This window comes from Bradyrhizobium hipponense (assembly GCF_008123965.1).
Lineage (GTDB): Bacteria > Pseudomonadota > Alphaproteobacteria > Rhizobiales > Xanthobacteraceae > Bradyrhizobium > Bradyrhizobium hipponense.
The window spans coordinates 1-41,102 of record NZ_VSTH01000044.1 but is presented as its reverse complement, the minus strand read 5'-3'; the positions used below and the strand labels follow the sequence as shown (position 1 = coordinate 41,102).

Below are 41,102 nucleotides of genomic sequence, written 5' to 3'. Positions count from 1 at the left end.
GGTTGGGGTGGGGGTGTCTCGGCGTCGGGATTGGGAAGGATATCCCGCCGTGGCGAGAGCCCTCACCCGCCGCGCTCTGCGAGCGCGTCGGCCTCTCCCGCAAGCGGGAGAGGCGGAGCAGCCCGCGGACAATCCTCGTGAAATCCATATGCGATAGCCCTGCCGCAAGCGGGGAGAGGGAGAAGAATCTAAAACATCCCGCTCGCCGCGAGCGCCTTGCAGACGTGCTGCATCTCGGCCTCGTCGGCGACCATGTCGAGCATGATCGTGCTCAAGCCCTTCGCCGCGAAATCCTTCAGCCTCGCGCCGATCTCGGCGTAGCTGCCGACGAGGTAGGGGCAGTCCGCCTGGAAGGTCAGGAACGGCAAGAGCCAGTAGCCGTTGTCCTGAAGCTCGCCGCCCTCACCGTCATAGAGATGCCGCTTCCAAACGGAGTCGGTGTTCTCCATCGTGAGCGCCAGCAGCTCGCGATCGTCACGATTGTCGCGGAAGCGGCTCTTCGCCGCCTGCCGTGCAGCGTCGCGGCTCTCGCGGGCAAAGATGCCGAAATTCATTCCGGGCGCATTGAGGCCGCGATCGAGATCGGGCGGCAGCATCTGCATCTTGATGCAGCCGGTTTCCTCCGCCACGCGCTGCGCCGGCTCCGACTGGCCCGCGATCAGGAATTCCGGCATCAGCTCGGCCGGCAGGCGCGGCCGCAGCTGCAGGCTGCTTGCGCGATAGAACCGGCCCTCGAAATCGAGCGGCCGCGGGCTCGACAGCAGCTGACGCACAAGCGCGACGAATTCGCCGAGCCGGACGTAGCGGTCGGCATGCGACTGGTCGTCGCCCAGTCCCTGCAAGTCGCTGACCGCGGTCCCCGTGATCATGTTGAGATAGATCTTGCGGCCGTAGAGCTGCGCGAAAGACGAGACGAACTTCGCCGTCGTGAACGGATGCATGTAGACGGGGTTGACGGCGATCAGCGGCGAGCTCTGCGTCGTCCCTGCCATGATGTGCTGTGCCATCGCCCAGGGCTCGACGAACACGTCGTTGCCTTCGAACAGCAGGATGCCTTCAAAACCGTTGCGGTCGGCAAATTGCGCGACCCGCATCAATTCGCCGACGTATTTTTTGGGGTCGCGGTTGCGCGAAATCGCGGGAAAGACGCGAAGCCGCGAGGGCATCATTCAGCCGCTTGCTGGAGAGGCCAGGCATGACGGCTGATGGGAAGGCCGCCGGCCGCACGCGAGCCGTCTGCGATCGCGAGGCGATGCGAGGGCGACGGCGAGCATAACTGGAAGCGCCAGCCCCGGGGATCGTCAGCGATATCGGGTTTGAAGCTGATCCCGATCGCCTCCTGCGATACCTGCATCGCGAACGCGTCGAGTGGAAGGTTGAGCCCAAAGCCCCGGGCCTTCAAATAGGCCTCCTTGAGCGTCCAGTAGTCGAAGAATCGCTCGATCGCGGCCGGCTCCGGCAGTCCGCGCAGCGTTTCGATCTCCTCCGGCGCAAAGAACCGAAGCGCGGTGGACAGCGGGGCCACCCGCCGCGACACGGTTTCGACGTCGACGCCGACCGCCTCGTGCCTGGATACGACGCAGGCGACGCAGCCGTCGGCGTGGGTCAGGCTGAAATGCAGTGCGGTCGAGGTCGCAGGCGCTGCGACAAAGGGCCGCCCGTAGCGGCCGGTGGCGAACGACCAGTCGGCGGGTGCGATGTCCGGCGCAGCCTGCGAGAGCGCGAGGCGCAGCAAGGCGTGTGCGAAGATATATTGCCGCCGATGCCGCTCGAACATGAAAAGTTCGGCCCGCACCCGTTCCTCGATCGAGAGCAAGCGCCGGCACGCATCGACCACGCCGGGCGTGTCGATGCTCTCGATCAGCCCGACAAACAGTTCAATCCCGTCGTCTGCCATCAATAAGGCCCATGACGTCAGGCAGAGGCCCACCCCCCGGCTCTGACGAAAGAAATCAACTGAGCAAGAATCAACTGCGCGGACCAATTCTAGCGGTCCACCCGAGGCAGATTCGTGTCAATTGCTGGACGGTTTACGGACGCAAGCTTGTGCGAGCTCCCCAGCTCGACAGGCGCACGGCCGTTCTCCGAAGATTCGTGCGGCGTCCCGGCCGACTAGTCTTACTTTTTCTTCTTGGCCTTCTTCTTCCCGCCGAGCATGGCCATGCTGGCATCGACGTCCTTCAGCGCAGACTGAAGCTTCTTCTTCTCGGCGGCGAGCAGCTTCTGCAGGGCCTTGCGGTCCTTGTCGCTCAACGAGGTGCCCTTGGTAAATTTGATGAAACCCATAACAAACTCCCCCGGTTGAAAATAATCGTCCAAATCAAAACGCAAGAATAATCTTGCGCGGCGAACGCCAAATAATCAAGATGCAACTTGTTCATTCACAGCTCTGGCGAGTGAACCAGTATTCGCCCGGTGCGAATTCAGGCTGCTCCAGCCGCCCTGCGATCGAGCAATCGCCCGAGCAACGTATTGGGCTGGGCGACCGCTGCCGCCAGCAGCGTGACGAGGTCCTCCATCCATTCGCCGACCAGGCGACCGTCGAGCAGCTCGTGCTTGTAGTTGCACGAACCGGTAATTCCGGCCGGGCGCTCCTTGAGCATCAGCGACAGCCAGGTCTGGTCGATCGGCAGCACCGGCTGGCCCTCGCGCGCGAGATTTCCGATGGACCGCAAGGCGATGTCGGGCAGGTCGAGCGGCCGGCGCAGCGGATTTTGCAGCGTGAAATAGACCTGGAGCAGCGGAGCCGGATCGATCCCCTCTTGCTCCAGATGGTCCGCCAGGACGTTGAACGGCAGCTCTTGCCGCGCGTGTGCCTCAAGCACGCTCTGGCGCACTCTGGCCAAGGCCTGCGCGAACGATAGGTCCTGCGTGATTTGGGTGCGGACGATCACCGTGTTCTCGAACGGGCCGACGATGCGGTCGGTGTCCGGCTGGCTGCGATTGGCCATGGCGGTGGCGACTGAAATGTCAGTGCGACCGGTTCGCGCCAGCAGCAGAGTCTTCAGACCGGTGAGAAGGCACATGAATAGCGTGCCATTGTGCTGGCCGGCGAATGCCGTCAGCCGCGCGATCAGCTCGCGCTCAAGGCTGACCGGATGATGCCCGGTGGACGCGCTTGCGCTTGATTCGCCGTCGAAGACGGGGGGCGCGCCGCGCAGGGTCTCCGTCCATTCGGCCGCCTGCCGGCGAGCCGCCTCAGTGCCGCACCACCAGCGCTGCCAGCGCGCGACGTCTGAAAACGCCAGCGGCAGCTTTGGCAGCGGCACCGATGGATATCCGGCCAGCGCAGCATAGCGGTTGGACAATTCCTCGAACATCACGCCGATCGACCAGCCGTCGGCTATCGCGTGGTGCAGCGTCAGCAGCAGCACGTGGTAGTCATCGTGGAGCCGCAACAGCCGGGCGCGCAACAGCGGCGCGCGCGTGGTGTCGATCGGGGTGTAGGTCTCCCGCTCGGTCAGGAGCTTGATCTTCCTGAGTTCGAGGGCCCTGCGCCGCTTGTTGTTGTGGGGGTGACCGTCGCCGATGGTCTCGACGGTCAGCACCCGGCGGAGCGTGCCCGGTGCGGCGATACGGGTGGTAGGCTCCTCGCCGTCCCACCCGAAACTGGTTCGCAGCGATTCGTGGCGGCGCACGACATCCTCGATCGCCTGCGCCAGGGCAGCCTCGTCGAGCGGCCCCTCAAGACGGAAAGCGAAAGGCAGGTTGAACAGCGGGAGGCCTGCCAGGTTCTGCTCGATTCGCAGCATCTGGTCCTGCGCGATCGAGAGCGTGGGCGGACCGCCTTCGGCCAGCCGGGCGGCACTTGCCTGTGGCGTGTGCGGCTTCGCTGCGACGGCCTCATCGACCCGCCGGGCAAGCTGTTCGATCGTCGGTGCCTCGAAGATGGTCTTGATCGGTAGCGATACGCCAAGTGCGCGAGCGACGCGCGCCATCACCTGACCCGCCAGCAGAGAATGGCCGCCGAGCTCGAAGAAATTGTCGGTGACGCCGAGATTTTCGACCTTCAGCAGGTCGATCCAGATGTCGGACAGGACCTTTTCAGTGAAGCGGCGTGCCGGCACGGCGGCATCTGCCGCATAGGTTTCCTGTTGCGCGGGCGCCAGCAGTGCCGACCTGTCGATCTTGCCATGGGCATTGAGCGGCATCTGCTCCAGGAACAGGAATGCGGACGGGATCGCATGGCCTGGCAGCCGGCTCTTGAGGAAATCGCGCAGCTCGCTGGCGTTGATCTGGCCACCCGCCTTGGGGACGATATGGGCGATCAGCCTGACATCGCCGCTCGTCTCGCGGCGCGGCTCGACGATGCCGGCGCGCACGGCAGGATGGCCGGCAAGCGCGTTCTCGATCTCCTTGAGCTCGATGCGGTAGCCGCGAACCTTGACCTGGTGGTCGGCGCGCCCGAGGCACTCGATGGTCCCGTCGGCGCGGCGGCAGGCGAGATCACCGGTCCGATACAGCCGGCGACCTGCCTGGCGCGCGAACGGATCGGGCAGGAAGCGCTGCCGGCTTTGCGCGGGATCGTTGATATAGCCGCGGCCGACGCCAGCGCCGGCGATACAGAGCTCGCCGACCACACCGACCGGCAGCGGCTCCAGGTTCGAATCGAGCACGTAGAGCTGGGTGTTAGGGAGCGCCGCGCCGACGGGGACATTGGCGGTCGCCGCCGCCGGCGCCTTGGTCAGCCGATGCAGGGAGACGTCGTCGGAACATTCCGATGCGCCATAGGCGTTGATCAGCGGCACTTTTGGAAAGCGGACGAACCAGGCGCGGCAGAGGTCGACGGGCAGCGGCTCGCCGGTCGAGATCAGGAGGCGCAGCCCCGCAAAGGCGCGCTGGATGGCCGCCTCGTCGATGCGTTCGAGGATCACACGCAATAGCGAGGGAACGATCTCGAGCACCGTGATGCCCTCGCGTTCGATCTCCCCCGCGAGCAGCGCGGGGTCTTGGACGATTGTGTTGCCACAGACATGGACGCGCGCGCCGACCATCGGGCCGGCGAGGAACTGCCAGACCGAGATCACGAAACTCTGCGGCGCGGTCTGCGCGATCACGTCCCTGGCCGAGAGGCGGAGCTCGGAAATGAGCGAGGCCAGATGGTTCGACAGGCCGCGCTGCTCGATCATGACGCCCTTCGGCGCGCCGGACGAGCCGGAGGTATAGATCAGATAGGCAAGGCTCGGGGCCGCGCGCCGTGCAGCATGCGCCGGTTTGGTCGATCCGAGCGCGATGGCGTCTTCGAGCTCCGCCACCTGGATACGTGTGACAAGAGGCTCGAGCAGCGCTTCGACCATGGCGGACTGCGCGCGTCCGGTCAGCAGCATGCGGGCGCAGCTCGAGCCGAGGATGGTCGCGAGCCGCGCCGGCAGCTGGGCCGGATCGAGATTCAGAAAGGCCGCGCCCACCCGCTGGATCGCGATCATTGCGGCGAGCAGGTCGGGTCCGCGATCCGCAAGCAAGACGACCACCGTCTCGGCGCCGACGCCCTCGCGCGCAAGCCAGCGCGCGATCGCCTGACTGCGACGGGCCAGTTCGCGATAGCTCAGGCAGGCGCGTCCGTCCGACACCGCCACGGCGTTCGGCGTCCGCTTGGCCTGGCGGTCGAAGCGTTCGCTTAAATTGCCGCGCATGGTGAAATTGGCGCGAACGCCATGGCCCACAGTCAGCAGCTGCCGGCGTTCGGCCGCGGTCAGGAGTGGCAGGCGCGAGATGCGCTGCTCCGGATTGGCGATGACGGCCTTCAGCAGCGTCTTGAACTGAGCGGCCATGTCCTCGATCGTCGCTGCGTCGAACAAATCGGCGGCGTATTCGAAGAAGCCGGTGAAACGGCCGTCGGCCTCGACCAGCTCGAGCGTGATGTCGAAACGTGCGACCTTTGGGTCGATTTCCAGCCGACGCGCCGACAGGCCGGGGAAGCGCGCGGCCTCGATCGACGCGTTCTGGAGGATGAACATGATCCGGAACAGCGGATTGCCGTCGCTCCGGCGCGCGACCTGCAACGCGCGCAGCACTTCCTCGATCGGGAGATCCTGGTTGCGGTAGGCATCGAGCGTGACCTGGCGGACCCGCCGCAACAACTCGCCGAAGGTCGGGTCGCCACCAAAATCGTTGCGCAGGATCAGCGTGTTGGCGAACAGCCCGATCAGGCGCTCGCTCTCGATCTGGTTGCGGTTCGCGATCAGCGAGCCGGTCGCCACGTCCTCATGTCCAGTGTGCCGGAACAGGAGGCACTGGAACACCGCGAGCAGCGTCATGAACGGCGTGACGCCCTGATCCTGGCTCAGCGATCTCAGATCGGTTGAGAGGGACTTCGTAAATTCGAGATAATGACGGGCGCCGCGGCCGCTCCAGACCTCCGGCCTCGTGCGGTCGGTCCGCAGTGGCAGTGTCGTCATTCCGTTGAGTTGTGTCCGCCAGTAATCGAGCTGCTCCTTGGCCGCCGGCGTCTGCGCCCAGCCCTGCTGCCACAAGGCAAAGTCGCGGTACTGGAAGGACGGTGCTGGCAGTGCCGCCGCTCCGTGCTTGCGCGCGCTGGCATAATGGGCGGCAAGCTCCTCCCAGAACAGCCGTTGCGACCAGCCGTCGGTGACGAGGTGATGAACGTTGACCACCAGCGCATGGCTGTTCCTGTCAAACGAGAGCAGCGAGACCTTCAGGGGCGGCTCTCGCGCCAAATCGAACGGGTATTGCGCAAGCTCGAGCGCCTTGCGCCGGATCACCGCTGCCCGCTTGTCCGCTGGGCAAGGCTTGAGCTTGATCCGCTCGAATCGCGCTGCGGATCGACGCACCCGCTGCACCGGCTCGCCGTGGCGTTCGACGAAGGCCGAGCGCAGCACGTCGTGACGTTCGCAGATTGCTGCGAGGCTCGCTTCAAGCGCGGCGGCGTCGACCTGGCCCCTGAGCATGGCGACTTCGACGACATTATAATTGTAGCGCGTCGGATCGAGCCGCGAGAGCACATACATCCGCTGCTGCTGGAACGACAGCGGCGCGTCTGCTTCCGCGGCTGCAGCCTGGTGCCAGGCCGGCAACATCGTTTCACGATGGGCCGCGGCGGTCTCGATCCGGGCTGCGAGCGCGGCCACCGTGGCGCAGTCGAAAATGTCCTCGAACGAGAAGTCGACGTTGAAGCGCTCGCGCAGGCGCGAGCGCATTTGCGTCACCGCGAGCGAGTCTGCGCCGAGCGCAAAGACGTCCTGCTCGACGCCAACCTGCGGCAACTCCAGCAGATTGGCCCAGATGTCCGCGAGCTGGGTCTCCAGCGCGCTACGCGGCAAGTGTGCCTCGTCGTCGTCCCTGGGCGTCGCGATCAGCTCGGCCAGCGCGTTGCGCTTGACCTTGCCGCTCGCGCCCTTGGGCAGCGCGGCCACGCTGCGGATCAGGCTCGGCACCTTGTAGGCCGCGAGCCGCTTTCGCGCGAACTGCCGCAACTGGTCCGAGCCCGCCTCAGAATTCGGCCGCAGCACCACGACGGCGGCGACGTTCTCGCCGAGCTTGTGGTGCGGGATGGCGAACACGCCGGCCTCCAGCACCGCCGGATGGCTGAGCAGGACCTCTTCCACCTCCAGGGGCGAGATCTTCTGCCCGCCGCGGTTGATGACGTCCTTTATGCGACCGACGATGAAGAGATAGCCGTCGGTATCGAGGTAGCCGAGATCGCCGGTCCGGAACCAGCCGTTGCGGAAGGCGATCTCTGTTGCCGCATCGTCATTATAGTAGCCTCGGCTCATGTTCGGCCCGCGCAGCACGATTTCGCCATGCTGGCCAGCCGCGAGCGCGCGGCCTGCTTCGTCCATGATCGCAATCTCGGGGCCTGCGGGCAGGCCGACCGATCCGACCTTGCGCAGTTCGAACGGATTGGCTGCGATCTGCGAGGCCGCTTCCGTCATGCCGTAGGTCTCGAGCACGGGAACGCCGAACGTCGCTTCCAGCCCTTCGAGGATCGCGGGCGCCAGCGAGGACGAGGCCGAGCGGATCACGCGCAGCGACGATGACCGGACGCGGTCCGGGTCGGCTTCCGCCGCCGTCAGCAGCACGCGATGAATGGTCGGCACCGCCGTGTACCAGGTCGGCTGCAACTCCCGCATCCAGCCGAAGAAGGACGCCGCGTCGAAACCATTGGTGCAGATCACGCTCGAGCCCGCGGCGAGCGCGGTCAGAAGCCCGGAGATCAGGCCATGGGCGTGAAACAGCGGCAACACGTTGAGCAGGCGATCGCGGGACGTGAGCGACAGCACGCGGCCGGCATTGGTGGCCGACAGGCAAACGTTACGATGCGTCAGCGGCACCATTTTCGGCCGCGCGGCCGTGCCTGATGTCAAGAGAATGAACGCGTCGTCCTCGCCGCCCGAGACGCCGCTGGCATTCGCGGGTCCGATCGTTGGGCCAAGGAATTCGCAGCCGCCGAGATCGTTGTTCGGACCCGGCACGAAATCGATCACCGCGAGATCAAGCATCTTGGCGACGTCGCGACTCGCCGAATTCATATCGGACAGGGTGACCAGCGCGCTCAGCTTCAATTCGCTGAAATAGCGTTGCTGCTCGTCCGCCGTCAGGTCGGGATTGACGGGAACGCAGGCGCAGGTCGACGCGACCGCGATCAGCGCCAGCGCACTGTCGGCCCGGCGCGGCAGCGCAACGGCGATGCGATCCGCAGGACCGATCCCGAGCCCGCGCAGGGTGCGGATCAGATGCCTGGTCCTGCCACCGAGCGCGCCGTAGTTGAGCGGCGGCCGGCTAGGGGCGAGGAGGGCGGGCGCCGCTGGCGTCTTTCGTGCGTAGAAATCGAGGAGGCCGCCGATATGGGCAAAGATCCCCGTTTCGGCGCTCGCATTTGCCGATCCGTCCTGCGACGGGGCTATGAGTTCCGACAAGTCCATTCCCTTTTGATCTGATTGGGCTATTCTTCCAAGAACTTAGGGAATGCGTCCAGTCCGAGGTGAAGTTTGGCCCCCAAAATCTGTGGTTGAGGGGCCTCAGAGCCCTTCGACGGAGTGATGGTCGGGCGGAAATCACCATGCTGGAGACAGAACCGGGGACGGAAGGCGCGTTGAAGCGCTGGCTCGAAGGCGTTGGTCTTGGCCAATACAACGACCTGTTCGTGCAGCACCGTCTCGATCTCGACGTCGTGGCAGACCTGACCGAGGCCGATCTCGCCGAACTCGGAGTGCCGCTTGGCGATCGCAAGCGGCTCCAGCGGGCGATGTCAGCGCTGTTCCAGGCCGAGACGGCGCAAGCGCCGCTCGAGCCGGCCCGCCCGCAAGCCCGGGCGGAGGTCGGCGCCGAGCGGCGTCAGCTCACCACCATGTTCTGTGACATGGTGGATTCCACCTCGCTCTCGGTGCAGTTCGATCCGGAAGACGTGCGCGACATGATCGCGAGCTTCCGCGAAACCTGCGTCGGCGTGGTGAAGCATTATGAAGGCTTTGCCGCCCGTTTCGTCGGCGACGGCATTTTGGTCTATTTCGGTTATCCGACCGCGCATGAGGACGATGCCGAGCGCGCGGTGCGCGCCGGGCTCGAGATCGTCCGGGTGCTGTCGACCGCGCGCGCGGTCGAGCCGCGCGGCGCGCTCAGCCATGCACCCGCCGTCCGCATCGGGATCGCGACCGGGCTCGTCGTGGTCGGCGACCTCGTGGGGCAGGGCACCGAGGAGCGCGACTCCGCAGTGGGCGAGACCGTCAACCTCGCCGCGCGCTTGCAAGGCCTGGCGCCGCCCAACGGCGTCGTGATTTCGTCTTCGACGCAATCGCTGTTGAGGGGCAAGTTCGACTACCGCAATCTCGGCGTCCACGCGCTGAAGGGCATCTCGGAGAAGGCGCAGGCCTGGCATGTGGTGCGCGCCTCGCGGGTGGAGACCCGCTTTGCCGCCGCGGCGGGCACGCGGCTGACGCCGCTCGTCAACCGCGAAGAAGAGATCGCGCTACTGATGGGACGCTGGCAGCAGGTCAGGGGCGGCAACGGTCAGGTCGTGGTCAAATTCGGCGAGCCCGGCATCGGCAAGTCGCGCATCATCCAGGAAATCTTCGAGCGGATCGCGGGTGACCGGCACGGCCAGGTCTCGTTCCAGTGCTCGCCCTACCACACCTCCACGGCATTCTATCCGTTCGCCGAGCAGCTCAAATTCTCCCTCGGCCTCGACCGTGAGGAAGTGTCCGCGGTGGCGCTGACCAGCCTGGAGACCGCGATCGCCGCCGCCCATGGCGACATCGAGCAGGTCACGCCGCTGTTTGCCGCACTGTTGTCGATCCCGACCGGAGATCGCTATCCGCCGCTCGACATGTCGCCGCAGCAGCAGAAGGATGCGACGGTCTCGGCACTGGTCAATCATTTCCTCGGCCTCGCGCGCGAGATGCCGCTGGTGATCGCTTTCGAGGACCTGCACTGGATCGATCCGACCTCCCGCGAGGTCATCGATCTCCTCGTCGACAAGGTGCAGAACCGGCCGATCCTCGTCATCATCACCGCGCGCTCTGAGTTTCAGCCGAGCTGGAACGCGCATTCTCATATCACCACGCTGGTGCTGAACCGCCTGAGCCGGCAGTTGCGTACGACGATGGTCGAGCGCGTCGCCGGCAGAGAGCTTCCCAAGGAGGTCGTCGAGGAGATCATCGTCAAGACCGACGGGGTGCCGCTGTTCCTGGAGGAGCTGACCAAGACGGTTCTGGAATCCAACCTCCTGACCGAGCGGCATGGGCGCTACGTGCTGTCGGGTCCGTGGCGGCAGCTCGCGATCCCGGCGACCTTGACGGACTCGCTGATGGCACGGCTAGACCGGATGGGCCCGTTCAAGCGGATCGCTCAGATCGGCGCCACCATCGGCCGCGAGTTCTCCTACGAGACGCTGCACGCGGTTGCCAACACACCGCCGGAGCAGATCGAGGCGGCGCTCAACCATCTGGAGACGGCCGGACTGATCATGCGCCGCGGTCATCCGCCGGACGCGCTCTATTCCTTCAAGCACGTGATGATCCAGAATGCCGCGCATGCCAGCCTGCTGCACAGCGAGCGGCGCAAGCTGCATTCCCGGATCGCCCAGGTGCTCGCCGAGATGTATCCGGAGAAGACCGAGCGCGAGCCGGAAATGCTCGCCCACCATCTGACCGAGTCGGGCCAGAGCGAGGGCGCTGCCAGCTTCTGGCTCAAGGCCGGCAAGCAGGCGGCCAAGAGCGGCGCCAATCTGGAAGCGATCGGCCATCTGCGGCGCGGCTTGGGCGTCGTGCAGGCCAATGCGCGCATGCAGGGCGCCGACGAGATGGAGCTCGAGCTGCGCATCGCGCTCGGCAATGCGCTGATCGCCGCCAAGGGTTATGCCGTGCAGGAGGTCGAGGAGAATTATATCCGCGCGCTTGAGCTCGGGCAGCAGCTCGACGACGAGGAGAAGGCCTTCGCCGCCACGCGCGGACTCTGGGTGTGTCATTTCATCCGCGCCGACCTGACGCGCGCGCACGATCTCAGCGTCGAGCTGTTGAAGTTCGCCAAGCGCGAGCGGCTGAACGAGCGTGCGCAGCCGGCGCAGCAGACCGGCTATCTGATCGAAGCGCACCGCGCCATCGCGATGACCATGCTTTATCGCGGCCGCTTTGCCGCCTCGCAGCATCATTTGCACCGCTGCATCAACCTCTACAGCCCAGATCTGCACTCCGACCTGATGGAGCGGCACGGCACCGATCCAGGCGTCGTCTCGCTGTCCTATCTCGGCTACCTCCTGTGGTTTCTCGGCCGGCCGGATGCGGCGCGCCAGCACAGCGAGCAGGCGATCGCGAACGCCGAGAAGATCCGCCATCCCTTCACGCTCGCCTTCGCGCTGGTGTTCGGCGCCTATCTTTGCCAGCATTTGCGCGATGTCGAGGGCACGCGCGACCACGCCAACCGCGCCATGATCATCGCCAGCGAGCATAATTTCCTGCACTGGAAGCAGCAGGCTGCGATCCTGCGCGGCTGGGCGCTGGCTCAGCTCGGCGAGGCCGACGAAGGCCTCAGCCAGATGCGCTTTGGTCTCGACGAATACGAGGCGATGGATTCCTGGCTGGCCGGCTGCTGGTTCCGCTGTCTGCTCGCGGAGGCCTATGCCAAGGTCGGGATGCGCGATGCCGCCTTGCGAGCGCTCGACGGCGCGCTCGCAACCGCGAGGCGGACCGGCGATCACTCCTACCTCGCCGAGGTCTACCGCCTGCAAGGCGAGATCACGCTATCGGACGGCGATCCGGCCTCGATGCAGGAGGCGGAAGACTTGTTCGGCCTCTCGCTGGAGACCGCCCGCAAGCAGGGCGCGCTGTCCTGGGAGCTGCGAACCGCCGTCAGCCTTGCGCGGCTGTCGCGCGACACCGGCAAGCGCGAGCATGCGAGCCTCCTGCTCGGGCCGATCGTCGCCAAGTTCAGCGAGGGCTTCTACACGCCGGACCTGAAGCAGGCGATGCAGCTGATCAACGAGATCGGCGCCGACGTGCCCATTCGTCAACGGCCCGATCCGGTGAGATGAGCGATCTTGTTGCCGCGCGTGCGCGTTATGTGGAGCTGGTCGCGAAACGCGAGGGGATATCCTCGCCGCGCCTGCTCGAAGCGCTCGCCGCCGTCCCGCGCGAGGATTTTCTGGCACGCGGGCCTTGGCGCATCAAGAGCGGGGCGGCGCGCAGCTATCGGCTGACGCCCGACGCCGATCCCGTTCATCTCTACGACAATGTGCTGGTCGCCATCGACGCACGCCGCAAGCTCGATACGGGATTGCCGAGCCTGTGGGCGCATTTCATCGACGTGCTCGACATCCGCGAAAAGGACCGCGTGGTCCAGATCGGCTGCGGGCTTGGGTATTTCTCGGCAGTGCTGTCGAAGATGGTCGGCCCGAAGGGGCTGGTGCTCGCGGTCGAATGCGATCAGCGTCTGGCATATCGTGCTGCGAGTTACCTTCGCCCCTATCGAAATGTCGAGGTGGTTCATGGCGACGGATGCGCAGCGATTGAGCCGCCGGCAGACGTGATCATCGTGCATGCCGGCTTCTCGCATCCGCATCCATGCTGGCTGCAGTCGCTCCGTCCGCGCGGCCGTCTCCTGGTGCCGCTGACGCAGCGGGACCGCGAAGGCGCCGTCATCAAGATCACGCGCAACGCCAAGGGCTTCGAGGCCGAGGCAGTGCAGCAGATCCGGATCTTTCCCGGCCAGGGCCGCGGCACGACTGCGCTTGACGACCGTGTCGCCGACTGGTGGCAGCGGGCGTCAGCCCTGGCACCACTGCGCTTCCGCGGCATCGAGCAGGGGTTGCCGGCGGATGGCTAATGCTTCGTTTCATTTTACCTTGATTGCGAATGCAAGTTTCCAACGCGTCCCGGTCGGGCTATGACTGCGGCTTGATGGCCATTTGAGCGCGCTTATGCATTCCGTTGCACTGCTGACCGCTAGCTACGCCAAGGATATCGAGCGCTTTTCGCTGCTCAGCGAGAGCATCGACACCTGGCTGACGGGATACACGCGGCATTATGTTCTCGTTAACGATGAGGACGTGCCCCTGTTCGAGCGGTTCCGCTCCGACAAGCGCGTCGTCGTTCCCGCCTCGCGCTATTTGCCGAAATGGCTCTGGGCCTTGCCGCCGGCGCTCCAGTTCAGCAATCGGCGCGTCTGGCTGTCCCTTCTGTCGTCGCCGGTCCATGGCTGGCATATCCAGCAGATCCTGAAAATCGCGGGTGTCCTCAATGCGCCCGAGCAGCGCGTCTGCATCCTGGATTCGGACAATCTGTTCTTCCGCGAATTCGACGTCGGCCAATATGCCGGGGCCGAGAAGACGCCGCTGTTCTTCACGCCGCGCGCCATCAGCGCCGACGCACCGCTGCACGGCCTCTGGCTGCGCACGGTCGACCAATTGCTCGGCATCAAGGACCGCGCTTTTCCAGCGGACGACTATGTCGGCAACGCGCTGGTCTGGGACAAGGACACTGCGCGTGCGATGACCGACACTATCAAGTCGGCGACGGGCGTGAACTGGGTTCTGGCGCTGTGCCGGAAGAAGAAGTTTTCGGAGTATCTGCTCTACGGCCACTTCGTCGCCAATTCGCCGAACCATCTGGCGGCCCATCGGGTGACGGAAGACAGCATCGCCGTCTCGCACTGGGAGGACACCCGCCTCGACCGCGCGGCGATCGAGGCGTTGATGCGTGCCGCCTCGCCCGAGCAGGTTGCGCTCTGCATCCAGTCCTATTCGTCGACCTCGATCGACGACATTCGGGACGTGTTTCGCCTGAACTCACGCGACCGGCGCGCTCCGAGCCTGTCGCCCGAGCATTTGGGCGATGCGGTCGAATTCGAGGTGCCGAAGACGCGCTAGCTCCAGACCGCTGCCTCAGACGTCCTTCGTGAACTTGCTGATGACGTCCAGGAAGGGCTTTGGCTTGAACTCGCCATCGAGCGGCAAGGGGCGGTTCGGCTGCTTGTCCTTGCGGGCAAACGTGCCGTTGATCCAGCTATAGCGATCCGAGAGGCCCCAGGTCAGGATCGAACGCACCGGGCCGCTGGTCGAGATCGCGCTCAAGAGGTCGTCGACGCGCTTGGCGACGATGGCGTCGCGCTCCGCCGGATTGCCCGTCAGCTTCTGGTCGTCGACGTCGAGCTCGGTGACGAGAACCTCGAGTCCCCACGACCTCAGCTCGGTGGCGAATTCGGCCAGCCCATGCGTGTCGATCTCGAGCTCGGCATGCAGATGTGATTGCAGCCCCACGGCGTGAAGCGGAACGCCCTGGTCGAGCAGGTCCATGATGAGATTGCGGTAAGCGGCGCGCTTGGCGATGAAGGAATCTTTGGCCGACTCGATGTCGTATTCGTTGATCGCGAGCTTCACGAAGGGATCTGCGGCAGCCGCGGTGCGGAACGCCAGTGGAATCCAGCGATCGCCGAGGTGCTGCGTCCAGAACGTGTCGCGCCGGTCTTTTACGTTGCGCGGATTGTCCGGGATCGGCTCGTTGACGACGTCCCACGACGTCAGCTTGTCCCTGTAGTAGGAGACGACGGTACCGATGTGGTCGACGAACGCACGCTCGACGCCTTTCGTGTCCTTGATCTGCTTGGTCCAGTCCGGAATGTCGTGATACCAGGCGAGCGCGTGGCCGCGCATCGTCAAATCGTTCTGCCGGGCAAAATCCAGGATCGCATCCGCGCGCTCGAAGGCGAAGGTGTGTGCGTCCGGCCGCAGCATCGGCCATTTCAGCTCGAGTACCGGCACGATTTGGGTGCAATAGGTGCTGATCGCTTCGCCGAGCCGCGGATCGGCTTGCAGATCCCAGAGCGTGGCCGCGGCGCCAAAGCCCGGGCGGCGCTGGGCAAATTTTGACGCCGGCGCTGCGGACGCCGATGCGCCCGCCGCAAGCATCGCGGCGCTGCCGAGGAGAAATTCGCGTCTGTCGAGCTTGGTCACCTGCTGGTCACCTGGCTGCACGCGTTTCAGCGCGCGTGCCGCTGCATCGCAGCTTCGGCGATCTCGTAATAATGAAGCGCGCACTTCTCGAGCGTCAGATTGTCCATCACATAGTCGCGAGGCGCAAAGTCGCCGGCGACGGCGTGCGACCAGAAGTCACTCCAGCCGGACACGAAGCCATCTGCATCGCTGAAGGTCATGCCGCAGCGTGCGTCGAAATAGGGCACCGACGACACGCCGCCTTCGTATCTCACCTTGTGCGGAAAATACTCCGGATCCCGCCACGGCCCGCCGCGATCCCAGGCAAACACGGGGACGTCGCTCGACAACGCCTGCTGGCAGGCGATGCCCTGGCTCTCATGCTCGCAGAGAAAGATCATGCTGCGGCAGCGCGCCAGCGCCGCCTTGTAGTCGTCCTCCTTGTAGTGGCCGTAGCGGATCACCTCGACCGTGCGGCTGTCCGCTTCGAGATGCCTGCGGATCGGGTCGATCAGCTCGGTCTCGTAGCGATCGTGCTCCCAGCGCACCTTGTCGTAGAGCAGCACGTCGACGCTTTTCTGCTCGGCGGGCGCGGGCGTCCACAGGTCGGTCTCGATGCCGACCGGCCAGGCCTCGACATTCGGCCAATACGGCCGGAACATATCGGCGTACCAGCTGCAGGGCACCAGGACAGCCTTCGTTTGCAGGTCCTTGAGACGCCCCGCTGCCTGCACCGGATGGTCGTACATGGCGACGCCGAGCAGGAGCGGGTTCTTCCACGCGAACCAGTCGAGCACGAACGGCCGCCCGATGATGCAGGCGAGCTCCTCCGGGTGCTTGCGGATATAGCGGTAATCGTTCACCCGATAGCGAACACCGATCCTGTCGAGGCCGGCACAGAGATTGAGGAGGACGCGCCGCTGGCCGCTGATCCACGGCTTGCCGAGCAGCCTCCGCCGCAGCAGCGGCCGGATGTGGCGGTCGCCCGGAAACCAGCGGTCGTCCTGCTCCTCGAAGAACAGGTTGAGCACCATCCGTTCGCGCTCGGTCGCGGGGGCCGCTGGAACCAGGGGGGCATTGGCCCCGCCGTGCAGCAGGGAGGCCGGGGTCACCCGTGTACGTTCGGCAACGTCCATGTCAGTCACGTCCACGCATTACAGAAGGCCGGGCGGCGTCCTTGAAATCATAGTTTCTTTTCGGTCGTTGCGGCGCCCCGTTCAAGAACAGGGCAAATTTAACGCTAACGCGCGAAACCAGCCGGGCCCGCTCCATTCGGGAGCCGATTTGCAGACTTATGTGGCTATTCTTGGTGGATGCTGCGGCGCAGTCCGATCGCCACGCCAAGGTCCAACTGATTAACGGCCACCCAATCGCAAGGCTCAATCGCAAGGCTCAATCGCAAGGCTCAATCCCAAGGTTCGATCCCAAGGCCGCCGGTCCGATGCTCGCATGCTGAATCGCCATTTCTCGATCTACCTCGTGGCCTACATCCTGCCTGCAGCGGTGGGCTTCTTCGCCGTCACCGCCTACACACGGCTGCTGACGCCGGCGGAGTACGGCGTCTACGTCATCGGCATCAGCCTTGCCGGCATCCTGGGCGCGATCTTCTTCGCCTGGATCAAACTGTCGGTGTCACGCTATCAGGCGATGTCGGCGGAGGTGGATTTTCGCGGCACGGCGATGGTCGCCTTCGTCCTCACCGCGGCGGCCCTCTGCGCCGCGACCCCCCTGGTCGTCCTGTTCCGCAGCGACGTCAGCGTCGAGCTGCTGCTCGCCAGCATGTTCGTTGCGATCATGGCGAATGCGGTCGATGTCGGACAGGAGTTCGAGCGCGCCAAATTGCGGCCCTACCGGTTCGCCGCCATTTCGATCGTGCGCAGCGTGTCGAGCGTCGGCTTCGGCCTGCTCGGCATCTGGCTCGGCTGGGGCGGCATCGGCCTGCTCGCGGCGTTTGGTCTGGGCTCGCTGACGGGCATCATCCTGAACCTTGCCGGAGATCGCACCAGGATCGCACGTTTTCAACGCAGCCAGTTCATGCAGCTGGCGCGTTACGGATTGCCTCTGACGCTGGCTGGTCTCTCCGTCGCGTTGTACTCGACGTGCGATCGGCTCATCGTCGCCTGGCTGCTCGGCAAGGATGCCGCCGGCATCTTTGGCGTGGCGGCGGATCTGCCGCGCCAGTTCATGGTCATGATCGCCTCCAGCGTCGCCGCGGCGACCGTGCCGCTGGTGTTCCGGACATTGTCTGAAAAGAATGACGCGGTGACGCGGGAGCGGCTGACCGAGAGCCTCGAACTGCTGCTCGTCGTCGTCGCGCCCGTTGCCGTCTGGCTTGCGCTCGCGGCGGATCAGGTCGCAGGCACGCTCGTCGGCGTCGATTTCCGCGCCGGCGTGTCGGCGCTGCTGCCGACCCTGGTGCTCGCCCGCTTCTTCGGCATCGCCAACCAGTTCTACGTGCAGATCAGCTTTCAGCTTGCCGAGCGGCCCTTCATGCTGGCGGCGCAGTCGTTCCTCACGCTGGTCCTGAGCGTGGCACTGATGCTCACGCTGGTCGCAGGCTACGGCATCTACGGTGCGGCGCTGGCGACGCTCGCGACCGAGGCGATCGGCCTCCTCGTCGCCGTCGTGCTGATGCACCGCGCCCATCCCGTGCCGTTCGACCTCAACCGGCTCGCCGGCATTGCCGCCTCCGCCGCCGCGATGGCGGCTGCAATCCTCGTTGCACGATCGCAAGCGAGCGGCACCGGCCTCGTCCCACTCATCATCGTCAGCCTCGCCGGTGGGCTGGCCTATGCCGCCGCCGCGTGGCTGCTCAACGTCGCGAATGTGCGGACATTGTCGCTGCGCTTCCTGCGAACCTTCAATCGGAAGGCGCTGGGCGTTTAGCAGGCCCGCTGGGCGCTGCCCCACTAACTGACATCAGGGGGGCCTCCGCAATCCGGACATTCTGCCGCAGCGAGAGGCCACCAGCCTCAGACCAGCCCCGGCCGCGAGCCGCCCTTCCGCCTGCGCGCGCCGTCGTATATGAGAGGCTTGTCGCCGGAACGGGCCGAATATCGCCACACAGGGAACGTAAGGCGGCTGTGATTTCTTAATCCAGAAATCGCAATCTGATACGTGACCGACACAAGCGCGGACTGGCATTTCGACCGAGGATGGCATGAAAGACCGATTGACGACGGCGCAATCCACCGTGGCGATGCGGCGTTGGGGGCCTCCCGGAATTCTGACATTGGCGGCAATGGTCGCCTTTGCAGCACTGACGCCGGCCGCCGCGGCGAAGCAGGCGCGCCAGCCTGTCGAGGCGGTGGCCCCGCGCGAGGCTGGCGAACCGATCATGGCGATCGTCTCGATCAAGAGCCAGCAGGTCACCTTCTACGACGCCGACGGCTGGATCCTGCGCGCGCCGGTGTCGACCGGCACGACAGGGCGCGAGACGCCGGCGGGCGTCTTCGCCGTCATCGAGAAGGACAAGGACCACCACTCGACCATGTATGACGATGCCTGGATGCCGAACATGCAGCGCATCACCTGGAACGGCATCGCGCTGCATGGCGGGCCGCTGCCCGGTTATGCCGCCTCACATGGCTGCGTACGGATGCCCTTTGGGTTCGCGGAGGGTCTGTTCGACAAGACGCAGATCGGGATGCGGGTGATCATCTCGCCCGAGAACGCGGCCCCGGTCGATTTCTCTCATCCCGCGCTGTTCATGCCGAAGCGGGAGGCCATTGCGGCGGCGCCGAACCGTATCGGCAAGCTATCCGCCGAGGCCGAGGAGGCGACCCGCGCTGCCGACGAGGCCAAGAAGGCTGCGGCGGCGACAGCGAAAGAGGCCGCCTCGCTTCCCGCTTCGCTGCGCAAGCTGGAACAGCAAAAGGTCCGCGCCGACGCCGAGCTCGCCTTCGCCGACAAGTCGCGGACGGCCGCAAAGACCGACCAGGCCATGGCGAAGGCTGATGAGCTCAGGCAGAAGGCGGCCGCCAAGGCGGCGGATGCAGCGACGCAGCTCGATGCCGCCAGGGCCGCCGCGCAGTCGAAGCGCGACGCCGTCGCTGCCACCAAGGATGCTGCGAAGACGGCGGCAGCCAAGAAGGCCGACGCGGTCAAGGCGGCGACCGACGCAAAACTCGCGCTCGAGCCGGTTTCGGTCTACATCAGCCGCGCGACGCAGAAGCTTTACGTGCGGCGGAACACGCACAAGCCGGCGCCGGACGGCGGCGGCGAAGTGTTCGATACCAGCATCGAGGTTCCGATCGCGATCCGCAATCCCGACCAGCCGCTCGGCACGCATATCTTCACGGCGATGGCGAAGAACGATACAGGCTTGCGCTGGAGCGTGGTCACCATCGAAAACGGCGACGACGCCAAGAACGCGCTCGACCGGATCACCATCCCGCAGGAGGTGCTCGATCGGATCGCGCCGACCGCATTGCCGCGATCGTCGATCATCATTTCGGACGAGCCGCTCAGCAGCGAGACCAATTATCGCACCGAGTTCGTCGCGGTGCTGAGCAACCAGCCCCAGGGCGGCTTCATCACGCGCAAGCCGACCGCGCCGATGGCCATTGCCAGCGATGACAGCTGGGACAATGGCGGCAATGGCTTCGGCTTCTTCTTCCAGCAGCGCGATCCGTATCCGCAGCCGGTTAATCCGCGCCGGCGCGGCCAGTACCAATACTATCAACCGGCGCAGCCGATGCCGCGGAGCTTCTGGTAGGACACCGACCGCCGCCCTTCAGCCACATGGCCGTCTGGGAGCCGGGACGGAGGCCGATTCAATTACGGACGCGCCGTGATCACCAAGGCTTGAATCTTGGCTTCGACCGGTCCGGATCCGTGACGCGTCCGGATCACCTCGGCGACGGCGTCAGTTGCAGCCTGAAACTTGCTGGCGTCTCTCGCCTCGATCTCGGAACGCAGCGGTGTGCCCTGGCAATAGGCGAACGCAACCTGTTCGGCCGTTGGCGCGCGACTTAGCGCAGGTCTCGTTTCGATCGATATGTCGCGGAAGCCTGCGCCTTCGAGATCTGCCTTGATGACGGCCTTGTCGTGATAGCCGTGCGGCGTCCGGGCCATGAAGCGGGGCGGATCATCGGGAAACAGCTTGCCGAGCGCCATCGTTACCTCGTGCGCGAACACATTCTCCTCGATGCGGTCCCAGACGTTGAACACGAACGTGCCGTTCGGCTTCAGCACGCGCCTTGCCTCCGCATATGCCTTGACGCGGTCCGGAAAGAACATCGCGCCGAACTGGCAGCAGACCACGTCGAACTCGGCATCGTCGAACGGCAAGGCCGATGCATCGGCCTGACGCCAGGAGATGCGGGGATCCCCAGCCTGGCGCTGCGCCGCGATTGCCAGCATCGGCTCGTTGAGATCGGTCGCAACGTAGCGGAAGTGGTGAGGCAGTGCGGCGGCCATGGCGCGCGTCACCGCACCGGTGCCCGCGGCAGTCTCCAGCAATGCCGAGGGAGAGAGCGCCGCTACGCGCCTTGCGATATCGTCGGCGAAATCGGAGAAGATCAGCGGAACGAAATAGGTGTCGTAGATCCCGGGAATGGAGCCGGCGAAAACCTTATCGGCATCGGACATGGTCGCCTCGCTGAAGGTCCGGACTTTCAGCGACAGGATAGCACATGGCAAGCGAAAGCGGCGGTTGATCCGCACTGTGCGCCGCTCATTGGCCGCAAACTCCTTGGAGCCGAGCCGCTATCGTTCGGGCGCGAGCGCCCGGCCGATCAAATGGTCGAGCGAGACGCGCCCCGGCCCGTAGGCCATGATGCCGAGGGCCATCGCCGCCCAGGTGATATGCACCGGCCAGCCGTCGGGCACGGTAAGTTCGACGATGACAGTCATGAACAATAGCCCGAGCGCGGCGAAGCGCGTGCCAAGACCGAGGATCAGCAGAATTGGAAACATGATCTCGCCGCAGCCCGACAGGAAGGCCATCACCGTCGGCGCGGGATAATGATAGGGGCCGCCCGGGAGGTGCAGCATGAATTCGTCGCTGAACAGCGTCACTGCGGTGTCGTTCAGCCTGAGGAAGCCGTCCCATTTGAGAATGCCGGAGCGCCAGAACGGCACGGCAAGTGCGAAGCGCAGCACGAGCTGCACGATCAATGGCGATGCGATGGTCTGCACCAGATGATTGGCCTTGTCGATGAGGAGCCCGAGCATCGGCAGGCTCCCGTCCGCCGACATGCGTTGATCCGCGATCATCCTGCGTCTCCAAAAGCAATCGAGGTGAATGCACCGGCTTCGATCAATCCGGCGATGTTCGAGGCGAGGTCGAAATCGGGCGCCGCGTCCAGCGCCGACGCGGCAGCCTCGCCGAGCGGCCGGCCCGACATCAGACTGGCCGCGAAGATCGCGCCGCCGGGCGGAAGGTGCCGGACGGTGACGTCGAATTCGGCGCGCGTGATCAATGCATCTTCCGGCGTCGAACCGTCGATGCGTTCGACCGGTGCGGTGTCGCGGTTGGCGGCGAATATCGTCACCGCCGAGAAGTGCGAGCGCACGATACCAGCGGCGGGGTGCGGCATAAAAACCAGGTCGGCCAGCCGATCCGGTGCGACCGCAGCGAGCTGTGCCGGCGACAACGGCGCGGCGTCCCGTGCGTGATAGGCGTCGAGCCAGCCACGTTCGATGCGGGCAACGTCGGCGAGCCAGGGCAGTTCGCGCGCATGTTCGTAGCTCTCGATGAACGCGGGAAAGTCGCGGCCATAGTCGAACAGCAGCGGCGAGGTCGGCAGCGACTTGCGGATGTGGCAGCGCGCCATGGCGCGGAAGAAATCGGGGCCGGTGATGCGCTGCACCGCCGGATAGATCGCGGCGAGCGCCTCGATCAGGCTGACCGTGACGTTGTTGCGGTAGACGTCGTAGCGCCGTCCGGCTGATCTGCCATCTCGGCCCGTGACGTCCGGCGGCGCAGGTCGTGTTGGATCGAGCAGCCCCCGCGCGAAAGCCGTGGCAAAAGCCTGGTTCTGCTCAAGCGGCATGACGGTCTGCCGGCAGCGTGCTGGATGCGCCACGGTCGAGGATCACTTGCGCGGCCGCGGCTTCCGCTTGCAGGACCGGCCAATCGGGAATCTTGCTGTCCCATTCGATCAGCGTTGGCACCGGGCCGCGACGCCCGATGACGATTTCGAACAGCGTCCACACGGCGTCGGCGACCGGGCCGTCATGGCTGTCGATCAGGAGCAGCGCGCCGTCGTCGTCCGCCTGTTCGGCATGTCCGGCGAGATGAATTTCCGCGACATGCGACAGCGGAAAGTCCGCCAGATAGTCCAGGGCTGAAAATCCGTGATTGGCCGCGGAGACGAAGACGTTGTTGACGTCGAGCAGCAGCCCGCAGCCGGTGCGCTGCGCGACGCCGCGGATGAAGTCCGTCTCGCTCATGGTCGAGCCGCGGAACGCGACATAGGTCGACGGGTTCTCCAGCAGGATCGGGCGCCGGATCGCCTCCTGCACCTCATCGATGTGATCGCAGACGCAGCGCAGCGTCGCCTCTGTATACGGCAGCGGCAGAAGATCGTTGAAGAAGCTGGTCTCATGCGTAGACCAAGCCAGATGTTCGGACACCAGCGCCGGCTGGTAGCGCGCGACCAGGCTGCGAAAGCGTGCCAGATGCGCCTTGTCGAGCGGCTGCGGGCCGCCGATCGACATGCAGACGCCGTGCAGCGAAAGCGGATGGTCGCGGCGGATCGCTTCCAGCGCGCGATGCGGTGGGCCGCCCGCCCCCATGTAGTTCTCGGCATGGACCTCGAAGAAGCCGCGCTGCCGGCCGGCTTCGAGGATGGCCGCAAGATGCTCGGGCTTGAAGCTCGTCCCGGCGACGCCGCCGATCGGAGCGGGAAAGCGGAGAGGCACGGCCGTGGACGCATTTGTCTTGGTTGCCATGGTCATCGTGCTCCTCCGCTCCCGCCCCTGTTTGTCGCGATGTGCCAGCTAGCCGCGTTACACCGGCTTGAGCGAGCCCTTCTTGCCGTTCGGCAGCTCGATACTGGTGCAGGTGCCGCCCTGCACGAACTTCCACGCGTTGCCCTGGAAGTTGGTGGTCGAGGTGCCCTGGCAGGTGGTGCCCGGTCCCGCCGCGCAATCGTTCTGGCCCTTCAGCGCGACGCCGAAGCATTTTTCCTTCTTGGCAGCCACCGCGGCGTCCCCCTCGGCCTTGGTCAGCGGTGCGGCGACGGCCAGCGTCGCGAGCGCGGTGCTGACGGCGCCGGCGAGAACGAACGCAGTGACGGTATGCTTTGCAGACATCGAATATCTCCTCTGGGGATTGCATCGCACTGTGGGCGATGAGCGCATCGTCTCCTTCGTTCGCCCGCGGACTGCGTTACTGCGCAGGCCGCTCACGACTTCGTGAGACCGTTGGGTGCGGCGCACAGGCTGTGCGCTTGGGCCCGGATTAGCCGGCAAGCGGCCGCGTAAATCCAATGCCTTGGCGCTATCGAGACCTTAGCCGGAGAGCATTGGAGGCCGCGGGCTTTGCCTGCGAGACGTAACGAACGCGGGCGGCGTCGCGTAGAACGATACCGGGTGGTTTGGCCAGTTCCGGCTGGGCCGGAGAGCGGAAACAGCGATGAACGTCTTTCCCGGACGGCAGCTTGATGCGCTCGCCAGGTTGACGGTCAGCATCCGCCTTGCGGTCTCGGCGCTGGTGCTGACCGCTATCCTGCTCACCGCCGCGCTCTCCAGCCTGCTCTGGTGGCGCACGGCAGAGGCGACCAGCCGCCAGCTCGCCTCGACCATCAACGAGCAGATCGTCGCCGCCGTCCGCAAGGAGGTCGCGGCCATCGTTGCTGAGGCGCACGCTGCGCACACTGCGATCCGCACGCTGTTCCTCCAGAATGTGCTCGACACCCGCGAAGCCGACAAGCGCGAGTTCGTGTTCCTGTCGCAATTGCAATCGCAGGCCACCATCTCCTGGGTCGCCTTCGGCTGGCCGGATGGCTCTTTCTTCGCCGCCCACAAGCTTGGCGACGGGCATCTGGAGATGATGGAAATCTCGCTCACGGATCACCCGGGCCAGCGCCGCGTCGACGAATATGACGTGGTCCCCGGCGATATCGAATTTGCCAGCCGCCGTTTCGAGCCGACCGGCTTCCGCGTCGCAGAGCGCAGCTGGTTCAAGACCGGCATCGCCGCAAGCGGTCCACAATGGTTCCGCGTGGCCGAGCATCCGATCGGCGAGCGCCCGTCGATCGCCTTTGCCGGTCCCATCGATGTCTACCAGGAGCGCCAGGGTGTCCTGGCAATCATCATCGAATACACCAGGCTCGCGCGGTTTCTTTCCCAGCTCGAGGTCGGCCGCACCGGCGCCGCTTTCATCCTGGACGACGGCGGCGAGCTCGTCGCCGCACCCGACAAGGACGCCGACGAATTGCACGCTGCCCATGGCGAGCAGCAGCTGCTGCCGCTGGCGCAGATGGCGCTTGCGACTGCCGGCGGCAAGGGGCGCACGGAGGCGTGGCGAGGCCGGCTCACCGCGAACCACGCGGCTTATGAAGTCGCGCTGACGCCGCTGCCGTTTCCGGGCTGGTCGCTTGCCACTGTCATTCCCGAGGCCGAGTTCCTCGGTCCGGTCGAGACGACGCTGCGGCGCCTGATCGCCGGTCTCGCTGTCGGCGCGGTACTTGCGGCCGTGGCTTCCGCGATGCTGGCGCGGTCGGTGATCGCTGCGCCGCTCTCCCGCGTCGTCGGCGAGCTCCGTCATGTCGAGACCTTTGCGCTGGAGCAGGTGCGGCGTCATCCGTCGCGGTTGAAGGAAATCGCGAGCCTGTCCGGCGCGATCGCCGAGATGGCGGCAGGGCTCTCCGCGTTCCGAAAGTTCATTCCGGCCGACCTCGTCCGCTCGCTGCTGCGCCAGGGCGTCGAAGCCAAGCCGGGCGGCGCCATCCAGGAGCTCAGCGTGATGTTCGTCGACATCGCCGGCTTCACCGGCCTGTCGGAGCGGATGGGCGATCGGGTCGTGCCGCTGCTGTCGCGCTATCTCGACCTCGCCTCGGAAGCCGTCGTCGCCAATGGTGGCACCATCGACAAGTTCATTGGCGACGCCGTCATGGCATTCTGGGGCGCGCCTCGGCCGCAGCGCGATCATGCGCTGTCATGCTGCCGTGCCGCGCTCGACTGCCAGAGGGCGATCGCGCAGTCCGGCCTTGCCAACGATCTCGGCCATGCCCTCCAGATCCGCATCGGCATCAATTCCGGTCGCATGCTGGTCGGCAATATCGGATCGGAGCTGCGCCTGAACTACACCGTGATCGGCGACGCCGTGAACGTTGCTAGCCGGCTCGAGGGCGCCAACAAGTCCTATGGCACGCAAATCCTGATCGGCGAGGCAACCGAACGCCTGGCTCGCGGCGCCATCCTCGCGCGCGAGATCGACAGCATCGCGGTGTACGGGCGTGAGGAGGGATTTTCGGTCTACGAACTGGTCGGGATTGCCGGGGAGGAAAGCAGCGAGGAGACCGGCTGGATCGGGCGCTACGAACAGGGTCTCGCCAACTATCGCGCACGCCGGTTTGCCGCAGCGCTGGCCGATTTCGAGGCCGTGCTGAAGCAGCGCGGCCACGATCGGCCGGCCGAGCTGATGCGCGAGCGTTGCCGGCAATTGGCGGAGGTCGCGCCCAATGCGGCCTGGCGGCCGGTCGCCGCGCTGACGAAGTAGCCGCGAGTCGATATTCGGGAGCCGTTTGCGCAATCATGGCAAATGCCTTGGCAAAGCCGATTCGTCACGCGCATGATGCGCGGGCGCTATCGGCGCCACACACCTTTCCGGACGGTCTCCAACACATGAAAACCACGCTGCTGAAGCCTGAGAACTACACCCGCTCGGCTTGGAAGAACGGCGGCGGCGTCTTCACCGATATCGCCGATGCCCATCGCGCCGATGCGGCGGCGAAGGATTGGGACAGCCTGCTCTGGCGCTTCGCCGCGACGCCGATCGTGTCGCCCGGCCCCTTTTCCTACATGCCCGGCATCGACCGCTTGCAGATGGTCGTCGGCGGGCGCGGGCTGGTGCTCAAGGCGCAGGACCGCGAATTCGACGAGCGCGAGCCGTTCACGGCCGTGCGCTTCACCGGCGAGCTCGCGATCGTGACCGAGCTCGAGGCCGGTCCGGTCGAGGTCGTGAACTTGATGGCGCGGCGCGGTGCAGTCGAGATCGAGCTTTCGGCGCGTACCGAGCCCGGCGATCGGCGCTTGTCCGCCGGCACGCATCTCGTTTACGCGGCCTGCGGCGATTGCAGCATCCGTCTCGATGGTGCGGAGCTTGCGATTCCCGATAAATCTACGCTGAAGGTGGAGCTGACCAGGCCCTCGCAGCTCACGCTGGTCTTGGGCCTGGCGGTGCTGGCGTCGATCGAGATCGTCGGCTAAGCCGCAATCTTGCTCCTACGCGGTTAGCCCGGTGCGCACAATCCGTGCAGTTGGCTAGGTTGACGCCGTACGCCCGGAACACGATATGTCCCCCGATGCAGACCGCCGCCAAGAGGCCGGATATGAACGCGCCGCCGAACACCAATTCCGTCACCACGCCTCCCGGCGGCGACGTCGTCGACTGGCTGACCAACGGCACGCGCGACGAGCGCTTCATCGACAATATCTTCGCCGAGATGTGCATCCGGCTGCAGCAGGCCGGCATTCCGCTCAAGCGTTCGACGCTTCATGTCCTGATCCAGCACCCGCAATGGCTCGGCGCCCGCATCATGTGGTCCGACGGCATGCGCGAGGCGGAGATCGCGCGGGTCGACTACGATGTCAGGGAGCGGTCGGAATATATCGGCAGCCCGGCCAATGAAATCCACGACGGTGCAACCGAGCTGCGCGAAAACCTCGAACAGGATTCCTCGCTCGGCCGCAAGCACGCCATCTATGACGAGATGCGCGCGAAAGGCCTGACCGACTATGTGGCCTGGCCGCTCTACCATACGCTCGGCAAGCGGCACATCGTCACCTTCGCGACCGACCGGCCCGGCGGCTTTGACGACGCGCATATCGCGGGCTTGAAGCGCGTGTTGCCGGTGCTGGCGCTGGTCAGCGAGATCCGCGTCAAGAACCGGCTGGCGCGAACCCTGCTGGAGACTTATGTCGGCTCCCATGCCGGCGAGCTCATCCTGGCCGGCGCTACCCGCCGCGGCACCGGAACCACGGTGCGCGCCGCGATCATGATCTGCGATCTGCGCGATTTCACGAAGATCTCCGACAACTGGCCGCGCGACGACGTGATCGATCTCCTCAACGACTATTTCGACGCGATGTCCGAGCCGATCGCGCGCCATGGTGGCGAAATCCTGAAATTCATCGGCGACGGCCTGCTGGCTATTTTCCCGCTCAGCCAGCCCAACGCCTGCGCCAATCTGCTGCATGCCGTGACCGAAGCGCGCCGGGCCATGGTCGCCCTCAACGAAAGGAACAGTGCGACCAGCCGCGCGCCGCTGAACTACGGCATCGGCGTCCACGTCGGCGACGTCATGTACGGCAATATCGGATCCAGCACCCGGCTCGACTTCACCGTCATCGGCCCCGCCGTCAACATGGCCTCGCGGCTCGAAGCCCTCACCAAGCAATTGGGAAAGACGGTGCTGCTGTCGCGCGCGTTTGCTGAGCTGGTCGAGCGGGAGTTCGAGCTGGAGCGCGTCGGCGAATACGAGGTGCGCGGGTTCAGCGAAGCGATCGAGCTGTTTGCGTATCAGGGCTGAAGACGCGATCGGTCGTTGAGGTGCGAAGCGCGGCCGCACCTGCTCAACGAATGGTTTCTTAAGTGTCTGACGTCGCTTCACGCCGCGCCGAGTCGCCTGGCGCAGACCTCATGCGGCGAGGCGTGGCTTCTGGACTACAGCCAAATTGCCCAGAGCCGACTAAGCCTAAGCTCCGTTTCAACGAGAACTTAGGAAACAAAAAATCATGAAGAAGCTTTTTGCGACACTGGCCGCGACCACGGCGCTGGTCTCCGCTGCGTCGGCAGCCGACCTTGCGGCGCATTACACCAAGGCGCCCGTGGCCGCGCCGATCACCGATTGGACCGGCGTCTATCTCGGCGTTTCGGCTGGCGGCGTCTGGGGCACAAACGAGTGGTCCTCTGACGAGTCCCCTCCTTATCGGCCGGGCTCGTACAACACTTCGGGCTGGACCGCCGGCGGCATCGTCGGTGCCAACATCCAGGTGCGCAACACGGTGCTCGGTGTGGAATTCGACGGCAACTGGGCTGACGTGTCTGGTTCCAAAACTATCGGAACACCGTTCAACGGGCTTGGCAACAATATCGCGTCGATCGACAACAAGATCGACTGGACGGCGCATGCGCGCGCTCGCCTCGGATATTCGTTCGGCAACTGGCTGCCGTTCGTCGCCGGTGGTGCCGCGATTGCCGGCGTGCATGACAAGCTGAACCTCATTGCGCCCGTCGTGTTCAATGGCGCGGTCTATCCTGCTTACAGCAACAGCGCCACCCGCGTCGGCTTCACGGTCGGCGGCGGCATCGATTTCAAGGTGACGCCGAACGTGATCGTCCGCGGCGAATATCTCTATGACAATTTCGGCAACACCACCGGCCGTCTCGGAGCGCCGACGTTCAACACCGAGGCCTTCACGCTCGATACGCATACGGTCCGCGCGGCCCTCATGTACAAGTTCGACTGACGCTGACCACCCGTTTCCAGTCAACTCAGCCCGGTCTCGCCAGAGGCCGGGCTCTTTTCATTGCGGGCAGGAGGCAATGACTGGCCCAGGACGCGCGATATCAGGGATCGCGATGCGAACAGAGGCGACAGCCGCCGGCAAATCTCCGGTCGGGAGTCCTGTTGCCAACGCAGGATTGTATGACTACGCTTTACCCCAGAGCATGATCCGGAAAAGTGCGCAGTGGTTTTCCGAAAAGATCATGCGCAAACAACACCTAAAGACGTTGCTGCAATCGGCCGCAAATTCATGCCAAAATTCCTTCGCATCGGCATCCATCAGTCGAACGTGTCCGGATACACGTCGAAGGCATGGTGTGTCAGGCGCGTCGGCTCGGCGGTGTTCCTGAAGTGGGGCGCCGTGGAGGTCCTTGGAGCGGGAGACGGACGGAAGGTCTACTGGACGCGTCTGCCGCAGGAGAAAACTATTCGTTGTGGCACCGCGCAGCGCGCCCAGGATTATGCAAAAGCCGCAATCGCGCGGCGGCGCAACCATCGCTATGAACCGCTGGTGGGACCCATCGCGATGCGGCGGCGGTCCGCCGGCAGTAGCGCCGATCTCAAACAGGTGCTCGCCACCATCCTGATCGTCGATATCGTCCGCTCCACCGAAAAAGCAGCAAAGCTCGGCGATGCCCGCTGGTCGCAGGTGATGGGTCACTATTACGCCGCCGTCCGCAAGGAGCTGAAGAGTTCGCGCGGCAAGGAAGTGGTGACGACGGGGGACGGCCTGCTCGCGACGTTCAAGGCGCCGGCGGCCGGCATCAGTTGCGCCACCGCGATCCAAAAGGCCGTGCGTACGCTGGGGCTCGAGATCAGGGTCGGGCTGCACGCGGGCGAATACAAGGTGAGTGGCGGCGAGGTGGTCGGTCTCGCGTTCCACATCGGCACGCGCGTCGCCGCCAAAGCGCGTGCCGGCGAAGTCCTGGTCTCGAGCGCGGTCAGGGATTTGCTGGTGTCCAAGTCTGAATTCTCGAAGTCTGAAATCTCGAAGTCCGACATCCGCTTCAGGGATCACGGCGTGCATCAGCTCAAGGGCGTGCCGGAGCGATGGCGGCTGTACCGGGTGGAGCATTGAGGGAGTGCAAGAGGGACTCTACCGGGCTTTAGGTGGAAGCGGCTGCGGATCGAGCATGACGTGAGAAGTCTTTGAATTGATCGACGTCGGATTGGGTGTGATCCTGGATCCGCGAGATGCTGTCCAGCCTCATTGGATTGTTTGAAACAATGATGATTGATTCTTCGCCTCAGAGTCCCTTTTCCCAGTATGGCACCCGCCCAATCCGTCGCGCCAAATGATCGACAAAGGCGCGCACTTTTGCGGACATCAGACGGTTGCTGGGATAGACGGCGTAGATCGTGCTCGCCGGTGGCTCGCATCCCGGCAAGATGCGCGTCAACGTCCCGGACCGTAGCTCATCTCCCACCGCCCAACTCGGCAAGAGTGCGATGCCAAGGCCCTGCAAGGCCGCGATCCGCAGGATATCAGCGCTGTTGCTGCGCAGGAGCCCGCGAGCCGCAATCCTGTGCTCGCCCTTGGCGCTGACAAGATGCCACTCATCCCCCCACGGCATAAGGCTCATGCCGAAACACACGTGGCGCAAGAGGTCATCCGGAGCACGCGGCACTCCGCGCTTCTTCAGATAGGCCGGCGCAGCGCAAAGGACAAAGCGCGACGGCGCCAACCGACGCGCGACGAGCGGTGAATCCTTGAGCGTTCCTATGCGAATGGCGAGATCATGGCCCTCCTGCACCAGATCGACGTGCCTGGGCGAGAGCGAAATATCTATGGCGAGCTCCGGAAAGCGGGCAAGAAACTCGGGAATGGCCGGCGCAACGTGCATCGGGCCGAAGGTGTCGGGCGCGGAAATCGACAGTATCCCGCGCGGCTCACGCTGCAGCGCGTGCGCAGCCTGCTCGGCGAACTCCGCTTGCTCGACGATGCGAGCGCAATGCCGATAGTATGTCGCGCCGGCCTGTGTGAGCGAGAGTCGGCGCGTCGTACGCTGGAGCAATCGCACGCCGAGCCGTTCCTCGAGCCGCTGAACATGGGCGCTCGTGGCGGACTTCGAGATGTGCAAGCGGCGGGCGGCCGCCGAGAAGCTCCCCGCTTCCACTACCCGCACGAATGCTGCGACACCATCGAGTGGGTCCATCCCCCAATTGTTCTGTTTTCAGGATTATTTGTCCATGAATTTCCGTCTAATCGGCTGCAGCCCGCCGGCATATCTCGATGCGCATCGCAACCCGTTCAGTGGAGGACTGCCATGGACAGCGATTCAAACCGCGACTTGCCGCAATCGAGCCCGCTCTGGCGGGCGCCCGGCACGGGGCCCGCGCTCGACGTGCTCGGTGTGACGCATATCTACAAAGCGATGGCAAGCGATACCGGTGACCAATTCTCGATATGGGAATCCATCGTGCCGCCAGGCACCGGCGCGCCGGCGCACACGCATACGCGTGAGGACGAAGCCTTCTATGTCTTGAGCGGCGAAGTGCTGATCGAAGTCGAAGGCTCGGCAGGTCCGCTGCGTCTCGGCCCCGGCGGATTTCTCTTTGGCCCGCGCAACCGACGGCACGGCTATCGCAACACCGGCACTGTTCCGGCGCGCCTGCTGGTGTTCGCGATGCCGGGCGCCGGCCTCGATCGCATGTTCACAGCCTTTGACGCCGCCGGCAAAGGCTCCGCACAAATTCCGGCTTTCGACACGATTGCTGCAATTGCCGAGCAGTATGGCGTCGTGGTTCATCCGCCGGCCGGCTAGGAACGAAAGGCGCCGCGAGCGGCGCCGCTGCCTTTGGCGCCAGCCTGACGACCTGATCCTCGCCCGACTTGCTGCGGGCCCGGACCTCGACCTGATAGCCCTTGCCGAGCTTGTCGAAGTCTTGGCCGCCTTGCGGTCCTGGTCCGAGAGCTCGGCGAATTGCAGCACATGGGCGGCCATGTCGAGCAGTGCGGGAGTGCGAGAGGAAATCTACCTGGCTTTAGGCGGAAGCGGCTGCGGATTGAGCATGACGTGAGAAGCCTTTGAATTGATCGACGTCTCCACGCTCTGCCTTGGCGGCAGCGGGTGCGGATTGGGTGTGACGTTGGACCCGCGAGATGCTGTCCAGCCTCCGCTGGATTGTTTCCCGGAGACAATGATGATCGATTTTTCGGCGCCAGGCTGGCTGGTCCTCACGCTGGAGGCGTCCGCGACCACGATCGCCGAACCGTGCCCGGCTCTGGATATGTCGGATGCTTGTTGACCGTGCCCTGCGTCGGCAGCAAGGGCCACATTGCCCACGAGAACGGCTGACGACAGGATGGATACGAAAGAGAAGGACATGATCGGAATCCTGGGTTGTTGACGGGCCCAGGATACGAGGTTCGAACATTCGCGAATGCGATCTTGGTCACATTCGGCGAGAGACATCCGCGGCGCGCTCCGACCCTTCGCGGCGTATTCTCAATCTCCCCCCGTGCCTGGCCAGCAACGATCGATCAGCCTCCCGTCTTGCGTATGTAAATGGCTTGGCCGAGGAGCATGAGTGGAGTGCTCAGGAACATGAACACGATACCCAGCATGATCAATTGGTTGCGGAAAACCGAGCTTGCCGATTCTGCGGCCAGGAAGACGGAGGTACAAATGAGACCTCCTGCGGTGACTGAATAGAGCACGCTGAGGATTCTTGCGATCAGACTGAGTCGCCTCCACTCGGTTTCACGAGATTTGTCCCGATCGATGATCGTCTTCAGCTCCAGGCGCAGCGTATGGAGTTCGCTTTCGATTTCTGCCTGCGTCATCGATGCCCCTGCTCTATAAAGACGTGGCGCGCCGGTTCGCAAGCCGAGATCATGTCGGGCGACGGCGTCCAGGGGCAGTGGACAGGCTCAAGACAACGCGGTCAACGGCTCGAGCTCATCTGTCCCGCATCTTCGACAAGACGGGCACGCGCAAGCAAGCCGAGCTCGTGCGTCTTCTGATGCAAACCGCAAAGGCCCGCTTGACCCATACCGCGATTGCTGGGCGCCGCGGGGGCCAGCCATTGCCATGATCGCCGATCGCAAGCTACCGGCGACACTGCGGAGACGGCTCCCAATCTCGCCGCCAGATCGCCGCCTCGATTGAGTATTGCTTTCGTGCCGACCTTTTCCTCACGGCAGCGGCTCGACGTTCGCTATGACCCGCGCTCGTCGAGTTGCTGCAGGTAAAGGTCCACGCGATGCGGTCAGGGCGGGGACGCTTGGCATCGGCACCGCATCTGGCTGCAAACAATTCTCGGCGGTGTCTCACAGCTTGTTTCGGTTCTTGCTCGCTCCCCTCAATTTTGGAGCGTCCGGCGTCGATTTCACCCAATCTGCCATTTGCATGCAGGTGAGCAGGTCGACATAGCTGTCACTGCCGCCAGCCGTCGCTTCGCCTTCGCATCGGTTTCGAAGGCTGTCGGAGTTCGTGAGCCATACGGAATTAAGCTGTTGCAGCGCGGAATTTTCGTCGCGCATGCAATCGTCATAGGTCTGCGGCAGATCCAGGCCCATCGCCTTATCCGTGGCTACGGTAGCCCTGCATGTCGCCTCGACATTCAGTTGAGGGACGCGTTCGCTGACTGGAATGGTTGTTTGGCCGCCTATCATCGCCAAGAAAAGCAATACACTCTTCATGCAGAACTCCCCGGTTGAGATCTCACCGAAGCAATTTCATCGGATGACAATCGAGCGGGTATCGTATTGATTTGAATCAAAGGGAATTAATGGATTGTCTGCCCATCGAGAGCTTAACGGGCGCGGGCCCAATATGGAAGCTAGAATTTGTCAACCGCTCCGCTGAATGGCAGCGACTCTTACGTTCCGTGGTGGTTGCTGCCTCTAGTCATGGCGAGGAGCCGACTCGTTGAACGTTGAAAGTCCAGCGTTTGCCTTCAGAGACCGGAATGCGACAATTCGTTTCGTCACACTCGGCTCACTTCCACAACACGAACACCAAACGCGCTCCGAGGATTGAGTAGTTGAGAGCTCGAGAGATCTAGGGGCACAAAATAAAACACCATGGCTGGTTCTCGCCCTTCCGAAGTGCTATACTCAAGATGCTCGTGGAGGTAGTTGAAGCAAAACGCTTCTAAATCGTCCCTCAACTTCTGCCTTAGAACGAAGTAATTCCGGCACTGATAACGATTGCTGCAGACGCCGAGCGGCGGTTTTCTGCAAAATGACGCTGTATCCCTTTCTTGCGCCCCTTCTCGCATCTGACGCGAGAGTGCTTCGACGCGACCGATCAGTTTTTGCGAAACAGGAATGGAAAGCCATGCGCATCACACATCTGAATCATATTTTCGGCATGCTTGCCTTGGGCACAATCTTGGGCACAACGTTATACGCCGCCAACGCGGCGCTCGCCCAGAACGCGGCAGCGCCGCCTTCGATGAAGACGATCGGCACGCCATCTGGCGCAGCCAAACCCGAGATCGTGCCGTCGCTTTTTGTGCTCAACTCCCGAGGCGCGACGTTGCAAGGCGACACACTCATCCTGACCGGCGTCTCACCCAGTTCGATCATATTTGCCGACCGTCCGGTGCGGTCCGCGGGCCATCAGCCGACCGTTGACGTGATCGCGGAGTGGGGATCGGGCGACGACAGTTTCACCAAAAATCCTCCGAACGCGACCGTCTCCGCGCTGGGCAAGGACGGTTCGGTCAAGGACGCCGTCGTGGTCCTCAAGAATCCGAAGCTCGAGGGCGACAAGCTCACCTTCAATGTCCAAACCCTTGAAGGCGATCTTGCCGGCGCCGACGGTGGGGCTGCCGTCTTCATTGATATTATTGGCCGGCCGTTTACGCCGATGTCGTTTGCCGGCGTTGCACGCCGCTCTGCGTTTCGCGGCGCGATGTATGCCGGTGCCGTGGGCGCCGCCGCATATGGAGCTGCGTCCTATTATCCGTACGCGCGACCGGCGTGCGGCTACTACCCTTATCCGCCTTGCTACTAAGGAGCCGCGCGAAAGTTCGAACTACCTTATGGCATGGGCAGGCGGCGGGCGTTGCGGTTATGAGTATATGGCAATTTAGCAGGTTCGTCGCCGTAGGGCTCGATCAACCACAAAGCTGCAATTGATCCCCAGAACTCGATCGAGCAACGAAGGAGTATCGCAAAATGTTGACGAAGCGAGATCTACTTCGCTCCACCGCGGCAATCGCCGCCGGTGCCGCGATTGCCAGGCCAAGCCTCCTGATGGCGCAAAGCTACCCCGGCATCATCGAAGCCAAGGACATCGCCGAAGAAGGCTTTATCTACGGCTTACCACTCGTGATGAACTACGCTGTCATGAATGAGTTTGCGGTGGACACGAAGGGCAACCAGTTCAAGGCGCCTTTCAATCAGATCAAAAACCTGACGCATGTCGCAACGTACAAGGACACCGCGGTTATCACGCCCAACAGTGACACGCCTTACTCGATCCTCTGGACCGATCTGCGTGCAGAGCCAATCGTGGTCTCGGTGCCGGCGGTATCGAAGGATCGTTACTTTGCAGTGCAACTCACGGATGGCAACACCTATATTTTTGGCTACATCGGCAGCCGCACCACGGGCAACGAAGCGGGCGACTATCTCGTCGCCGGCCCGGACTGGAAGGGCCAAACACCCCCAGGCATCAAGAAGGTCTTTACGTCCTCGACGCCGTTTGCGTTCGTTAACTTCCGTACCCAGTTGTTCGACGCCGGGGATATGCCAAACGTGGAGCAGGTACAGGCCGGCTACAAGGCACAGCCGCTTTCGGCTTTCCTTAAGCGCGCCAGCCCGCCTGCCGCGCCGAAGATCGACTTCCTCCCCGCCACCACGGCCGGGATTAAGGACAACTTCTTCCAGTATCTCGACGCAGCCCTGCAATTCGTTCCTGAGACGCCAAGGGACAAGGCGATCCGCGCGAAACTTGCGAAGATTGGTATCGGCCCCGGCAAGACCTTCGATTTCAAGGAGTTGTCGCTCGAACACAAGGCCGAGATCCTGGTGGGCATGAAGCAAGGCGACGACAAGGTCGACAAATGGTTGGCCCGCGGAAATAAAATCATCAATGGCTGGAGCGTCGGCTCGTTCCTTGGTAGCGAGGCCTTCTACAACGGCGATTGGCTGATGCGGGCCGGGGGTGCGAAGGCCGGCATCTATGGCAACGATGCCCTCGAAGCAATGTACCCCTTTACCCGAACGGACGCGACCGGTGAGCTGCTCGATGGCAGCAAGCACAAGTACACAATCACATTCCCGCCTGGCCAGTTGCCGCCAGTGAATGCGTTTTGGTCCGTTACGATGTACGATGGCAAGAGCCAGCTCTTGGTCAAGAATCCGATCAATCGCTATCTCATCAACTCTCCGATGTTGCCGGCGATGAAAAAGAACGCGGACGGCTCGCTGACGCTGTACATTCAAAAAGAGAGCCCCGGTGCGGACAAGGAAGCAAATTGGCTTCCGGCGCCGGATGATAAGATCTATCTAGTGATGCGCCTGTATTGGCCAAAGCCCACGCCGCCGTCGATCCTGCCGGCGGGCGAAGGGACATGGCAGCCGCCCGGCATCAAGCGGGTCTGACGGTCGATAGGACTTCGACGCTGCGTCAGGACTGCAACAAAGAATGAAGCACCGTGAAACGCTACCTGAGATTGGCCAGCGCTATTCTTGCAGTGGCTGTCGACGAGGAGAGAGCGATGATACGCACGACGAGACTGCTTTGCACCACCGTTGCGGTGGTACTGATGAGCTTGGGCGCCGCTTCCGGACAGACCTACAAGATGACGACGCCTTTCGCATCGGGCGTCGCCGTGCCGGACAAGATCGATTCCTCGATCGGGACGCTGAACCTCAATTACGGCTACCCGTCAGCCGATACTGTTGAAAAAATCTACGACAACCTGGATCGTTCGCGGGCGCTCCAGGCTTATCTGCTGGCGATTCCGATCGTCAATCAGGCCGGCATGCGCGACTCGCTGCGCAAGTTCGGACCCGATAACCAGACCGACGTGATCTGGGAAAATCTACTTGGCCCGAAGACCGTAGCGCTGACCGGCAACGACAACACGATCTACAATTTCATGTGGGTCGACACGAGCAAGGGACCGCTGGTGGCCGAGATCCCGCCCAAGGTGCTGGGGATGGTCGACGACTTCTGGTACAAGTGGGTGGCCGACATCGGCATCACCGGGGCCGACAAGGGCGAGGGCGGCAAATACCTGCTGTTGCCGCCTGGATTCAAGGGCGACATACCTGCGGGGTATCACGTCCTGCGGCCGAGCACTTTCGGCAGCTACCTCGTATTTCGCGCTTTCCTAGTGGACGGTTCGACGGGGCCCGGGGTTGACTCGGTCAAGAAGAACCTGCGGATCTATCCCTTGGCCGAGGCCGCCAACCCGCCGCCGATGAAATTCGTCAATGCCTCCGGAATTCCATCGAACTTCGTCTCGCCGGGCGACTACTCGTTCTGGAGCCTGTTGAACCAGGTCATTCAGGAAGAGCCGGCGGACGGTTCCGATCCCACCACCTTGGGCCTGTTTGCCTCACTCGGCATCGTCAAGGGTCAGCCCTTCAATCCCGACGAGCGGATGAAGAAGATCCTCACCGACGCCGCCAACATCGGTGCCGTGACGGCGCGCACGATCGCCTTCAAAATTCGCCCGAAGGATGCATATTTCTATCCGGACAGTGCCTGGCGCCTGCCGTTTTTGGGCGGGTACAAGTTCGAGGTGGCGCCCGGTGTCAGCAACCTGGACGGTGCTGTCTTCTACTATTACTTCGCCATCGGCGTCACGCCGGCGATGGAGGAGAAGATGGTGGGTCGGGGCTCGCAATACCCCTGGTCGGTTCAGGATGCGAAGGGCAGTCCCTTTGATGGCGGCAACACTTACAAGCTGCGCCTGCCGCCAAGTATCCCGGTCAAGGATTTCTGGTCGGTCATCGCCTACGACAACCAGACCCGCTCGATGGTGCAAACCGATCAGCAAGCCCCAAGCGTCAGTAGCCAGAGTAAGGGCGTCAAGACCAATGCGGATGGCTCTGTGGATGTCTACTTCGGGCCGAAGGCTCCTACGGGAATGGAGAACAACTGGGTGCAGACGATTCCGGGCAAGGGCTGGTTCATGATCCTTCGCCTCTATGGTCCGCTGGAGTCATGGTTCGACAAGACATGGAGGCCGAGCGAGATCGAGTTCGTGAACTGAGCCCAGTCATGTTGATCATCCTCACCATCTATCTGGTCCTGCTGTGGCTCATCTTTTCGAGGCTCAAGCTGGTCAGACGCGGGTGGGTATCCGGCAGCGCGGCGGTACTGATCGGCGCGTTCATCCTGGCGGTCTTCATGGCGATGTTCAATTATCTCACGCCGTCCGGCAGCTTCGTCGTGATCTCGCGGGTGGTCGAGGTTGCGCCCAACGTCTCCGGTCAGGTGATTGCAATTCCTGTTCAGGCTAACGTGCCGGTGAAGACCGGCACCACACTCTTCAAGATCGATGCGGCGCCTTTCCAGTACAAAGTCGACCAGCTCAAGGCATCGCTGGCCGGAGCCAGGCAACAGGCCCTGCAACTCAAGGCCAGCTATGAGCAGGCGAGCGCGAATGTCGAGGGGCTGACCAAGCAACTCGCCTATCACAACAAGCGGCTCGCCGATTACGTCCGAATGGCAGCAGAAGACGCGCAAAGCGAGTTTCGATTGCAGGACACCCAGGTCCAGCAAGAGACGGTGCAATTCCAGCTGCAGGCCGCCAAGGCGGCGCAGCTGAACGCGCGGCTCGCGATGGATTCGGAAATCGGCGGTGTCAACACAAGCGTGGCGCAAATCCAGGCCCAGCTTGACCATGCCAAATGGGAGCTGGAGCAGACGACCATTCTCGCGCCCGGCGACGGCTACGTCACGGTTATGGCGCTGTCCGCCGGCGACCGCGCGACTCAGCTTAAAGCGGTCATGTCGTTCATTATCGCCGACCAGATCACCATCGTCGGCATGTTCTCGCCGAACGGATTCCGGACCATCAAGCCCGGGGCGGCGGTCAAGCTGGTTTTCGACAATGATCCCGGCCGCATCCACGCCGCGACGATCACGGGAATCCCCGAAGGCGTGGGGCAGGGCGAAATCGCCGTTTCCGGGACGCTGGCGCGGGTCGGCTCGATCGGCGGCGTCAAAGCTTATCCGGCCGTGATTTCCATACCGAAGGACGTCGATCGCAGTCAGCTCAGGCTCGGCATGCCCGGCACCGCGACAGTGTTTGCGGAGAACGCCGGCGTCATCGGCCTGATCATGTCGATTCTGGTCTGGGTTAGTTCGTATGCCGCATATCTTTGATGCCCAGCGATTGCCGATGTTGCGTTGCGATCGGGCGATGCTGCCTTGCTACAGGGACTTCAGGCAGCTTGTGCGCAACCCTTGTCGCGCGGGCCATCGGGGGCAAAGTGGGCGCAGCTTGATGTTCTTTCACTTGGAGCAGACAGATAACACACGACACATCCAAACCAAAATGCTGCAAACGAAAATCCCTGCGTTGGCCGAGCCCTCGACCGAAAGCGGCGATAGTCATTGAGTGCACTGTCACCGTAATCTCTGGTCGGGGCCCTCGTGCTCGCCCGCGCCGTGAACGATCCGAAGCTATCGGATGATATTCTTCGTGCGACGAGAAGGGCGCTGGCCGGGTGATGCTCACGGATATTCGAACCCGCAAAAAGCGGCCGAGCCGTTGAGTGCATTGCCACCGTCATCCCGGTTATTGCTATTTCTCGACGGCACCCGACCAGTCCTTGAAGCCGCCGACGTTGTAGACTTTCTCGTATCCCATATCCTTCAGCAACTTGCCGGCCAGCGCCGATCTGCCGCCGGACGCGCAGTAGAGAATCACAGTCTTGGTCTTGTCGAACGCCTTATCGTGATAGGGCGACTCGGGATCCGCGCGAAACTCCAGCATGCCTCGAGAGACATTCACGGCGCCCGCGATCTTGCCGCCGGCGGCGACTTCCGGTGCGTCGCGAACGTCGACCACGAGCGTGTTGCCGCTCCTGATCATCTCGGCCGCCTGTTCCGACGTGATCTTGGGCACTGCCGCGTTCGCGGCTTCGAGCATTTGCTTGACGCTGATTGCCATTGGTTCTCTCCGTTGCTGCTCCCAGCATCAGGATAGCACATCGATTTGTGCTTCGCTCCTCCTGTCGGTGGAGGTCGAGCCCTGGTCCTGTCCATAGACCGGATTTACGGTAACAGTGCACTCAATTTCTTCGAACCTGCGAAAGCGGACTCATTGAGTGCACTGGAACCGTAATCCCGGTACGCCTAGCCGGCAAGGGTCGATCCGCCGCGCGTCTTGCGTGTGTAAATGGCTTGGCCAAGGAGCATGAGTGGAGTGCTCAGGAACATGAAAACGATACCCAGCATGATCAATTGGTTGCGGAAAACCGAGCTTGCAGAGTCTGCGACCAGGAAGACAGAGGTACAAATGAGACCTCCAGCGGTGACTGAATAGAGCACGCTGAGGACTCTTGCGATCAGGCTGAGGCGCCTCCACTCGGTTTCACGAGATTGGTCCCGATCAATGATCGTCTTCAGTTCCAGGCGCAGCGTATGGAGTTCGCCTTCGATTTCTGCCTGCGTCATCGATGCCCCTGCTCTGTAAAGACGTGGCGCGCCGGTTCGCAAGCCGAGATCATGTCGGGCGACGGCGTCCAGGCAGCAGTGGACCGACTCAAGTCAACAGGGTCAACGGCTCAAACTCATCTGTCCCGCATCTTCGACAAGACGGGCACGCGCAAGCAAGCCGAGCTCGTGCGCGTTCCGATGCAAACCGCGAGAGGCGCTCGGTCGTCAACTCAACATCACCTCACCCCCGTGCCTTTGCATCGCTGGCACTTCACCACCTTGTCGCCCTTCTTGAGCAAGCCTTTGCCCTCACAATTTTTGCATTTCTGTTTCTTCTTTATGTTCGGGCCTTTTTCACTGACCATGAAATTCTCCTGCCGCTAGAGAGCGGTCAACTGGCGCTTTGGATAGGTTTGGTTCGGCGACGGCGATGGTCGATAATCGTAACCGGTATGAGCTCCC

General features: G+C 63.6%; 33 protein-coding genes. 16 read left to right on the top strand and 17 right to left on the bottom strand.

The features are described 5' to 3' along the window. Nucleotides 1-188: 188 nt before the first annotated feature. From FXV83_RS13445 to FXV83_RS13435, 4 genes are all read right to left on the bottom strand, one after another. Entirely contained in the window at nt 189-1,169 is a 981-nt protein-coding gene (locus FXV83_RS13445) for an LLM class flavin-dependent oxidoreductase (protein ID WP_148739657.1), read from the bottom strand. After that, on the bottom strand, nt 1,166-1,897 hold the full coding sequence (locus FXV83_RS13440; RefSeq protein ID WP_148739656.1) for a 4'-phosphopantetheinyl transferase family protein: 732 nt from the start codon (nt 1,895-1,897) through the stop codon (nt 1,166-1,168). The genes FXV83_RS13445 and FXV83_RS13440 overlap by 4 nt, the downstream gene beginning before the upstream one ends. Nucleotides 1,898-2,118: 221 nt before the next feature. Beyond that, complete coding sequence (locus tag FXV83_RS42625; RefSeq protein ID WP_187435872.1) at nt 2,119-2,286, bottom strand: hypothetical protein; 168 nt, start codon at nt 2,284-2,286, stop codon at nt 2,119-2,121. A gap of 137 nt (nt 2,287-2,423) precedes the next feature. Further along, entirely contained in the window at nt 2,424-8,876 is a 6,453-nt protein-coding gene (locus FXV83_RS13435; protein ID WP_430648936.1) for an amino acid adenylation domain-containing protein, read from the bottom strand. A 143-nt stretch (nt 8,877-9,019) separates the two neighbouring features. On the opposite strand from FXV83_RS13435, the gene FXV83_RS13430 reads away from it, so the two are divergent. From FXV83_RS13430 to FXV83_RS13420, 3 genes are all read left to right on the top strand, one after another. After that, nucleotides 9,020-12,484, top strand: a complete 3,465-nt coding sequence (locus FXV83_RS13430) for an ATP-binding protein (RefSeq protein ID WP_148739654.1) — start codon at nt 9,020-9,022, stop codon at nt 12,482-12,484. Beyond that, a complete protein-coding gene (locus FXV83_RS13425) occupies nt 12,481-13,275 on the top strand; it encodes a protein-L-isoaspartate O-methyltransferase family protein (protein WP_148739653.1) in 795 nt (264 codons plus the stop codon). Before FXV83_RS13430 ends, FXV83_RS13425 begins: the two co-directional genes overlap by 4 nt. A 94-nt stretch (nt 13,276-13,369) precedes the next feature. Further along, on the top strand, nt 13,370-14,317 hold the full coding sequence (locus tag FXV83_RS13420) for a DUF6492 family protein (RefSeq protein WP_148739652.1): 948 nt from the start codon (nt 13,370-13,372) through the stop codon (nt 14,315-14,317). 15 nt (nt 14,318-14,332) lie between these two features. On the opposite strand, the gene FXV83_RS13415 is transcribed toward FXV83_RS13420, so the two are convergent. Then, nucleotides 14,333-15,400, bottom strand: coding sequence for an endo-1,4-beta-xylanase (locus FXV83_RS13415; RefSeq protein WP_148739651.1), 1,068 nt, complete (start codon nt 15,398-15,400; stop codon nt 14,333-14,335). A 26-nt stretch (nt 15,401-15,426) separates the two neighbouring features. After that, on the bottom strand, nt 15,427-16,515 hold the full coding sequence (locus FXV83_RS13410) for a glycosyltransferase (RefSeq protein ID WP_148739650.1): 1,089 nt from the start codon (nt 16,513-16,515) through the stop codon (nt 15,427-15,429). A 313-nt stretch (nt 16,516-16,828) separates the two neighbouring features. Here FXV83_RS13410 and FXV83_RS13405 point away from each other — a divergent pair, with 313 nt between their 5' ends. Together FXV83_RS13405 and FXV83_RS13400 are read left to right on the top strand one after the other, a co-directional pair. Beyond that, the gene (locus FXV83_RS13405) at nt 16,829-18,265 is read left to right on the top strand and encodes a lipopolysaccharide biosynthesis protein (protein ID WP_148739649.1); all 1,437 of its coding nucleotides are present in this window, start codon (nt 16,829-16,831) and stop codon (nt 18,263-18,265) included. Between the two features lie 274 nt (nt 18,266-18,539). Further along, the gene (locus tag FXV83_RS13400) at nt 18,540-20,096 is read left to right on the top strand and encodes a L,D-transpeptidase (protein ID WP_148739648.1); all 1,557 of its coding nucleotides are present in this window, start codon (nt 18,540-18,542) and stop codon (nt 20,094-20,096) included. A gap of 62 nt (nt 20,097-20,158) precedes the next feature. Here FXV83_RS13400 and FXV83_RS13395 read toward each other — a convergent pair whose 3' ends face one another. The 5 genes from FXV83_RS13395 to FXV83_RS13375 all read right to left on the bottom strand — a co-directional run bounded on the left by FXV83_RS13395 (nt 20,159) and on the right by FXV83_RS13375 (nt 23,641). Next, nucleotides 20,159-20,971: a class I SAM-dependent methyltransferase gene (locus tag FXV83_RS13395; RefSeq protein WP_148739647.1), complete on the bottom strand. Its 813-nt coding sequence runs from the start codon at nt 20,969-20,971 to the stop codon at nt 20,159-20,161. Between the two features lie 117 nt (nt 20,972-21,088). Then, nucleotides 21,089-21,598, bottom strand: a complete 510-nt coding sequence (locus FXV83_RS13390) for a DoxX family protein (protein WP_148739646.1) — start codon at nt 21,596-21,598, stop codon at nt 21,089-21,091. Next, the gene (locus FXV83_RS13385; protein ID WP_148739645.1) at nt 21,595-22,377 is read right to left on the bottom strand and encodes an HvfC/BufC N-terminal domain-containing protein; all 783 of its coding nucleotides are present in this window, start codon (nt 22,375-22,377) and stop codon (nt 21,595-21,597) included. Before FXV83_RS13385 ends, FXV83_RS13390 begins: the two co-directional genes overlap by 4 nt. Continuing rightward, a complete protein-coding gene (bufB, locus tag FXV83_RS13380) occupies nt 22,367-23,284 on the bottom strand; it encodes an MNIO family bufferin maturase (protein WP_430648935.1) in 918 nt (305 codons plus the stop codon). Before bufB ends, FXV83_RS13385 begins: the two co-directional genes overlap by 11 nt. 51 nt (nt 23,285-23,335) lie before the next feature. Then, nucleotides 23,336-23,641 carry a BufA1 family periplasmic bufferin-type metallophore gene (locus tag FXV83_RS13375; RefSeq protein WP_148739643.1) on the bottom strand — a complete coding sequence of 102 codons (306 nt, stop codon included), beginning with the start codon at nt 23,639-23,641 and terminating at the stop codon, nt 23,336-23,338. Between the two features lie 322 nt (nt 23,642-23,963). Here FXV83_RS13375 and FXV83_RS13370 point away from each other — a divergent pair, with 322 nt between their 5' ends. From FXV83_RS13370 to FXV83_RS13350, 5 genes are all read left to right on the top strand, one after another. Further along, on the top strand, nt 23,964-26,051 hold the full coding sequence (locus tag FXV83_RS13370; protein ID WP_148739642.1) for an adenylate/guanylate cyclase domain-containing protein: 2,088 nt from the start codon (nt 23,964-23,966) through the stop codon (nt 26,049-26,051). 125 nt (nt 26,052-26,176) lie between these two features. Beyond that, entirely contained in the window at nt 26,177-26,761 is a 585-nt protein-coding gene (locus tag FXV83_RS13365; RefSeq protein WP_187435871.1) for a HutD/Ves family protein, read from the top strand. A gap of 122 nt (nt 26,762-26,883) precedes the next feature. Next, nucleotides 26,884-28,083, top strand: a complete 1,200-nt coding sequence (locus FXV83_RS13360) for an adenylate/guanylate cyclase domain-containing protein (RefSeq protein ID WP_187435870.1) — start codon at nt 26,884-26,886, stop codon at nt 28,081-28,083. Between the two features lie 205 nt (nt 28,084-28,288). Beyond that, nucleotides 28,289-29,023, top strand: a complete 735-nt coding sequence (locus FXV83_RS13355) for an outer membrane protein (RefSeq protein ID WP_148739639.1) — start codon at nt 28,289-28,291, stop codon at nt 29,021-29,023. A gap of 288 nt (nt 29,024-29,311) precedes the next feature. Further along, nucleotides 29,312-30,139 carry an adenylate/guanylate cyclase domain-containing protein gene (locus FXV83_RS13350; protein ID WP_148739638.1) on the top strand — a complete coding sequence of 276 codons (828 nt, stop codon included), beginning with the start codon at nt 29,312-29,314 and terminating at the stop codon, nt 30,137-30,139. A gap of 169 nt (nt 30,140-30,308) precedes the next feature. On the opposite strand, the gene FXV83_RS13345 is transcribed toward FXV83_RS13350, so the two are convergent. Continuing rightward, on the bottom strand, nt 30,309-31,217 hold the full coding sequence (locus FXV83_RS13345; protein ID WP_148739637.1) for a LysR family transcriptional regulator: 909 nt from the start codon (nt 31,215-31,217) through the stop codon (nt 30,309-30,311). Between the two features lie 111 nt (nt 31,218-31,328). Between FXV83_RS13345 and FXV83_RS13340 the strand changes: the two genes are divergently transcribed. Further along, entirely contained in the window at nt 31,329-31,826 is a 498-nt protein-coding gene (locus FXV83_RS13340) for a cupin domain-containing protein (protein WP_187435869.1), read from the top strand. Nucleotides 31,827-32,036: 210 nt separating this feature from the next. On the opposite strand, the gene FXV83_RS13335 is transcribed toward FXV83_RS13340, so the two are convergent. The 3 genes from FXV83_RS13335 to FXV83_RS13325 form a co-directional block, all read right to left on the bottom strand. Further along, on the bottom strand, nt 32,037-32,390 hold the full coding sequence (locus FXV83_RS13335) for a hypothetical protein (protein WP_148739635.1): 354 nt from the start codon (nt 32,388-32,390) through the stop codon (nt 32,037-32,039). Nucleotides 32,391-32,545: 155 nt separating this feature from the next. Further along, nucleotides 32,546-32,848 (bottom strand): hypothetical protein, encoded by a 303-nt coding sequence (locus tag FXV83_RS13330; RefSeq protein ID WP_148739634.1) that lies wholly within the window; start codon nt 32,846-32,848, stop codon nt 32,546-32,548. Nucleotides 32,849-33,334: 486 nt separating this feature from the next. Beyond that, nucleotides 33,335-33,706, bottom strand: a complete 372-nt coding sequence (locus tag FXV83_RS13325) for a hypothetical protein (protein WP_148739633.1) — start codon at nt 33,704-33,706, stop codon at nt 33,335-33,337. A gap of 673 nt (nt 33,707-34,379) precedes the next feature. Between FXV83_RS13325 and FXV83_RS13320 the strand changes: the two genes are divergently transcribed. From FXV83_RS13320 to FXV83_RS13305, 4 genes are all read left to right on the top strand, one after another. After that, a complete protein-coding gene (locus FXV83_RS13320; RefSeq protein ID WP_347341051.1) occupies nt 34,380-35,027 on the top strand; it encodes a hypothetical protein in 648 nt (215 codons plus the stop codon). Nucleotides 35,028-35,191: 164 nt separating this feature from the next. Next, complete coding sequence (locus FXV83_RS13315; RefSeq protein ID WP_148739632.1) at nt 35,192-36,622, top strand: DUF1254 domain-containing protein; 1,431 nt, start codon at nt 35,192-35,194, stop codon at nt 36,620-36,622. 116 nt (nt 36,623-36,738) lie between these two features. Then, complete coding sequence (locus FXV83_RS13310) at nt 36,739-38,244, top strand: DUF1254 domain-containing protein (protein WP_148739631.1); 1,506 nt, start codon at nt 36,739-36,741, stop codon at nt 38,242-38,244. Nucleotides 38,245-38,252: 8 nt separating this feature from the next. Further along, the gene (locus FXV83_RS13305) at nt 38,253-39,362 is read left to right on the top strand and encodes an HlyD family secretion protein (protein ID WP_148739630.1); all 1,110 of its coding nucleotides are present in this window, start codon (nt 38,253-38,255) and stop codon (nt 39,360-39,362) included. Between the two features lie 421 nt (nt 39,363-39,783). On the opposite strand, the gene FXV83_RS13295 is transcribed toward FXV83_RS13305, so the two are convergent. Then, the gene (locus FXV83_RS13295) at nt 39,784-40,152 is read right to left on the bottom strand and encodes a rhodanese-like domain-containing protein (protein ID WP_148739629.1); all 369 of its coding nucleotides are present in this window, start codon (nt 40,150-40,152) and stop codon (nt 39,784-39,786) included. A 185-nt stretch (nt 40,153-40,337) separates the two neighbouring features. Beyond that, nucleotides 40,338-40,658 (bottom strand): hypothetical protein, encoded by a 321-nt coding sequence (locus FXV83_RS13290; RefSeq protein WP_148739628.1) that lies wholly within the window; start codon nt 40,656-40,658, stop codon nt 40,338-40,340. Nucleotides 40,659-40,709: 51 nt separating this feature from the next. Between FXV83_RS13290 and FXV83_RS42620 the strand changes: the two genes are divergently transcribed. Further along, the gene (locus FXV83_RS42620) at nt 40,710-41,024 is read left to right on the top strand and encodes a hypothetical protein (RefSeq protein ID WP_187435868.1); all 315 of its coding nucleotides are present in this window, start codon (nt 40,710-40,712) and stop codon (nt 41,022-41,024) included. Nucleotides 41,025-41,102: the final 78 nt, after the last annotated feature.

Coding starts and splice junctions, on each gene's coding strand:
- FXV83_RS13330 (WP_148739634.1), bottom strand. CDS start 32,848: ATGACGCAGGCAGAAATCGAAAGCGAACTCCATACGCTGCGCCTGGAG.
- FXV83_RS13395 (WP_148739647.1), bottom strand. CDS start 20,971: ATGTCCGATGCCGATAAGGTTTTCGCCGGCTCCATTCCCGGGATCTAC.
- FXV83_RS13310 (WP_148739631.1), top strand. CDS start 36,739: ATGATACGCACGACGAGACTGCTTTGCACCACCGTTGCGGTGGTACTG.
- FXV83_RS13295 (WP_148739629.1), bottom strand. CDS start 40,152: ATGGCAATCAGCGTCAAGCAAATGCTCGAAGCCGCGAACGCGGCAGTG.
- FXV83_RS13390 (WP_148739646.1), bottom strand. CDS start 21,598: ATGATCGCGGATCAACGCATGTCGGCGGACGGGAGCCTGCCGATGCTC.
- FXV83_RS42620 (WP_187435868.1), top strand. CDS start 40,710: ATGTCGGGCGACGGCGTCCAGGCAGCAGTGGACCGACTCAAGTCAACA.
- FXV83_RS13430 (WP_148739654.1), top strand. CDS start 9,020: ATGCTGGAGACAGAACCGGGGACGGAAGGCGCGTTGAAGCGCTGGCTC.
- FXV83_RS13405 (WP_148739649.1), top strand. CDS start 16,829: ATGCTGAATCGCCATTTCTCGATCTACCTCGTGGCCTACATCCTGCCT.
- FXV83_RS13440 (WP_148739656.1), bottom strand. CDS start 1,897: ATGGCAGACGACGGGATTGAACTGTTTGTCGGGCTGATCGAGAGCATC.
- FXV83_RS13325 (WP_148739633.1), bottom strand. CDS start 33,706: ATGAAGAGTGTATTGCTTTTCTTGGCGATGATAGGCGGCCAAACAACC.
- FXV83_RS13420 (WP_148739652.1), top strand. CDS start 13,370: ATGCATTCCGTTGCACTGCTGACCGCTAGCTACGCCAAGGATATCGAG.
- FXV83_RS13400 (WP_148739648.1), top strand. CDS start 18,540: ATGAAAGACCGATTGACGACGGCGCAATCCACCGTGGCGATGCGGCGT.
- FXV83_RS13360 (WP_187435870.1), top strand. CDS start 26,884: ATGAACGCGCCGCCGAACACCAATTCCGTCACCACGCCTCCCGGCGGC.
- FXV83_RS13290 (WP_148739628.1), bottom strand. CDS start 40,658: ATGACGCAGGCAGAAATCGAAGGCGAACTCCATACGCTGCGCCTGGAA.
- FXV83_RS13315 (WP_148739632.1), top strand. CDS start 35,192: ATGTTGACGAAGCGAGATCTACTTCGCTCCACCGCGGCAATCGCCGCC.
- FXV83_RS13355 (WP_148739639.1), top strand. CDS start 28,289: ATGAAGAAGCTTTTTGCGACACTGGCCGCGACCACGGCGCTGGTCTCC.
- FXV83_RS13305 (WP_148739630.1), top strand. CDS start 38,253: ATGTTGATCATCCTCACCATCTATCTGGTCCTGCTGTGGCTCATCTTT.
- FXV83_RS13410 (WP_148739650.1), bottom strand. CDS start 16,515: ATGGACGTTGCCGAACGTACACGGGTGACCCCGGCCTCCCTGCTGCAC.
- FXV83_RS13345 (WP_148739637.1), bottom strand. CDS start 31,217: ATGGACCCACTCGATGGTGTCGCAGCATTCGTGCGGGTAGTGGAAGCG.
- FXV83_RS13335 (WP_148739635.1), bottom strand. CDS start 32,390: ATGTCCTTCTCTTTCGTATCCATCCTGTCGTCAGCCGTTCTCGTGGGC.
- FXV83_RS13365 (WP_187435871.1), top strand. CDS start 26,177: ATGAAAACCACGCTGCTGAAGCCTGAGAACTACACCCGCTCGGCTTGG.
- bufB (WP_430648935.1), bottom strand. CDS start 23,284: ATGACCATGGCAACCAAGACAAATGCGTCCACGGCCGTGCCTCTCCGC.
- FXV83_RS13425 (WP_148739653.1), top strand. CDS start 12,481: ATGAGCGATCTTGTTGCCGCGCGTGCGCGTTATGTGGAGCTGGTCGCG.
- FXV83_RS13370 (WP_148739642.1), top strand. CDS start 23,964: ATGAACGTCTTTCCCGGACGGCAGCTTGATGCGCTCGCCAGGTTGACG.
- FXV83_RS13320 (WP_347341051.1), top strand. CDS start 34,380: ATGCTTGCCTTGGGCACAATCTTGGGCACAACGTTATACGCCGCCAAC.
- FXV83_RS13350 (WP_148739638.1), top strand. CDS start 29,312: ATGCCAAAATTCCTTCGCATCGGCATCCATCAGTCGAACGTGTCCGGA.
- FXV83_RS13340 (WP_187435869.1), top strand. CDS start 31,329: ATGGACAGCGATTCAAACCGCGACTTGCCGCAATCGAGCCCGCTCTGG.
- FXV83_RS13375 (WP_148739643.1), bottom strand. CDS start 23,641: ATGTCTGCAAAGCATACCGTCACTGCGTTCGTTCTCGCCGGCGCCGTC.
- FXV83_RS13385 (WP_148739645.1), bottom strand. CDS start 22,377: ATGCCGCTTGAGCAGAACCAGGCTTTTGCCACGGCTTTCGCGCGGGGG.
- FXV83_RS42625 (WP_187435872.1), bottom strand. CDS start 2,286: ATGGGTTTCATCAAATTTACCAAGGGCACCTCGTTGAGCGACAAGGAC.
- FXV83_RS13445 (WP_148739657.1), bottom strand. CDS start 1,169: ATGATGCCCTCGCGGCTTCGCGTCTTTCCCGCGATTTCGCGCAACCGC.